The sequence below is a fragment of the Photobacterium sp. GB-1 genome, assembly GCF_003026165.1.
Classification (GTDB): domain Bacteria; phylum Pseudomonadota; class Gammaproteobacteria; order Enterobacterales; family Vibrionaceae; genus Photobacterium.
This window is the reverse complement of the sequence record NZ_PYOB01000007.1, coordinates 1-57,671: the sequence shown is the minus strand read 5'-3', so window position 1 is coordinate 57,671 and position 57,671 is coordinate 1. Positions and strand designations below refer to the sequence as shown.

Below are 57,671 nucleotides of genomic sequence, written 5' to 3'. Positions count from 1 at the left end.
GGTAATATCGGCCCATTCCAAGTCCTTAATTGGCCGGGTGTGATGGAAGCGCCAGAGCAAGACTTAGATGCGATTAACAAAGATCTACTGACGGGTTTTGAACTCGCTATGGATGACTTCATTGCCGCACGTGCAAGCGAAGGCGATAACATGAAGCAGCTTATCGACCAACGTCTGGATGCTATTTCGGTTGAAGCAACCAAGGTACGCACTATGATGCCAGAAATCATCAACTGGCAGCGTGAGCGCATTATGTCTCGCCTTGAAGAGGCAAAAGTTGATCTTGATGCGAACCGCATTGAACAAGAGCTGATCATGCTCGCGCAAAAGAGTGATGTCGCAGAAGAGCTTGATCGCCTTGATTCTCACGTGAAAGAAACCCAAAAAATCATCGCAAAAGGTGGCGCATGTGGCCGTCGTTTAGACTTCATGATGCAAGAGTTCAATCGTGAATCTAACACCCTCGCATCAAAATCAATCAACACTGAAGTCACAGCTTCTGCAGTTGAACTTAAAGTCTTGATTGAACAAATGCGCGAACAAATCCAGAATATCGAATAACTCGATAATCGCTCAATCAAGGAAGCCATTGCTTCCTTGGTTGTCGTTGATTAGCTGCTGCAATTATGAAAAACGCATTAAAGCCAACTAGGCTTAAGCTATATCGCACAAAAAGATGAATTTTCCAGCAACTAGCTAATTTCAATTATGCGCAGATCATGATAATCTTCGCGCCCTTCTATCACTGAGTGAAAATAGGCAATGAGCAAAGGTACTCTATACATCGTGTCGGCCCCAAGCGGTGCTGGTAAATCAAGTCTGATTAATGCCCTTCTTGAAACAAACCCGACCTATGACATGAAAGTATCCGTGTCCCACACAACTCGTGGTATGCGCCCGGGTGAAGAACACGGTGTTCATTACAATTTCGTTAGCGTAGAAGAATTTACTGACTTGGTAGAACAAGGTGCATTCCTTGAACATGCAGAAGTATTCGGCAACTACTATGGCACTTCACGCCCATGGATCGAAGAGCAATTAAATAAAGGAATTGATGTATTCCTTGATATCGACTGGCAAGGTGCGCGTCAAATTCGCACACAAATGCCAGCGGCTAAGAGCTTATTCATCCTTCCTCCTTCAAAAGAGGAATTAGAGCGTCGTCTAAATGCGCGCGGTCAAGATAGCGAAGCTGTTATTGAACGTCGTATGCAAGAAGCTCGTTCAGAAATCTCACACTACGATGAGTATGATTATGTTATCGTAAATGATGATTTTGATGTTGCTTTAATCGACTTTAAAGCAATTATTCGTGCTGAACGATTGAAGCAAGACAAACAAGCTGCTAAATATAAGAGCATGTTGTCTGCACTACTAGCAGATCAGTAAGTTATTTTGTACAATTTTCTATTCCTAATTTAATAACCACTGGAGTCCTCCATGGCACGCGTAACCGTTCAAGACGCTGTTGATAAAATTGGCAACCGTTTCGATCTGATCCAAATTGCTGCTCGCCGCGCACGTCAAATGCAAACCGGCGGTAAGGATCCATTGGTTCCTGAAGAAAACGACAAGTACACAGTAATTGCACTTCGTGAAATCGAAGAAGGCCTAATTACTAAAGATATCCTTGATGCTCGTGAGCGTCAGGAACTGCAAGAGCAAGAAGCTGCTGAATTAGCAGCAGTTAGTGCTATTGCTGGCGACCACCGTTAATCAGGGAACCGGGCGAATTGTATCTTTTTGATAGCCTGAAAGAAGTCGCAATCGAGTACCTGCCAGAGCCTCAGCTAGAGGCTCTTAGGCAGGCTTTTCTCGTTGCTCGCGACGCACACGAAGGGCAAACTCGCTCCACTGGCGAGCCTTATATTATCCACCCCGTTGCGGTTGCTCGCATCTTGGCGGAAATGCGTCTCGATATTGAAACGCTCATGGCGGCATTGCTTCATGACGTTATCGAAGATACCGAGGTCACTAAAGAAGATCTCGCCAGCCGTTTTGGCGACACTGTCGCAGAATTGGTCGATGGCGTATCGAAACTCGATAAATTAAAGTTTCGAGATCGAAAAGAAGCACAAGCTGAAAACTTCCGCAAAATGATCATGGCAATGGCGCATGATATTCGCGTAATTTTGATTAAGCTGGCTGACCGTACCCACAATATGCGAACACTCGGTGCCCTTCGCCCCGATAAACGTCGTCGTATTGCCCGCGAAACTCTTGAAATATTCTCTCCTCTAGCCCACCGTCTGGGTATCCATAACATCAAATCTGAACTTGAAGAGCTTGGCTTTGAAGCGTTATACCCAAATCGCTACCGTGTATTAAAGCAAGTGGTAGCTGCGGCGCGTGGTAACCGTAAAGAGATGATCAATAAAATTCACGCTGAAATTGAGGGTCGCCTCAGTGATGCGGGAATTCACGCTACCGTATTAGGCCGTGAGAAAAACTTGTTCTCTATCTATAACAAGATGAAGAACAAAGAGCAGCGTTTCCACTCCATCATGGATATCTATGCTTTCCGTGTACTTGTGAGTGATTTAGATACCTGCTACCGCGTATTAGGACAAGTACATAACCTGTACAAACCCCGTCCTAGCCGCATGAAAGACTACATTGCGATCCCGAAAGCCAATGGCTATCAATCGCTGCATACCTCGCTTGTTGGCCCTCATGGTGTTCCCGTTGAAGTACAGATTCGTACCGAAGACATGGATCAAATGGCAGACAAAGGCGTTGCTGCGCACTGGACCTACAAAGATGGCGAAAGCTCAGGTACTACAGCGCAAGTTAAAGCCCAGCGTTGGATGCAAAGCTTACTTGAACTTCAACAAAGTGCAGGTAGCTCATTTGAATTTATTGAGAACGTAAAATCCGATCTTTTCCCTGATGAGATTTACGTTTTTACCCCGAAAGGCCGTATTGTTGAATTACCTGTTGGCGCAACCGCGGTAGATTTTGCTTACGCCGTGCATACTGATGTCGGTAATGCTTGTGTTGGCTCTCGCGTTGATCGCCAACCTTATCCACTAAGCAAACCACTTAAAAACGGTCAAACCGTTGATATCATTAGTGCTCCTGGCGCTAGACCTAACGCTGCATGGCTTAACTACGTGGTGACATCCCGTGCCCGCACGAAGATCCGCCAAGTGCTGAAAACCATGCGTCGTGACGAGTCGATTACTTTAGGTCGTCGCTTGCTAAACCATGCTCTTGGTGGCACTAATATTGATAATATTGCTAACGAAAATATTACCAAGGTATTGTCGGATCTCAAACTCAGCTCAATGGATGATCTTCTCGCTGAAATCGGCTTAGGTGAAGTGATGAGTGTGGTCATTGCTCGTCGTTTGTTAGGCAATGTCGATGAGCTCACGCCAAAAGAAAATGATCGTCGCTTACCAATTCAAGGCGCTGATGGCATTTTATTAACCTTTGCTAACTGCTGTCATCCGATCCATGGCGATCCAATCATTGCCCATGTTAGTCCAGGGAAAGGTTTAGTGATCCACCGTGAAGAATGTGCCAATGTCCGTGGTTATCGTAAAGAGCCGGATAAGTACATGGCGGTAGAATGGAGTGAAGACTTCGATCAGGAATTTGTTACCAGCTTGAAAGTTGATATGCAAAACCACCAAGGTGCATTAGCCGATCTCACTAACACTATTGCTGCGACAGGCTCGAATATTCAAGGCTTAGCGACGGAAGAAAAAGATGGCCGTTTATACACCATCACCGTAAAGTTAACCACACGTAGCCGCATTCATTTAGCCAACATTATGCGTCGAATTCGTATTATGCCAAATGTCGTACGTGTCGCGCGCCAGAAAAACTAAGCGTTAAGATACGCACAGTTTTCATCATAAAAACGCCCTTTATTGGGCGTTTTGTGTATTTGGCAATAAAGCCTTATTATCATTAACCTATCTCATTTGTTTTCATTAGGTAACCTCCATGACCCCAGATCGTTTTCAACGTATCCACCAAGTATTGGCAACGCGTCAGCCCGATCTGACGGTATGTATGGAAGAAGTCCACAAACCAAATAATGTCTCAGCGATAATCCGCACAGCTGATGCTGTCGGTGTACATAAAGTCCATGCCGTTTGGCCCAAAGAAGGGATGAAAGTATTAAGCCATACTTCGGCTGGTGCGCGTAACTGGGTTGAATTAGATACCCATGATTCTATGGTTGAAGCCGTACAAGCATTAAAAGATCAAGGCATGCAGGTACTGGCTACCAACCTATCTGATACTGCGATTGATTTTCGTGATGTTGATTACACCAAACCAACAGCGATTATTTTAGGCGGAGAGAAAAACGGGATCACAACTGAAGCGCTAGCGATGGCCGATCAAGATATCATCATTCCAATGGTCGGTATGGTGCAGTCATTAAATGTGTCAGTCGCAAGCGCGTTGATTTTGTACGAAGCACAACGCCAACGTCAAAATGCTGGTATGTATGAGCGTGAAAAAACCTTACTACCAGATGATGTCGTTAACCGAATCCTATTTGAACGCGGGCATCCTGTTCTTGCTAAAGTCGCACAACAAAAGGGCTTACCTTACCCACAACTCGATGATCAAGGTCAGATTGTTGCTGATGAAGCATGGTGGGCAGCCATGCAAGCGAAGAAAATGAAAAAACGCCAACCCGCAATGGAGAATAACGAGTAATGAGCGGACAACTCCTCAATACTATTTCGCTAGCTGAACTCTCTGGCGTTGGAGCAAAAATGGCAGAGAAACTGGAAAAGATTGGGCTCCATAATGTCCAAGATTTACTGTTTCACTTACCATTGCGCTATGAGGATCGCACTCGTATTTGGCCTATCAATCGAGCCATGCCAGGGCAACACTTGACCGTTCAAGGTGAAGTCCACCATACCAGTATTACTTTTGGTAAACGTAAAATGCTGGCAGTAAAAATTGGAGACGGCACAGGCTCTGTTACGCTGCGCTTTTTTAATTTCAATGCAGCAATGAAAAATAGCTTTGCTGAAGGTAAACAAGTTAAGGCTTACGGCGAAATCAAAGGCAGTAAATTCGGTCTTGAGATCATTCATCCGGATTACCGTATTTTCTCAGAGCCGACCGAGCTTAGTGTTGAAGAAACCTTAACACCAGTATATCCAACCACTGATGGCTTACGTCAACAGACCCTGCGTAACCTAACCGACCAAGCGCTCAACTTGCTCGATAAGGCAGCGGTGACAGAACTACTGCCTGAAGGTTTATACGACCGTCAAATGACGCTTGCGCAGGCATTACGTGCGATGCATCGTCCAACCCCTGATATCTCATTAGATCAATTAGAAGCAGGTAAGCATCCTGCTCAACACCGGTTAATTTTAGAAGAATTGTTGGCGCAAAATTTATCGATGTTGGCATTGCGCAGCAAAGGACAACAACATAGTGCTTGGCCACTTGCCGCAAAAGATTCATTAAAGCAGCAACTGCTCGATAGTCTGCCGTTCACTCCAACAGGTGCGCAGCAACGTGTTGTCGCTGACATTGAAACCGATCTTATTAAGCCGCAACCAATGATGCGTTTAGTTCAAGGGGATGTTGGCTCAGGTAAAACCTTAGTTGCCGCTCTTGCCGCCCTACGCGCCATCGAACATGGCTTTCAAGTCGCCTTAATGGCACCAACGGAATTACTGGCAGAGCAACATGCCATCAACTTTGCCAACTGGCTTAATCCTATGGGTATTCAGGTTGGTTGGATGGCAGGTAAGCTGAAAGGCAAAGCGCGCGAAACGGAACTTGCCCGTATTGCGAGTGGTGAAGTGAAGATGGTGGTCGGCACGCATGCCTTATTCCAAGACCACGTTAAATTTGAAAATTTAGCACTCGTTATCATCGATGAACAACACCGATTTGGTGTCCATCAGCGTTTAGAGCTACGAGAAAAAGGGGCCAATGAGGGTCGCTATCCACATCAGTTAGTCATGACAGCAACCCCCATTCCACGTACTCTTGCCATGACAGCTTATGCCGATATGGATACCTCGGTCATTGATGAACTGCCCCCCGGCCGAACACCGATCCAAACTGTTGCCTTACCCGATGCCCGTCGCCCTGAAATTATCGAGCGTATTCGATCAGCTTGCGTTAATGAAGGACGCCAAGCCTATTGGGTATGTACCTTGATTGATGAATCAGAAGTGTTGGAAGCCCAAGCCGCCTCAGATACTGCCGATGAACTGACGGGTTTACTGCCTGATTTAAAAATTGGTTTAGTACACGGACGAATGAAAGCCGCAGAAAAACAAGCGGTGATGGCAAGTTTCAAAGCTGGTGAGCTGAATTTGTTAGTTGCCACAACCGTGATTGAAGTCGGAGTGGATGTACCCAATGCCAGTTTAATGGTGATTGAAAACCCTGAACGATTAGGCTTAGCGCAGCTCCACCAGCTACGTGGACGTGTCGGTCGAGGAAAAGTTGCGAGTCACTGTGTATTGCTTTATCACGCCCCCCTGTCTAAAACCGCACAAAAGCGTTTAGGGGTATTACGTCAAAGTAGTGATGGTTTTGTGATCGCCCAACGAGATTTAGAAATTCGTGGCCCAGGTGAATTATTAGGTACCAAACAAACCGGTATTGCTGAATTTAAGGTCGCCGATCTTATCCGTGACCAATACATGATCCCACAAGTGCAGAAGCTGGCTCGCTATATTCATGACAGTTACCCCGATAACGCCAAAGCCATCATTGATCGCTGGCTAGGACAACGAGAAAACTACTCAAACGCTTAGTTATTGGTAAAGTACAAATACAACAAAGCCCACATTACCGCGCGGTAATGTGGGCTTTTCATTTGCTGACTTACTTCATTTTATGTAGTGGTAACGTCACTTCAACGCGTAAACCACCTTCGCTGCGGTTACGCACTAAAATAACACCATCATGCTGATCAACAATACGCTTCACAATCGCAAGTCCTAACCCTGTCCCTTCCGCTTCACTACCGCGAGCTGAATCACCACGCGTAAGGGGTTGGAACATCTTATTGACCTGATCAGGCGCAATACCCGGACCATCATCTTCAACGCAAAACCATACAGATTTACGATCAGCAGAAGCACCACTCGATATCTTCACCCAACCTTTACCGTAGCGTTGTGCGTTCACCACAAGGTTTGCGACAGCACGTTTAAGCGCAACTGCGTTTGCTGACACCGAACCTGGGATCTCACCGAGTTGCTGATCAATTGTTTTACCGTAACTGCCTTCAGTATGCGCAACATCAATCAACAAGGTATTCAGATCAAGATCTTCTTCTTCCTGCTTCTTGGTCGATTTTAGATAATCCATAAACTGACTAATGATCGCGTTACACTCTTCGGTATCAGTGATCATCGATTCCGCTAAATAACTATCTTCAGGTGACATCATTTCTGTAGCCAGACGAATACGGGTTAATGGTGTACGTAAGTCGTGGCTGACGCCTGCCATTAACAGTGCGCGATCGTCTTCTAGCTGTTTAATGCCCTGTGACATCTGATTGAAGGCTTTGGTGACTGAGCGAATTTCAGAGGCACCTTGCTCAGGAAGTTGTGGCGGCGTTTCACCACGTCCCACCATAAGTGCAGCCTGTTCCAATTCCATTAATGGACGGTTTTGGATCCGAATGAATAACCAGCCGCCAGCAATCACAAGAAAGGCAATGATCAGGCTATAGCGAAATAGCGGCGCAAAGTCTTCTTCTTGCAGCTCGGATAACGGGACCCGCATTAAGAAATTCGGCATCGCATCGGTTTTTAGCCACAGCACATAACTGTCAGCACCGAGCAATAAACGCACATCGGTTGGCGAACCAAGATCTTTGGTCATCTGCTCACTGAGATAACCGATATGCATCGCATCATGGAAAGGTTTGGCCGCTTCACTACCAGGCGCGACTAAGGTGAGACCTAACTCTTCTAATAGTTTACGACGAAGAGGACGGTCAAGGTGTACACATTGATCATCCGGCATCACCAATTCATCGTTAAGCATCAATTTTACTTCATAAGATAAAATGCGGTTGAATTGCTGAATACTGGGTAATAAGGCGTAATTAACTATGGTCAGATACGAAAAAATCTGGCTTGCGATAAGCAAGCCAGCTAATAGGATTAACGTTCGACCAAATGTGCTTTTTGGCGATAAACGCATGGCTTACGCCTCGCGACCATCAGGAACGAAGACGTAACCTAAACCCCACACTGTTTGGATATAACGTGGACGGCTTGGATCTTCTTCAACCATACGACGTAAACGTGAGATTTGTACGTCGATAGAATGCTCCATTGCAGAATACTCACGACCACGCGCCATATTCATCAACTTATCACGTGACATCGGCTCACGGGCATTAGTAACCAATGCTTTTAATACCGCAAACTCACCAGACGTTAATGGCATAGGAACATCGCCACGGAACATTTCACGGGTACCTAAGTTTAAACGGAATTCGCCAAATTCAATCATCTTACTATCAACACTCGGTGCGCCCGGTGCTTCAATTGTTTGACGACGTAGTACCGCACGAATACGCGCTAACAGCTCTCGAGGGTTAAACGGTTTAGGCAGATAATCATCAGCGCCCACTTCAAGACCAACAATGCGATCAACCTCATCACCTTTTGCTGTTAGCATCAAAATAGGTAACATGTTATTGGCATTACGTAAGCGACGACAAATTGATAAGCCATCTTCACCTGGTAGCATTAAATCTAACACCATTAGATGAAACGTTTCGCGGGCTAATAGACGATCCATTTGCTCGCCATTTGCCACACTTCGAACCTGAAATCCTTGCTCAGATAAATAACGTTCTAATAGCGCGCGTAAGCGCATGTCATCATCAACAACCAGAATTTTGTAATTTTCTTGCATAATCCACCTTCAGCGGTCGAGGTCTTGAGCTTTTGCCGTAGTGTACGTCAGCTCACTAAACAGACTCAGAATTTCCTGCGTTTTTTTCAGGCAAATATGTAACAGAGTATGTATATTCGTTTTATGCGCCAGATAAGCGCCTGAGTCAATTAAGTAATTATAAAAAAGCTAAAATGAAGTGAAAACTAGGGTTGCACTCTGTTTTATCTTAGTGAAAAGACACCTGCTCTCTGTTATATCTCATCTTTAATTTCTACATAATTTGAAACTTACCGCGACAATTTATTATTGCGCTTATTGACCCATCCGTCTAAGCGTTAGATCATCGCCCCATTCCTCGTTCACGTCATGTTATAAGGATAGCTATGAGAACCAACCTGGTGACGCGTGAAGGTTACAATAAATTAAAAAAAGAACTTGATTTCCTATGGCGTGAAGATCGCCCTGAAGTGACCAAGAAAGTCACTTGGGCTGCCAGTCTGGGTGATAGATCTGAAAATGCCGACTACCAATACAATAAAAAACGCTTGCGTGAAATTGACCGTCGCGTCCGCTTTCTACGTAAACGCTTAGATGTATTAAAGGTGATTGATTACTCCCCGCAACAAGATGGCAAAGTCTTCTTTGGTGCTTGGGTGGAAATTGAAAATGAAGCGGGAGAAACAAAGACCTTTCGTATCGTTGGTCCTGACGAAATTTATGGCAGAAACGACTATATCTCAATTGATTCTCCCATGGCACGGGCGCTACTCAGCAAAGAAGTCGATGATGATATTGTCGTTACCACTCCGCTTGGCAAGAAAGAATGGTTTATCAATGAAATCCGCTACGACACCGACATTGAGTAATTAAATCATCATTACTGCATACGATAGAAGCCGTTCGTTATGTACACGGCTTCTTTTCCGATCTTTTTTCTGCTCACTGACACACTCTTAACATCGGTAAACTTGCCACTCTCATCGGGAGACGTAGAATGTAAGCTTAACGATAAACAAGAGATACCTACGGATGAGCAACTCTATCAATCAGCTGATTGCCAGCGAACTGAATGTTCGAAATGAACAAATCAATGCAGCAGTCACACTGCTCGATGATGGTAACACCGTGCCTTTTATTGCCCGTTACCGTAAAGAAGTCACTGGCGGCTTGGATGATACCCAACTTCGTAATTTAGAATCACGTTTAGGCTACTTACGTGAGCTCGATGATCGTCGTCAGGTCATTTTAAAATCGATTACTGAGCAAGGTAAATTGACCCCTGCGCTAGAGGCTGAAATCAAGACAGCAGACAGTAAGACCCGTCTTGAAGATCTTTACTTGCCTTACAAGCCTAAGCGCCGCACTAAAGGTCAAATTGCCATTGAAGCCGGTATTGAGCCTTTAGCTGATCTGCTTTGGAGCCAACCAGACAACACTCCTGAGCAAGCAGCTGAACAATTTTTGAATCCAGAGCAAGGCTTTGCTGATACCAAAACAGTACTGGATGGCGCTCGCGCAATCTTAATGGAGCGCTTTGCTGAAGATGCAACCTTGCTTGATAAGATCCGTCGCCAGTTAAACGGTCAAGCAGAACTGACTTCTCGTCTTGTCGATGGCAAAGAGCACGATGGTGCGAAATTTAAAGATTACTTTGAATATAACGAGCCATTAAAAACCATTCCATCTCACCGTGCACTCGCGCTATTTCGTGGGCGTAATGAAGGCTTCCTACAATTAGCATTGAATGCTGATCCCAACCAAGATGAAGGCGTGCGAGGCTCTTACTGTGAAGTGATTATTGCCGATCACTACGGCGTAAAACTGGGCTCGGCACCAGCTGATGCATGGCGTAAGCAAGTGATAAGTTGGGCATGGCGCATTAAGATTTTAATGCACATGGAAACCGAACTGATGAGCGCACTGCGTGAAAAAGCCGAAGATGGCGCGATGCAAGTGTTCGCTGATAACCTGAAAGATTTGCTAATGGCTGCCCCTGCCGGTCCTCGCGTCACACTAGCACTCGATCCTGGTTTACGAACAGGGAGTAAGATTGCAGTGGTTGATGAAACCGGCAAGTTACTCGATACTGCCACCATCTACCCGCACCAACCCCACAACAAAATTGCAGAATCAAGCAAAGTTGTTTTAGCCTTAATCAACAAGCATAACGTTAACTTAATTGCGATTGGTAATGGTACTGCTTCACGTGAAACAGATGCGTTTGTTGCCAAACTACTTAAAGATAATAATCTAAAAGTACAGAGCGTAATGGTGAGTGAAGCCGGTGCATCGGTATACTCTGCATCAGAGCTTGCTGCAAATGAATTCCCAAACCTAGATGTTTCTATCCGTGGCGCGGTGTCTATTGGTCGTCGCCTGCAAGACCCATTAGCAGAGTTAGTAAAAATTGATCCGAAATCTATCGGTGTAGGTCAATACCAACACGATGTTAGCCAAAGCATGTTAGCGAAACGCCTCGATGCTGTCGTAGAAGACTGTGTAAACGCCGTGGGTGTGGATGTCAATACTGCATCTGCTGCACTACTGACACGCGTGGCAGGTTTGAACTCCACCATCGCACAAAACATCGTGAACTACCGTGATGAAAATGGTCGCTTTGATGCGCGTACAGCCCTGAAAAAAGTCGGCCGTTTAGGGCCAAAAGCCTTTGAGCAGTGCGCTGGATTCTTACGGATAATGAACGGTAAAAACCCACTTGATAGCTCTGCAGTTCACCCAGAATCTTATGCGGTAGTTAAAGCTATTTCGGCTGCTAATAATAAACCGGTTGATGCGATCATAGGTAACACCGATTTCCTACGTAGCTTAAAAGCCGCTGACTACACCGATGCTGATTTCGGCTTACCAACGGTAACCGACATCATTAGCGAGCTGGATAAACCTGGTCGAGATCCTCGTCCTGAGTTTAAAACAGCCACCTTTGCCGAAGGCGTTAATGAAGTAAAAGATCTGATCCCTGGCATGGTATTAGAAGGCGTGATCACTAACGTGACTAACTTCGGTGCTTTTGTTGATGTCGGCGTACACCAAGATGGTTTAGTCCATATCTCTGCCCTGTCTGATAAGTTCGTTTCAGATCCGCGCGAAGTGGTAAAAGCCGGTGATATCGTCAAAGTGAAAGTGATGGAAGTGGATTTACAGCGTAAGCGTATTGGTATGTCGATGCGTCTGTCTGATGAGCCAGGACAAGAGAAGCCGACTCGTCAACCTCGCGATAATTCAGCACGTCCTGCACGAAGTCAACCACAAAGCCAACCTCGTCAACGTGATAACGGTAATGCCGCAATGGGTGGTGCGTTTGCAGCAGCCTTTGCTAATGCCAAGAAAAAATAAGCTAACGTCTTATTAGGTTAAACAAAAAGCCAGACGAGATGTCTGGCTTTCTTTTATCTACTAGAAATCAAATCACTTGTAGATATTCTGTTGGCGGGTTTGGCACACTGGCTTGTGCATACTTAAATGCCACCACCCCTTTAGTCCGCTCGTTTTGATTAATTTTATCTAATTGCTCAAGTAATTCTCGCGGTAATTTAATGTGCATGCTGTAACCCAGTGCACTGTCTTTCTCAAGATAATTACTGGCAGATAGCAGTTCAACAAGACGGGTAATATCCTCTTGATAACCTTTTAAAATTTCATCATCTTGCTTATCATAATCCGGATGTTCACTCGGATCCCAACTTGGTTTTTTTAGCTGTTTCTCTTCACTGGTTATTGGCTTTTCATCTGCCGCCGCGCTACTTGCAGTTAACGGGACAATTTTTTCTCGCACTCGGTTATCTCGCGCAACTTGATCGGTTGGCGGATTGACCGTTGTGGCTAATGGCACACCACCAGCTTGTAGAGGAGAAATATTCATACCGAAAACAAATTCACCATGTGCAAAGTAAACAAACCCAAGTGGTTACTATTTAATCATAACGGTAATTTTTAAGATACAACAGCATCTTCAGCAATAAACTGCCGCACTGCAGCGATAAATTCATCAGGATGTGAAATAAACGGTGCATGAGATGCCGACTGAAAAACATAACTCAATGACTGTGGGCAGAGCTTGCTAATCGCAGCTTCTGTTTTAACGGGTACCAAGCCATCTAAGCGACCATACATTCGTAGCCAAGGTTGAGTGAGCAATGACAGTTCTGCTCGCTGATCAACGGTTTCAAGTAACATTAACCCCAGCGCCAAGGCTGAGGGTTGTGGCGTCGGCCGTTCAAGTACGGCTTGCTTTAAATTCTTTATATCCTGTCGGGCTGTCGGGCTGCCCATCGCTTGTAACGCTAAGAATCGCTCTACCGTTAAGTTAAAATCAGAGGCGAGCTGTGATTGAAAATTCCTGAGTACATCCGGTTTGATCCCTCGCCATTTTTCTCGCGCCATAAAACTTGGCGAACTGGCTAAAGTCATTAATTGTGTTACACGCTCAGGTGCAAGTAATGCCGCTTGCGTTGCCACTAGACCACCCAGTGACCAGCCTAACCACGCTGCTTTCTGAGGGGCGCGCGCTAATACCGCTTGCGTGATCTCGACCAAGGACTCCGCAGTAACATCACCGCTATAACCGTAACCCGGTAAATCACACCAATGCACAGTAAAATGCTCAGCGAGGGCTGGGATCACATCTTGCCATACCGCACCATTCATTCCCCAGCCATGAATGAGAACCAGATCCGAGCCTTGACCTTTACTGTGCCAATCAAGCATTACCGCCATTACACTTCCTTATTCGGTTTTTTGAGGTTTTGTTTATGATGCCAAAAAACACAACGGCTTGGCTATCTCACACCTGCCGTAAACTATTATTTCGCCACTGTAGCTTATGTCAGTTACCACTCGAACCCAATGATGATTATTGGTGTCATTATTGTCTTTCTCAATTTCCATCCCCGCCTTACTGTCAACGATGTGGTACAACGACTTTAAACGCTGAACAATATTGTGGTCAGTGTTTGACGACTCCGCCACCTTGGCAACGATTGTATCGTTTAGGTGAGTACCAACCGCCTCTACAGCAATTAGTTAGCCAATTTAAATTTGGGAAAAAGTTCTGGCTTGCAAAACCATTAGCCAAACAATTAGCAAAACAAATTACCGACCCCGCCCCTTTATTGCTTCCTGTTCCGTTGCACCGCTGGCGTTATTGGCAACGAGGATTTAACCAAAGTCATTACTTAGCGTTAGCCTTAGCTCGTGAACTTAGTACCCAAGTTGATCACAATGTATTGGTGAGGACTCGCCATACCCAAGCACAAAAATCCCTGACAAAAAAACAACGTAAAACTAATTTAGCCAATGCCTTTGCTATTAAAGACTGTGCGCTTCCGCAGCATGTGGCCTTAGTTGATGATGTCGTTACAACTGGAACAACCGTGGCATTATTAACCAAAAGACTCCACCAGCAAGGCGTAAAGCGCGTTGATATAATTACGATTTGTCATACCGAAAAACCCGTATAGTCATCACTTATAACAAAAAAGTCGCGCATTATGATGTAAAACGTGGTGAAATTAAAAATGCTAATATTAGGGATGATAGAACGTCTCTCTAAGAGTAGAATAGAGAAAACTCACTAAATAGGTCAGGTATTACGTCGTGTCAATGATCACTATTACTGAAAGCGCTCAGCAGCACTTCGGCAAGCTTCTTGCCCAGCAGCCTGAGGGTACTAATATCCGTGTTTTTGTTGTTAACCCAGGCACTCAAAGTGCTGAGTGTGGTGTATCCTACTGCCCACCTGAAGCGGTTGAAGCAAGCGACACCGAAATCAAACTAGAGCTATTTTCTGCTTTTCTTGATGAGCTAAGCCTGCCATTTTTAGAAGATGCTGAAATTGATTTTGTTACTGACAAAATGGGCTCACAACTTACACTTAAAGCACCGAATGCAAAAGTGCGTAAAGTGTCTGATGATGCACCATTGATGGAGCGTGTTGATTACGTTATCCAAACCCAAGTTAACCCACAACTTGCCGGTCATGGTGGTCACGTTTCTTTATCAGAAATCACTGAAGATGGCGTTGCTATCTTACAGTTCGGTGGTGGCTGTAATGGTTGTTCAATGGTTGATGTCACACTGAAAGAAGGCATCGAAAAAGAGCTACTCGCACAGTTTGAAGGTGAGCTAACTGGCGTTCGTGATATTACCGATCACGCACGTGGTGAGCATTCATACTACTAATTTTTAGTATGAACGGAAAATCAAAAAGCCGCATATAAGATGCGGCTTTTTCGTTTTGAAACCAAGATGCTCGTTATAATACGGTGAGAGTGACTCTCTTTCGTCCCCAGCGTTTTGCGGCACGAATGTCTTTCCCCATGTAAATATCAATCTTATTACGCCAACGGGGATTCATTTTATCCAGCACAACATATTCACCGGGCAAACCTGATATTTTAACCTTTACACCTCGTTTTAATCCTTTTTTCAACAAATCCCGTGAAACGGCAATTACTTTCATCCCTGGTTTTAACCTATCTCCCCATGCAGCAATGTTAGGGTGTGAGCTTGTCTGCGCCCTAACAGAATTATACGCTGTCGCTGTCACATGCATTTTTTTATGGGTAGTAGCAAAGCTATTTACGCTAAACACCAATGCAATAGTCAGTAAGAAATAAGCAAGAATATTCTTTTTCATATCCAACACCCGGCTAAAAAGTGCTCGCATTTTAACCAAAAGACCATCAGGTTTGATAGCTTTTTTTGCTCAAAATTAATACAAAATGTATATTTTAAATCTAACTTACTGTTTTAATGCAGGAGATAAGAAAATATTTTTTTTCCACTGGTAACCGAAAATAACCGCTAATGTCACACCACGTAATGCCATAAAACCTAACATCGCCGCCCATAATGCATGGTTGCCATAGCTATCCATTAACCACCAAATGGCAAAAAAGCCACTGGTTGCAACAAACATACTGTTGCGCATAACTCGCCCTTGCGTCGCGCCAACAAAGACGCCATCCAGTAAAAAACACCACATAGCCACTAATGGTACTGCAGCAAGCCAAGGCAAATAAATATCAGCTTCAGCTTGAACCGCGGGAAGATCGGAGATCAAACTGACTATGCGCTCACCACCTAAAGAAAATGCCAATGTAAGCGCAACAGATATTATAAAGCTCCAAAATGTAGTGTTAATTAAATAACGTCCTAACTGATCACGATTGTTCGCACCAACGGCTTTTCCTACTAATGCTTCCATCGCATAAGCAAAACCGTCCATGGCATAAGACACCAACATTAAAAAGCTCATTAACACAGCGTTTGCCGCGACTACATTATCGCCTAGTGTTGCACCTTGGAAAGTCATAAAGGTAAACGTCGCTTGTAAGCACAAGCTCCGTAAAAAGATATCTCGGTTTAATTTAAGTAGTCGCCCCATACCATGTCGCGCAGCCATAATTTTTTCTTTTAACGGCGGCAAACCTAACGCTAACCATTGACGAGAAACAAACCATAACCCTAATAACATACCACTATAATCAGCTAGTACCGACGCAGAAGCAGCACCTTGAACTTTCCAGCCAAAGCCTAATACAAACAGAACATCCAAAAGAATATTAACAAGGTTAGTGATGATCAAAAGCCACATTGGCAACTTGGCATTTTGCGCCCCAAGTAACCAGCCCATGATGACAAAGTTTGCTAAAGCGGCAGGCGCTCCCCAAATACGGATTGAAAAGTATTGCTCTGCGTAAACTTTCACTTCATTACTAGCATCACTGAAATGGAAAATAGCACTGCTGACAGGTTGGTGTAAGGCAATAAGAATAAACGCGAGTAACCATGCCAACGCGATACCTTGAACAAAAATAGCCGCTTGCCCATGTTTATCTTCTCGGCCAAAAGCTTGCGCCGTAATCCCTGTGGTTGCCATGCGTAAGAAACCCAACAACCAGAATGTAACGTTGATCATGGTACCGCCAACCGCGACGCCACCGAGATACCACGACTTATCAAGGTGTCCGATCACAGCAGCATCCACCAGCCCGAGTAACGGTACTGTAATGTTTGAAAGTACCATTGGCAGGGCTAATGCAAACACCTGATAATGTAATGATTTGTCTTTTAATGCTGCTAGCACGTACTACCTCTGCCGCGATAATTATTATTATATAGCAGAGCAGTTTAACCAGTTGATTATGGCGACAAAAGTCTTATTGATTAAAGCGTATAAGATCTGTTGTTCATCGGAGATGACTAACCATACCAAGGTAGTCACCAATGATAGGTAAGAAGTACTACAAATAAAGCCAATAAATGCCCACTAATGCGGTCAGTAATAACATGGCGACGACTTTTGGTTTCGTCATCGTAAGGTAATCACGCCAAACCGCTATCGCTGGCGAACGAACTCGACTGGAATGAAGCCGTTGTGATTTATCCATGCGTAGCGCTTTCCGATGCAAAAGACTCTACCTCTAATGGGGAGCGGCAATTGCATATCAGGCGATAACAGGTGGTGACAACGGTAAGTAGTAAGATTAATCCAACTACATTGTGCGCAACGGCAATCAGTAACGGCAAGTTAGCAAGCACATTGGTAATGCCTAATATTATTTGTATCGCTAATCCCCCTATCATCGCAATGCTATAGCGACGTAAGGGCGGTTTAAGCCACAGCAACCCAGCCAACACCAACACCAAAACCGCTGTGATAATTGCACCAATACGATGAGTAACATGAATAGAGACCCTTTGGGCATAATCTAAAACGCCATATTCATAGCTACTGTGTTGAGGTTGAATCAATTCAAACGCGCGAGGATCAAATATTCCCTGCCAATCCCCTTCGCATATCGGTAATTGTGTGCATACAACGGCGGCATAATTAGCCGCTGTCCAGCCTCCTAATGCAATTTGGCTTATCACAACAACTAAAACTGCAATTGCTGCGCTTTTGAGTACCGTTAAATATCGATGTGATAATGATAAATGGGGTTTAAAACCCTCTTGATAGAAAAGGGGGTTAGGTTGAATCCGTAAACGTAGTAGCCACAATAACGATACAATAGTAAAACCGCCCAACAAATGCGCCATCACTACAACAGGCATAAGTTGCATGGTAACCGTCCACATTCCAAGTAACGCTTGAAAAGAAACCACACCCAATAACACACTGGGTAACAATTTAGGCCGTCCACTTCGACTCCATGCCATCACAGCAATCATTACCACCAAAAGACCTAGCGAGCCTGCAATATAGCGATGTACCATTTCATTCCATGCTTTTACCGGTTCAACAGGCGAATCAGGGTAAATCGCTTGTGCTGCTTGTAATTGTGATTCCGTTTGCGGTACTGACATGAACCCATAACAGCCAGGCCAATCGGGACACCCTAAACCCGCATCCGTTAACCGCGTATAAGCCCCCATCCCAACCACAATCAAAGAGAGAAAAAAGGCAGCGGTGACTAAAAAGTAGAACGGTTTATCTTTTTGCGTTTTATGCATAATCAATCCCACTATTTATGACATTTAGCCAATTTTTGATACTTTTAGCAGCCTTTTTAAATCACGTAAGATGTCTTTACCTTGTGCTAAAATGGCCTGTGGTTCAGCCTCTAGCGGATAGGCCATCATCACATTGCCATGAGGATCGGCTAGGTATACTGCATTGAGTCCATATTGAGATGGCGCAAATTGCTCATATTCTGCTGTGTTGCTGCGATAGCGTTGCAGATTTTCAACATCAACGGGAACGACGGTTGTTGGTTCAACGGGGGCGAGCAGCAAAACACTTCTCACCCGATCTTGATAAGCCCCAACAGCAAGAGGCATTTGCTTTAAGTGAAATAATGCACCTTCACAACGGCTATCACATTGTTGAGGCAACCAATAAATAAGTTGCCACTTTCCAGACGCAAGCCAATTTGCCGTCAACGGTGGAGTTAATAATTGACCTTTATTGGTGACACCACCGCTATACCACTGTTGGGTTAAGATTAATTTCGCTAGGATGATAGGCAGTAAAAACATCACACCTAATAACATTAAAACCTGATATTTTTTCATTCCTTATTCCCTCTTATATAGCCACCACCCAGCCATCCCTAATACCGCAAAGGCTAAAACAAACCACTGCGTGGCGTAGCCATAATGCTTATCTGCTTTCATCACGATAGGGGTCCAATTTTGTTTAAGCGCGAGAGGATTCGTAGCTGCAATTTGAACCACCCATTGCGGTAGAGCGCGATTTAATTGTTGTGACAGCCATGCCGGTTCAATATTTTGTACCCGTAACGGCCAACTCACGGCAGATGATTCTGGTTTGAGTTGTAATAATGAGGTGGTTGGTGCAATTAGACCGGTAATGACTTTTTCGCCACTAAATTGTGGTAACACGGGATATAACTCACGATAAGGAGGCGCGGCAATCCAGCCCAGATTGACCAATATCCATTGACCTTGGCTAAGGAAAGGGAGATAAAAATGGTAGCCTGCTTGACCATTATTTAGTTGGTTATCAAGTAAGATCGGATGCTGATTATCAAACACGCCAGTAAGCGCCACATTATGCCAAACGGGCGTACTGGGTAATTGCGTAATATCAGAGATAGGTTCGGTCTGAATCGTTTCTTCGACTCGCTGCTGTAATTGAAGCTTTTCAGCTGCTCGGCTTAATTGCCAAAAGCCTAATCGCCCTAACATACACACCACGATGAAAGTAAAAATAACAAAAGCAACTTTTCGCATCGATGTTTCCTCCATCCCTATTGGTTGAAAACAGCTATCCTTAAATAAGCGCTTAATGTGTTATCACCCCTATTCAATCAGAGGCTTTCGATGTTGATAAAAATACTGCTTATCGGCTTATTACTGGTGATCATCGTCAATCTTTTTAAAGCCCTCCCAATCATGTTAAAAGGTCAATCATCACGCCCAATGTCGCATTACTTAGGCTGGCGTATTGGCTTATCTGTCGTTGTTTTTAGCCTGATTGTGATTGCTTTATTAACTGGGGTTATCACCCCCAACCCTCGCCCGTATTAATCTTGTATCTTCAAAATAAACACTAAAGAATATAAACAAACAGAAATAAACCTAACCACACCACATCAACAAAGTGCCAATACCAAGCGCCTGCTTGAAATGCAAAATGATGTTCAGGCGTAAAGTGCCCTTTTAAAATTCGACACCACACAATAAACAAGATAATCGCACCAAGCGTGACATGAACGCCATGAAACCCAGTTAACATAAAGAAGGTATTACCATAAATCCCTGCATCTAATCGTAGGTTCATGTCTTCATAAGCATGGACATATTCAACACCTTGTAAGTACACAAACACCGCGCCTAGTAATACTGTAAGCAACAGTAGCAACTTCAATCGAGGACGATTATTTTGCTCTAATGCAGTATGAGCAAAATGTAATGTCACCGATGATGTCAGTAATAAAATGGTGTTATAAAGCGGCAAACCTATTGGCCCCATCGCTTGGGTTTCGGTGCCATCTGGCGTTTTTTCCAATGGCCACATGGCGACAAAGTCCGGCCACAACACCGCATTGGTCATGACATTATTACTTGCACCACCCAGCCATGGCACAGCAATCATTCGGGCATAAAATAGCGCGCCAAAGAAAGCAGCGAAGAACATCACTTCTGAGAAAATAAACCAGCTCATTCCCTGACGAAACGAGCGATCCATCTGCGCACTATAAAGCCCCGCCATAGATTCTCGGATCACATCACGGAACCAACCCACTAGCATTAATAAAATTAGCCCCACACCTACCAATAAGATCCAAGGACCTTGACCGCCAAACAGATCTCCGACAGTCGCGCCAGCACCTAACGCTATAAGAAATAAAGCAATTGCCCCCACTATGGGCCATGCACTTTCATCGGGGACATAATATTTCGTTGTTGGCGGTAAGTTATCGGTTTCACTATAGGGCTTTGACATTATCCACCTCACTGTGTTGCTCAATCACAGGGTTATCCTTGTCCGTTGCAACGTTGAATAGGGTGTAAGCTAAAGTCAGTGTTTCTATCTCTTTCGGCAAGTCAGGGTCGATATAGAACACCAACGGCAATTCTGCATTTTCACCACCCTCTAAAGGCTGATGATTAAAACAAAAACATTCGATTTTATTGAAATACTTCGCCGCTACGCCCGGTGTTACCGAGGGCACAGCTTGTCCGATAGTGGCGACTTTATTTAAGTTTTTCGCATCGTATTTAATGATTTTTGTTTCACCAGGATGCACCGTGATTTGCTTTACCTGAGGCGTAAATTGCCACCTCACACCTGGATTAATGTAGGCAACAAATTCAACCGTCACTTCTCGGCTGGTATCCACTCGATCACTGGTTTCTGTGGGTGTTGTAGCTGTTTTTCCATTGATCCCCGTGATATCGCAAAACACGTCATAAAGGGGAACCAACGCAAAAGCAAAGCCAAACATCCCAACTGCTGCGGCAATTAACCCCCACAATGATCGCTGTTTTTTCGGCTCATCCATCACGCCTCCTAAGGATCAATCTTGGGCGGTGTTGAAAAGGTGTGATATGGCGCAGGTGATGCGACTGTCCACTCCAACCCTTCAGCACCTTCCCATGGTTTGGCAGGTGCTTTTTCTCCCCCTCGAATACATTTCACCAAGACCGCGATAAATATCAATTGAGAGACCCCAAACAAGAAACCACCAATACTGACCACGGCATTAATATCTGCAAATTGCAGGGCATAGTCAGGAATACGACGTGGCATACCCGCCAATCCTAAAAAATGCATTGGGAAAAATAAGATGTTGACCGAGATCAGCGAACACCAGAAGTGCCATTGCGCCAAACGCTCATCAAACATGTGTCCAGTCCACTTTGGTAACCAATAATAGGCAGCAGCCATGATCGAAAAGATAGCGCCAGTGACTAACACATAATGGAAATGGGCAACTACAAAATAGGTATCATGATATTGAAAATCAGCAGGCGTAATAGCGAGCATCAATCCAGAAAAACCGCCAATGGTAAAGAGCACAATAAACGCAATAGCAAACAACATTGGCACTTCAAAAGTTAATGATCCTCGCCACATCGTTGCCACCCAGTTAAAGACTTTCACCCCCGTAGGGACTGAAATCAACATGGTGCAATACATGAAAAATAGCTCTGCTGCGACAGGCATCCCCGTGGTGAACATGTGGTGTGCCCAGACGATAAAGCTTAACCCAGCAATGGATGCCGTGGCGTACACCATAGAGCTATAACCAAAGAGTTTCTTGCGCGAAAAAGCAGGGATAATGGCAGAAATAATACCGAAACTCGGCAAAATCATAATATAAACTTCAGGGTGACCAAAGAACCAGAAAATATGCTGGAACATCACCGGATCGCCACCACCCGCCGCATCAAAAAAGCTCGTACCAAAATATTTATCGGTTAATACCATGGTCACTGCGCCTGCTAAAACAGGCATAACCGCGATAAGTAAAAATGCGGTGATCAACCATGTCCAAACAAAGAGTGGCATTTTCATATACGTCATGCCTGGTGCGCGCATATTCACGATGGTCACGACAACGTTAATCGCTCCCATGATTGAGCTAATTCCCATGATATGAATGGCAAACACAAACAATCCCGTACTCGGTGGGCTATATGTTGTTGAAAGTGGCGCATAGAATGTCCAACCAAAATTAGGCCCGCCCCCTTCCATAAAAAGAGAGGCTAACAACAAGCTAAATGCAAAAGGCAGGATCCAAAAGCTCCAGTTATTCATCCTTGGCAAAGCCATATCTGGTGCCCCAATCATCATTGGGATCATCCAGTTCGCTAATCCCGTAAAAGCGGGCATCACGGCGCCAAACACCATAATCAAACCATGAACTGTGGTCATCTGATTAAAAAAGTTGGGCTCCACTAACTGTAAGCCCGGTTGAAATAATTCAGCCCGAATAACCATCGCCATTGCGCCGCCAACAAAAAACATGGTTAAACTAAACAGCAAATATAGGGTGCCGATATCTTTATGATTGGTGGTAAATAACCAACGCTTTAGCCCTTTCGCAGGATGCGAATGATGGTCGTGTTCTGTGTCAGTACAGCCAGCAGTATCAATTTCAGCTTCTTGGCGCATCATATCCGTCATGCTTACTCTCCTTTATAGTTGCTGACCGTTTTTAATCGCTTGTACTTCCGCTGCTTGCACAGACTCTCCAGTATTATTCCCCCACGCATTACGCTCATAGGTAATAACAGCGGCTAATTCTTTCAAACTCAGTTGTGGACCAAACGCTTGCATCGCGGTACCTGCCTTACCGTGAACAACAACGCTGATGTGCTCTAACTTACGTTTAGGATCAACTGAAACCCCTTCACCAGCCAGTGCTGGAAATGCTCCTGGAATACCTTGCCCATTAGCTTGGTGACACATGGCACAACGCGCGGTATAGGTTTTTTCGCCCAGCGTCATAAGCTCATCTAATGACATTTGCATGTCCAACAAACGCTGCTCTTCTTCACGCGCTTTACGTTGCGTGATCTTGGTTTTCTGTAGCCAATCATCGTATTCTGCTTGTGGTTTGGCTATCACCACAATCGGCATAAAGCCATGATCTTTACCGCATAATTCGGCACACTGACCACGGTAAATACCGGGCTTATCAATTTGTGTCCACGCTTCATTAATAAAGCCAGGATTAGCATCTTTTTTCACCGCAAAAGCGGGCACCCACCATGAGTGGATCACATCTTGTGAGGTGATTAAAAAGCGTACTTTTTGCCCAACAGGAAGAACTAAGGGGTAATCAACTTCTAATAAATAGTTGTCACGCTTTTGCCGTTGATTACTGATTTGTTCAGCACTTGTAGCAAGGTGGGAGTAATATTCAACATCTTGGTTGAAATAGTTGTAATGCCACTTCCATTGCGAGCCTGTCACAAGGATAGTTACATCCGATTTTGAGGTGTCTTCCATTGCAATCAACGTTTTAGTTGCAGGAATAGCCATGCCTATTAAGATAATGAACGGGATCAGCGTCCAAATAATTTCTACTTTAGTACTTTCATGGAATGAAGCAGGCTTTGCGCCTTTTGACTTGCGGTGGTGAAAGATAGCCCAAAACATAACTCCGAATACCGCCACACCAATCGCGATACAAATGTAGAGAATGGTCATATGAAGACTGTATACATTCTGACTTACCGCCGTTACACCCGGTGTCATATTAAGCTGTATGGTGTCAGCCATCAGCGGCATTGAGAAAAGTACACTCGCTATTCCTGCGATCAATGAACGAACCATCGCTCTGACCTCCCCTGTCATTCAAATATGCAATTGAACGAATTTTATGTGGCAGAATGCTTCTATGACTAACGATGCAGCTGAGCTATCAAATCGGCATTATTTATTTTTTATTATTTAAAGCATTTATTGAGCAGCACATACCAACACATAAAAATGTCTCGATATATTTAACGTAGGCAGGAATCGCAGAATACGCAAAGAATCATGGATATAAAATAACTAACAAAAAAGTAGATAACACTTTGATATATAGATACAAATAAACTACTCGCTATCATGTATCACAATATCAATAAGTTACAACAAGTACGAGAATCGTTATTTATATTAACGATAGTAATATTCATACCTCGCTATAATTTCAAATGAACAACAACAGGCGTTAAGCGATATTTCATACTGGGCATTTTAGCAATCCAACGTTGCCATGTTCGCCATCTCGGACAGGGATTATCAAATGGGCTAAAACAATCAATCAACTCAGCCCACGGTAACCAATTAATCATTTGTTGCGCAGGATCACGATAGCCATGATGATACTCACCGCAGCCCATTTTTTTCGCAATAGGGACATGGCATAGATCGCCCGCAACCACGATACACATTTCCATGCGGCTAAAACTACACCCCATACGCTGGATAAATGTCGCTAATTGCGCTGAATTACAGGCTAATAGTGCTTGATCGCAAATTAAAAGTATCGGTGTTTGAGCACTTTTCGGTAGACGCTTTAACCAACTGAGATCAGTAACTGAACCCGTTTTCAGCATATAACGATCACTGCGATGAAATAGTTTCTCTCGCCAAAGTAAATTTTCATCAGTATCTAACTCAAACCAGCGACAACGTCCGTTATCTAAGCGGTAAAAGCGGGTATCAAGCCCTGCACCAAGATTAACAACCTGCCCATAAGGATAGCGAGTTAAGAAGTCTTTTACTTGTTTATCGCACTGCAAAGTTAAAGTGGCATGCAAAAGTTGACGCTGAGGAACTTGTTGCCCGACACAATCAGGTTCGAGATAACATTGACGACACGCTACGGCAGCCACCGGATCATAAATAAGACCATCATCGGCTAAGCTTTCTCGGCTGCGATACCAAAGCGGTTGAAGTAAGTCAGAGGGAATGGTGTAGCGCTTTATTTTCGTCATCATTATCTCCTTATGAATTAAAGATGATAATAATTATCAGTTAGATTTGCAAAGCTTACTCGTCATTTTCTTAAGACAATAAAAAAGCGCAGCTTTAACTGCGCTTTTTTGGCTTCACTCAATCCGTCGTTCAATAACCATCACATCCAATCAGCGTTTCGGATCACGCCAACAGCAATGCCTTCAATGGTTAAACTTTGATGCTCAAGATCAACTTCAATGGGTGAAAAATCTTCGTTTTCAGCATGGAGTAATACTTTGGCTCCCTGCTTATCAAGACGCTTAACCGTTACATCGTCATCAACACGTGCAACCACAACTTGACCGTTATGAACATCTTGGGTTTTATGTACAGCTAACAAGTCGCCATCCATAATCCCGATATTTTTCATACTCATCCCATTTACACGTAGTAAAAAATCGGCACGAGGTTTAAATAACATAGGATCGACTTCATAATGCGCTTCAACATGTTCTTGCGCTAAAATCGGTTCGCCAGCAGCGACACGACCAATCAGTGGTAGTCCCTGCTCTTCTGGCTCTTCTTGATTGACAAGTAAGCGAATACCACGCGATGCGCCTGGAATAATTTCCAACACTTCTTTACGTGCTAATGCTTTTAAATGTTCTTCTGCCGCATTCGCAGAGCGAAAACCTAATTCACGTGCAATTTCAGCACGTGTCGGTGGCATACCTGTTTCGTCTATTTTTGCTTTGATTAAATCAAAGACTTCTTGTTGGCGTAATGTCAACGGCTTCATGAGTCACCTGTCTTTTTATACAGTTCACTGTGAGTATATCCAGTGTTAAGCCACATTAAAAGGCAATTGTTTACGAAAACACCAATTTGATCAGTTAATCAAACTTATCAGAGCTTAGGTACTAAAATAATGACAGCCGTCTCGCAAAGATAATAATTTCAGTAGAATCAATTAGATTTAACTCACTGGTCATGCCAGATTGTTTTTTAAACCACTCATCGGTCAAAAAGAAACAATAAAAGACCATAAAAAATGATAATTTAACCGCTATCAACTGTATTTTAGCTGCATGAAATCAATCATTTTCTGCTATCCTTGCGGCGCATTAAGATTCTGAGGCTCGTTATAAATATGTCACGTTGGCAAAAATTTTATCAACAATTATTAAAGTTGCCGCTTTCTTTATTAGTTAAACCAGCAACCATTCCATCTGATCCTGTTGCTGATTTAGAGTTAGATTTAGAGCGGCCAATCGCCTACATTTTACCGTATTGCTCTAATACTGATTTATTAACACTGCGTAGCAGCGCTAAAGCATTAGGGCTACCTGATCCATTAACTAAGTTAGAAATTAATGGCCGTAGCTTTCCACGTTTTGTCTTTGTTGCTGAAGGCCCGAGTGTATTCGGCACTAATAATGCTCTACCTCAAGATTCGATTGAACTCTTTACCGAGTTACTTGAGCAACACAAACAAGATCCAGCATTAAACATTCAGTTAGTGCCCGCTTCTATTTTATGGGGACGAGCACCGGGTAAAGAATCCCAACGCAAAGCAACCTTACGTCCGTTAAATGGTCCAGCAAAATTCTGGGCAATTTTAACGCATGGCCGTGACTGTTTAGTGCGTTTAAGTACGCCAGTATCGCTGCGTTATATGGCCGATCATCATGGTACCGATGATGCGATTGCACAAAAATTAGCTCGCGTGGCAAAAATCCATTTTTCACGCCAGCAAATTGCGACATCTGGCCCACGCCTGCCTGATCGTCAGCTGTTGTTTAAGCGTCTACTTGCCTCTAAAGCCATCGATAAAGTGGTACAAGAAGAAGCGATCAGCCGCCAAGTACCGGTTGAAAAAGTACGTAAAGAAGCCATCGGTATGATGGAAGAAATTGCGGCAGATTTCTCTTACCCACTGATCAAGAACGGTGAGCGTTTCCTACGCTGGCTATGGACCAAACTTTACCAAGGTTTGAATATCAAAAATGCCCAACGTGTGCGCCGTTTAGCACAAGATGGTCATGAAATAGTCTATGTGCCCTGTCACCGAAGTCACATGGATTACTTATTGCTTTCTTACGTGCTTTATAACGAAGGCTTAGTACCGCCACACATTGCCGCTGGTATTAACTTAAACTTCTTCCCTGCCGGTCCTATTTTCCGTCGTGGTGGTGCATTCTTTATTCGCCGAAGTTTCCGTGGTGATCGTCTGTACTCAACAGTATTCCGTGAATACTTATCTGAGTTATTTACTAAAGGGTATTCAGTTGAATACTTCAGTGAAGGTGGTCGTTCGCGTACCGGTCGCTTATTACCGGCAAAAACCGGTATGCTTTCAATGACAATCCAAGCTATGCTGCGTGGTTTAAATCGCCCCGTTACATTAGTACCAGTGTACATCGGCTATGAGCATGTAATGGAAGTGGGCACTTACGCAAAAGAGCTACAAGGTAAGCGTAAAGAGAAAGAAAATGTCGGCCAAGTTATCCGAACATTACGTAAGTTGCGTAATTTAGGCGAAGGTTATGTCAACTTTGGTGAGCCTATTCCGCTTAACCAATATTTAAATGACAATGTACCTGAGTGGCACAAAGACATTAACCCAATCGAGCCGCAGAAACCAAGCTGGTTAACGCCTGTCGTGAACGATTTAGCCGTTAAGATGATGACACATATTAACGATGCTGCAGCAACCAATGCAATGACGTTATGCGCCCTTGCATTACTGGCATCACGACAACGCGCATTAAGCCGTGAAGTACTAGAGCAGCAAATTGAATGCTACCTTGAACTATTGCGTAATACGCCATATTCAAGCCAGTGTACAACGCCAAAAGAAAATGCTGAGCAAATGATTGAGCATGCGGTTGCAATGGATAAGTTCGTGGTTGAGCATGACACCTTAGGCGATATTATTTCGCTTGATCGTCAACAATCGATCTTGATGACTTACTACCGTAATAACATCATTCACTTATTCGCATTACCGTCGTTGATTGCGCATATTGTGGTACAGCAGCAAAGCTTAACCAATGATGAAATTCATGAACAAGTTGAATTACTGTATCCATTCTTAAAAGCGGAATTGTTCTTACGTTTTGATAATGAGCAGCTAAATACTGAAATTGATAAGATCATTGATGAGCTTGTACGCCAACGTCTATTACTTAACGATGGGATTAACATTTCTATCAATAATGCCCGTATTGGCCCTCTTCAGCTACTGGCTCGCACGATATCTGAAACATTACAACGTTATGCGATTGCACTAACTTTACTCCGTGCAGAGCCTGAAATGGCGAAAAATGATTTAGAGCATCACAGCCAAGTGCTTGCTCAACGTCTAAGTCGTTTACACGGGATCAATGCACCAGAGTTTTTCGATAAGGGTGTATTTAGTATTTTGGTGAAAACATTGCGTAGCGAAGGTTATCTCAATGACGAGTGCCACGCGGTAGCACGTCCAGTAGAAAACTTAGCGAATCTACTCACCGCGTTAGTCTCACCGGAAGTGAACCTCACCATCCAAGCGGTGATGCACTTAGATGACGCTAAAGACAAACAAGAATAAAGATACGTAACGAAAAAAAGCGCCATAACGGCGCTTTTTTTATATCTTTAACACTCAACAATTAAACTCACGAAATACAGCGTTAAATCATGTTTCTAGAAGCAGACACTTAATACAATACCGACACAGACAATCATGCCGAAGTAGTTATTATTTAAAAACGCACGGAAACAGCTTTCACGTAGGCGCTCTTTAAGCAACATCTGTTGATAAACAAATAAGCCTGACGCTAGTAACAATGACCAGTAATACACTTGGCCTAATTGCAGCACCATACCGACAGCAATCAATAAGCTCAACGTGGCAAGCTGAAGCAAGCCAATGATTAACTTATCAAAACGTCCAAATAGGATAGCAGTCGACTTAATCCCAACCTTTAAATCATCATCCCGATCTACCATCGCATATTGGGTGTCATACGCAATCGTCCACAAAATATTAGCAGTAAATAATAACCATGCACTCAGCGATAAATCACCTGCTTGTGCTGCATATGCCATTGGAATAGACCAGCCAAATGCAACGCCTAAAACCAACTGAGGTAAATGAGTATAGCGCTTCATAAACGGATAACATGCCGCTAATAGTACTCCCACCACAGATAACATAATAGTTAAGCTATTCATGGTTAAAACCAGTAAAAAAGACACCAGCACTAACAAGAAAAATAAGCCTAACGCTTCGCGCTCAGACACCTTACCCGACGGCATTGGACGATCTTTGGTGCGTTTAACATGGCCATCAAAATTACGATCAGCAAAGTCATTAATCACGCATCCTGCTGCACGCATGAATATGACACCTAAGACAAAAACAATTAATACATTTATATTTGGCATGCCATCTGCGGCAAGAAAAAGTGCCCACAAGGTTGGCCATAATAATAATAAGCTACCAATGGGACGATCAAAACGCGCTAATTGCCAAAACGCTCTCGCCTTAGTCATTTCTAACATTTGTTATTCCTTGCATACACAGGTGAGCGAGGTAAAAACAACTCTGCCACCAGCATAGCTTTTTCATTAATCCATAATCTTGAACGACGAGCCCAAATCGATTGTTCTGGCATGCCTATTCTTGCCACTTCCAGAGCATCACGACGGGAATTGTTGCCATTAAAAATACGATACCCTAAAGGATTAGCGCCTAATTCGGCTAAATCACTTTCATCCCCACATAATATCGTGGTCGGCATTAGTGTTCGAGCATAGACCCAAGGCTGTTGATCACCATTGAGCATAACGATACGCTCAAGGCAATCGCCGTGTCCTAATAACGCACGCTCTGATAGTGATAACTCACTATTTTTTATTACGTTTTGCGCTAAAACTGTGACTGAAAAAACACGACAATGCGCGGCTAAACGGCGCGATAAAGAGTCAGACTCGAGTAACCAAGAACCAACGGAACCTCCTTCTAATGCCCATTCAGAGGCTGGATACCATACAGCACCTTCAAGTAACGGACTATATAACTGCTTGAATTCCGACATTTTCTCACTACTTAATCAACAAACTCGTGATCGATAACACTTGGTTGTATTCAGTTAATTTATTACCATAATGATCTGCTATTGTAGCAAGCTGTAACCAGTACGAATATCGTTACCGTGCAAAGATTACACCTGTTTCTCACAAACTAAGTGGACAACATAAGTATAATGATAAAATTATCTGTTTTTGTGGCAGCGCTAACGCTTGTCAGCATGCTTCAAAGCCCAGTGGCGATAGCATCTAATGAAGATGTGGCAGCTCCCCCTCAAATCACTTACTACACGTTAGAGCCTGACATCACAACCAACTATGTTACCCAAGGTAAACGGCTGGGTTATATTCGTCTCCAAGTGGATTTGATGATAAACAATCAAACCAACCTCACCAATATTGAGCACCACACCCCGCTTATCCGTGATGCCATTATTGATATTGTGAGTAAACAACCAGAAGCAAAAATCAAATCGCTTGCTGGCCGTGAAGAGATCCGCCGAGCTTGCCAAGATCAAGTCAATCGACTCCTGCTAGCAGAAACGCGCCAACAGCCCGTTGCTGAACTGCTCTTTACTAAGTTTCTTTATCAATAAAAGAAAAAGCGGTGAAATATCGTTAAAGCAAACTGCCCCTTTAACGATATTTTCTCTGAATTATTTAGCTTGCTTTAGTGGATTCACTTTAGCGTCAAATAACGCAATCACACAGCCTGAAATTAAGCCAAATAAGTGCGCCATATTGGCAATCGACATTCCCATCGGCTCTGCAAATCCGATCACTAGCCATACCAACATAAACACAACGTAAGAGCGGGCAATCACTAAACCTCGTTGTGGTGCCAGCCATCCCATCCACCAGATGTAGCCCAATAGCGCATATACCACACCAGATAAACCACCAAAATTAGGCCCATCAAGCCAGAACTGACCAAAACCTGAAACTAATGAGGACAGTAAAAAAATCTGCACTAATTTAGCAGAACCACTATGACGTTCAATTTGCCCGCCCAGTAACCACCACCATAGGCAGTTAAAAATTACATGAAGAGGAGAAAAATGCAGTAACGCATGAGAGAAATAACGCCATAACTCCCATTGATCGCCATTCATAAACGGGAAATGTAGCCATTCAAATAAGATCTGTTCAAACCCGAGTAACCATAAGCCATAAATCACCAATGATGCGACCATGACCAATAAGGTAAAAGGCCCAGCTTGAGCTTTAACCATGTTGATCAAACTTGGATTACTGTAGTTAAACTTTGCGGTTCGGCTTTCAGCGACTTGCCAAGATGCCGCTTGATATTTGTTATTATTTGGATCGAGTAAAAATGCATTAAGCTCAGCTTCTGCTTCAACGAGGTATTGCTCATCTGCCAACCATAATGCAAATTTACCTTCAGGCTCTGGCGCCATCGATATTTCGATACCTCGATAGGCCATATAATCGATAAAAGCTTGTGCCTGTCGTGGGTTATAAAATCCCGCTAAGCGATACATAATGATGACCTTTCTGTTCAAAAATAGAATCTGACTTAAGATCTATCATTATCGCGCGCTCGATACCACTGTAAAGCCTTTATGCTTCAATCACAGGTAATGCCGCACGACGCCAACCTTCAAAGCCACCATCTAAGCTATACACATTTTCATAACCTTGATTGATCAAATACTGTGCAGCGCCTTGACTACTGATACCGTGGTAGCACATCACAATCACCGGCTGCTCAAAGTCCACCTGATCCATCCAACTAACCATGGTGTCATTGGTTAAATGAAACGCTTGCTCTGGGTGCGCTAGGGCAAATGACTGAGGATCGCGAATATCGACTAAAACTGCCTGGCTATCCGTTTGTTGTAATAACTGATAAGCCTGCTCGACTGAGATATGTTGAAACTGTTCCATGATTTTCCTTTACCTGACTTGTTATTTTTATCATCGCATCGTGAGCTACATATGCTAAATAATATGATCCGCCAAACCCAGACAAGATCCTTTTCACATGATCCTGACGTTTTACTGCGATATCTCATTATTAAGCACAGTATACCTCAGCTTTTAGGGATATATTCCATGCCAAAATCAGGGTTTATCCACACCTAAGTATCTTCTTGGCTAATGAAGTTTCAAATGAAGACAAGGGCTTGTCGATGATCATAACCACAACATGAACACAAAGTAATCGCCTGTGGAAAAAACTGTGAATTGCGTTGATAATGTGTTTTAAAAACAGAGGATCCACTACATATAGTTAGGATCCGATCATAAGCTGTGGATAACATGCTATTTAGCACACAATCACACCCACAATTGTGATGTATATCTCATTAAATTCAAGACGATACTCAGCTCCGTCAACTAAGTTAGATCACTCTGTTTCTCAGCGTCATTACGGATCCTCAGGCACAAAAAAGCCGACACTTAGGTCGGCTTCTCATCTTCACGAGGCAAAGGATCAATAAAAATCGCCCACTGCATCTTTTAACTTTTTCATCGCATTTTTTTCTAACTGGCGAATACGCTCGGCAGAAACACCGTAATTATCGGCTAAGTCTTGCAATGTTGATTTTTCATCATCTAACCAACGTGAACGTACGATATGCTGACTACGTTCATCAAGGCTCGCTAACGCCTGAGATAATCGATTGTTAGCATGATTTTCCCAGTTGTTTTCTTCATAGGTTAATGCGACATCAGAGCTTTTATCTTCTAAATAGTAAGCTGGAGCAACCGGTGTGGTATCACGCTCATCATCGTCATTTTGCATTTCAAACGTAGGATCTTGCGCTGCGAGGCGTGATTCCATTTCACGTACATCGGAAGGCTCAACCCCAAGCTGCTCTGCGACCATATTGACTTCATCATTATTAAACCAACCCAAGCGCTTTTTCGACTTACGTAGGTTAAAGAATAATTTACGTTGTGCCTTGGTCGTTGCAACTTTCACAATTCGCCAATTACGCAGTACATATTCGTGGATCTCTGCTTTAATCCAATGCACAGCAAACGACACGAGTCGTACCCCAACTTCGGGGTTAAATCGTTTCACCGCCTTCATTAAACCAATATTGCCCTCTTGAATAAGATCGGCAATTGGTAGGCCATAACCAGAGTAACCACGAGCAATATGAACAACGAAGCGAAGATGCGACATTACTAAAGCTTTCGCAGAATTAATATCATCATCGTAATGCAGACGTTCAGCTAACTCTTTCTCACGCTCAGGCGTAAGCATTGGATAACGATTAACAGTTTGGATATAACTATCTAAACTTTCCGTTGATACCAGAGCCATTGCAGACATCTCTTGTGACATTCAAAGACCTCGTATGTTTGTGCTATTTTTGTTCTATCGTAACGATAAATAAACGACAACGAACGTTACGTGAACATGCAATAATGCCTGTAAACATAGTTCAATTGCAAGCTCAAGTACAAATGAATATGAATTACAGGCATCAATAATAAATAAAATGATGTCAGGGCTGAGAAACAATACGTTACACAGGCTCGATCTCTTTTAGATGTCGACCAGCAGAAAGTCGTGCTGCCAATAAGCCTAAAAACGTAGCAAGCATAACCATAATTAAGCTTTCATCCCAGCTCAATCCTATCATTCTAAAATTGCTGCCATAGAGGTTAGCAAGTTTCGCCACAGCTTCATCAAGCAGTAATGTCACAATCGCCACTAAGATCCAAGCAATCACGGCCGCAATCAAACCATACCAAGCACCAACATAGAGATAAGGGCGCAAAATATAACTGTCGGTTGCCCCCACCATTTTCATCACTTGGATTTCATCTTTATGGCTCAACACTTGTAAACGTAATGTATTGCCAACAATTAAAAACACAGCAAAGAGCATTAAGCCTGACATCAATGCCGCTAACGTTATAGCAAGATCTTGAATAGCAGCTAAACGTTGTAACCAATCACTATCTAAACGCACTTCATTAACTTGTGGCTCTTTACCTAATTTATCGGCTAGCGCACGGGCTTGCACATCGCCCTGCCAATCAGGTGCAGGCTTAACAATCACCACCGCTGGCAATGGATTATCTTTACTATCAAACAAACTGAGTGCTTTTTCAAAGCCACCGTGTTGACGGAATTCTTCTAATCCTTTGGCCGCCGAAATATATTGAACACTTTCTGCTTCAGGCCAAGTTTTAACAGTATCAGCAAAAGCTTGACCGTCACTGTCACTGACATCGTTATTCAAATACAACGTAATTTGGCTAGGGTTTTGCCAAGAATCTGCCACTACCGTGATATTTTTAGCCATTAGGTAGAAGGTGCACGGTAGCGTTAACGCAAATGCGAGTACAGCTAAGGTTAAAAAGTTACCTAGTGGGCGACGAAACATATCCTTTAATGCGGCACTTCCTTGCTGACGATGGATCGCAAAAAAGCCCGTAGATTTACGCGCCATGAGTAAGCTCCCTTAGATTTCCTTTTTGTAAATCAAAGCGACGATAATTTCGACTCGCTAATAATGATGTATCGTGGGTTGCCATTAAAACGCTGACTCCAACACGATTAAATTCTTCAAACAAGCGTAGTACTTGTTGTGATAAATCCGCATCTAGATTGCCGGTAGGCTCATCAGCTAGCAGTAACATAGGTTTGTTAACAACAGCGCGGGCAATACCCACACGCTGTTGTTCACCGCCAGATAATTGGATCGGCAAACATTTTGCTTTATCCAATAATCCAACTTTATCAAGTGCCGCACAAACACGACGCTTAATCTCATTTTCCGAGACTTGTTCCACTCGCAGTGGTAACGCGACGTTGTCGTACACACTGCGATCCATTAACAATTTATGATCTTGGAAAATAATACCGATATTTCGGCGCAGAAAAGGGATCTGCTTATTTGGCAATCGCGTGATGTCATGACCGTTAAACCAGATCTGGCCATCACTTGGTCGTTCTAAAGCACAAATTAATTTCAGCAGGGTACTTTTACCTGCACCAGAGTGACCAGTTAAAAAAGCCATGTCTGCTGGACGTAGATGAAAATCTACTTTCTGTAGGGCTTGCCTACCGCCACGATAAGCTTTACTTACCTGCTGAAATCGAATCACACTTTATTCCTCATCACTAAATAATGCTTCAATAAATTCTTCTGCAGCAAATGGACGGAGATCGTCAATACCTTCACCGACACCTATGTATCGAATCGGAATATTAAACTGATCTGCCACCGCAAAGATCACACCACCTTTCGCTGTACCATCTAACTTAGTGATCGTAATTCCTGATACAGGAGCAACATCACTGAACAATTTAGCTTGGCTAATGGCATTTTGACCGGTGCCCGCATCGACAGTTAGCATAATTTCATGAGGGGCATCAACGTCCACCTTTTTCATTACACGTACAATCTTACGCAGCTCTTCCATTAAGTTGCCTTTGTTTTGCAAACGGCCAGCAGTATCAGCAATAACCACATCAACATTTTTTGCTTTTGCCGATTCAATGGCATCAAAGATCACTGATGCGCTATCAGCCCCCGTATGCTGGGCAACAACAGGAACGTGGTTTCGTTCACCCCAAACTTGCAGCTGTTCAACGGCAGCAGCACGGAATGTATCACCTGCTGCTAACATCACAGATTTACCTTCCGCTTGGAATTGCTTCGCTAACTTGCCGATAGTGGTCGTTTTACCCACCCCATTTACGCCGACCATTAAGATGACATAAGGCTTTTTGCTAGTATCGATAACCAAAGGTTGTTCGACTTTAGCTAACATGCCAGCGAGTTCATCTTTTAGTAAACCATAGAGGGCTTCACCGTCTTTAAGTTCCTTTTTTGATGCTTTATCGGTCAGATTTTCGATAATTTTCAGCGTGGTATCCATGCCGACATCTGCAATGAGTAGCTGCTCTTCCAGCTCTTCAAACAGTTCATCATCGATTTTCTTACCGCTAAATAAGCCAAAGAAACCCGCACCAAAGTTGGTTTTAGTTTTCTTTAAACCACGCATTAAGCGGGCAAAGAAGCCTTCCGATTTTGGTTTTTCTTGTTCGACGGGTTTTGCTATCTCTTCTTCCGTCGCTGATTCAGTTTCACCTGTTTCAACGCTTGTTGAAGTGATAGATTCGACAATCTCAGCGTTATCTATTGCATTAGAAGGCTCAAGAACATTTGAAGCTTCAGGCTCTGTCGTTACAGTTTCTTCAATAACACTGCTTTTTTCAGTGTCATCTACTTGCAACGTCTTTGCCAATTCGACATCATCGGTCTTAGCAATCTTTTCTTGCTCTGCCGCAGCGCTTTCGTCAGTTTGAACATCATTATTATGCTCAACTTTCGTCTTCGCCTCGTCAGAGGAATGTGTTGATTCAGGGCTATCAATAGCCCCATCCACTACTGATTGTTCAGTAGTTTGTTCCTTTTGAGCATCGTTATCTTCAGAGCCAAATCCGAGCCATGAAAATAAACCGCGTTTCTTTTTTTCTGCCATTGGCGAATCCTAGCGCTTGATTGGTACAATTTGCAGCCTAAAAACAGGTGTATACTATCATTTTCTTAACGGTCAAAAAAATCTATGACGCAGCGTAGACAACAAACAACTCGCAAACCACAAAATAATCGTCCTGGCGGGTTCGTTCGCATCATTAGCGGACAATGGCGTGGACGCAAATTACCCGTTCATGATGTCGAAGGACTACGTCCGACCACTGACCGTGTAAAAGAAACACTTTTCAACTGGTTAGCGCAAGACATTTATCAATCTAAATGCCTTGATCTGTTCGCTGGTAGCGGCGGTTTAAGTTTTGAAGCTCTTTCTCGTGGTGCTGAAAGCGTAACGATGCTTGAACTCGACAAAAAAGCCGCGAATCAATTAGAGCAAAACTTAAAAACCGTTGGGGCAAAAAATGCCACTGTGGTTAATGGTGACAGCTTAACGTTTTTGTCACAACAAGGACGTGCACATGATTTAGTCTTTATTGATCCCCCATTTAGAAAAGATCTTATTCAAGACGTAATCGCCGCATTAGAAAACAACGGCTGGCTTGCTCCCCATGCAATGATTTATATTGAAGCAGAAAAGGAATTGGGCAACCTGATAACGCCAAGCCATTGGCACCTACACCGTGAAAAAACGGCAGGACAGGTTTGCTACCGCTTATTTGCAAGAGAGGAACCATGAAGGCGCTAATACTTATCGCAAAACTTGCCATTGCCTTTGTTTGGCTGGTACTACTGATTAATATCGTTCACCCATTCCCTGGCGTTGCTGCTATGGCGTTATATATCATGACAGCGTTCTTGTTTATGATGCATGGCTTACAAATGCTGATATTTATTGGTGCATTTGGCGACAAAATTAACATGTCCGGTTGGGAAAAATGGTCCATTTTAATTTTTGGTATCTTCGCCCTACTTGATATCCGCCGTAAGCATATGATGTAACCAAATTAAAGATAATAAAAAAGCGAACCCTAGGGTTCGCTTTTTTTGTTGCATCACCTCATTACCGATAATCAGGGTAATTACATGCGTGCTTTAAAGATCGCTACGATTTCTTCTAGGCTCGCTTTGCGTGGGTTCGTTAAAGAACATGCATCGTTTAGGGCGTTTTGCGCCATGAACGCTAGCTTGTCTTCAGTTACACCTAAATCAGCTAGGCGTTGCTTAGTACCCACTTTTTCAGAGAGTGCATCAATCGCTTCAAGGGCTGCATTTACTGCTTGCTCTTGGGTCATTGCTGCTGTGTCGATACCCATTGCTTTGGCAATATCAACAAAACGCTCTGGTACTTGTTTGGCGTTAAAGCGTGAAACTTCTGCCAATAGAATCGCGTTACATAGGCCGTGAGCCAGGTCGTAAACACCACCTAATTGGTGCGCCATTGAGTGAACGTAACCTAAAGATGCATTTGAAAATGCCATCCCAGCAAGGTACTCGCCGTACTGCATTGCATCACGTGCTTCGCGGTTTTGACCGTCGTTAACAGCAGTTTCTAGGTTGTTTACAATTAGCTCAATCGCTTTAATTGCTGATGCATCAGTGATTGGTGTCGCTGCAGTTGAAACATACGCTTCAACAGCGTGCGTTAATGCATCCATACCGGTTGCAGCGGTTAGGAACTTAGGCATTGCTACCATTAGCTCTGAATCGTTCACTGCAATAATTGGCGTGAAGTGCTTATCAACCACTGGGTATTTGGTTTCATCTTCTTGGTTAGTGATGATTGCAAACACTGTCATTTCTGAAGCAGTACCTGCTGTTGTGTTCACGGTTACCAATGGAAGCTGTGGCTTTTTAGAAAGGTGTACACCTTTAGAGTAATCACGAATGTGACCACCGTTCGCTGCCACCAATGCGATACCTTTAGCAGTATCGTGTGATGAACCACCACCGAATGAAATCACAAAATCAGAATGGCTGTTTGCAAGTAGCTCTAGGCCATCTTCAATGTTTTTCTCAGTTGGGTTTGGCTGCACACCATCGTAAATAGTGTAATCAAGGCTGTGCGCAGTAAGCTCGTCAGTTAGTTTGCTCACTAAACCCACTTCAACTAATACACTGTCTGTCACGATTAGGGCTTTTTTCAGCTCTTTTGAGGCAAGTTCTGCACCTAAAGATTGAATAGCGTTAGGACCCATTAATGTTACAGGTGGCATGTAGAATACATTGCTCATAATGAAGCTCCGTTAATATTTAAGAATTTATGTTGGCTTACCGCATGTGCCATAAGCCGGAATTTTTACAGAGTGTGAATAGCAAAGTGAGTGTTACCGGCACCGAATCGTTATGGTTGTTGTTGGTGTCGATGCCGACATCTTCTCATTTACTGAAATATAAACAATAGAGTTAAAAGTAAATTACTATTACGTGTGAGTAACAATAGAAATGGGCGTATTGTTTACAGTGCTCAGCGGCTTATTTATCAGCAGCAGACAGTAGCTTTTCAGCAAAAGTAAGTTGTGATGCTGATTGTGTGAATACCACACCTGAGTGTGAACGCTCTGCAGTACCTTGTTTTTGGTAGTGCGCGACATTCATAGTGCTAGCCGCTGCTGTTTGAAATTGAACATTACCTGTGAACGCACCATCTTTAGCTGAAGCGTTGTAAGACATAGCGATGATAGCGGTTGCGATAGTTGCTTTAATAACTGTTTTCATGAGTAATAAAACCTTGTGTCTTTATGTTTGTGAACGCCTTGTGCGTTTCGATGGATGTATTATTAATAATTACACCAAAAACAACAATACGATAAAAAAACAAAAGATTATTACTGATAGGTAACAATCAAAGAGAGTATCGTGAAGTACTTAATAGCGGAATAGGTAAGACGAGGAAATTAGACAGCAAAAAGATAATTCGGAATAACCATCTATCAAGAAGGGATACGCATTAAAGAATGGGGTTAAAGACGGTTGGGTTTTCTTATCATTTGCACGTTGATTTGATACTTACTTTTCACCTCAATTAAGGCTCTTGATCGCGGTCGCATTGGCAATTCCAACACAATTCAAATTGCCCTTGATTCACTTCACCGCACTGCGAACAATGCCAATCATGGTAATCAGTGCGTTTATAATCACTGACAATCCCTTGTGCGCGTTGCCATTGCCATTGCTCAACCCATACTTTCACTTCAACAACATTCGCTGGAAGCTCTCCCATCGCAGCACCTAACGCCTCACCCGTTAACCGTGCATTCACTCCCTCACTTTCTAATAACCCTTTCACGCTGTGCGCTTCCAAGCTATTACAAGCGCTATAGATACACTGCCATTGCTCTGACATAGATAACTCCTCAAATGACAGGCTATAAAACGAGTACCGAGCCAACAAATAAACCTTGGGCAATAAAGTACGTCGACATAATGATCGCCGTTGCGGCACTGAACTCACCCTTAAAACGATTAACAGCCAAGGTAAGATCTGATAGCACAAATAAAATAGCGCCAACGATGGTAAATAGTGCGGCTTGGCTATGGGACAACAACCAATACTGCCCAGCAGCAAAGGTCATCGCCATAATAATGAGTATATAGAAAGCAACTGGCGTTTGTAGTGGTGCTAGAGAGGGTAACAACAGTAAAAAAACGACAATACCTATGGCAAGACAAAGCGCAAGTAGCCACCAGCTTATTGTTCCTTGCCATTGACTGGCAAATGCGACGGTAAAAGCAATATGAGCAAGAAAAAAGCTCATCAGGCCAGCAAGAAACCGATCTGCTGGCAACATTAAGTAAATATCACCAATGATTGAAAAGCAAAGCCCTATAACAATTGCCCAGTAATAAAAACTAGGGGCACCGCTCCATACACATAGTATTACCATCAACATAACCGTTAACGGTTTACTGACATAGTAAAGCCAGCGTGGTCCTCGATAAGCAGCAGTAATGTGCAATACCGCTAAAAATATAATACATAACCACATAATCAGACATTCACTACGCTGTTAAATACACTCTTTGTAAAGGTGAGCAAATATCATGGTGTTTGCCATCTCAATAATCAGAAATGGTGTACAACCACCTCATAACAGCCCTCAATGCACCTTTGATAGATTGTAAAAGCAACCGTTTATCTCTCGTAAAAAGCTATTTTATTAATTTTTTACCACTTTATATCCACCAAAAACATCGCAGCCTCAAGAACACTATAAACCAAATTAAAAAAAACCAATAAGAACATTAAGATAAGAAAAAAAATCATGCTATCACTGTAACTTTTTACGCATATCACCTTGGTGAATAAACCACCAAAAAAATAAAAACACAATTCAAATAGGCGTTTTGGTAATAAAAACACAAAAAACGACTGATTTAGTTATAAAAAAACAAACATCACCACAGAAAAGTTAGAATAAATAAAAGTACAAAAGACTAGATAACATAAACACTTATTTTGATAACTAAGCAATTCGCACTCACATCGAAAAACCAATAAAAACAATAAAATCAAAAAGATAAAATAAAAACAAAACAGAAAACATAAAAAACACCATAGTAAAAAAACAATAAACTTCTCTTTTTCTGCCATTTAAAAGCTTTATCTTGATTTTAAAATGTTTTTATCTAAGTTTTTCACCAACCTCAATTGCCAAACCAGCTAAAAAAATGTTATTCTTTTTGTCAAGAAAAAAATAACCACTAAAAAAGGATGAAAGAATAATGACACCTTCACAAAAACAAGGACTTATGATGATTGCAGTTGTTGTAGGCCTAATGACATTGCCCGTTCTTTACTAAAAGAATTATCAATTTCAAAAAATAGCGCCTATTGGCGCCATTTTTTTATCTACGTCACAAAATGTTAATATTCGTATTAAATTCCTACAATTTTTGATCTTTAAATAAAAGAAAACCCGACGCATTACTGCACCGGGCTAAATAAGAAAATCTAATATTTAACGCTTACAACTTAATATGATGCCAATTCACGCTATAAAACCATATTGCCGCAAGTGTAAAGCCACACAATAATGTAATAGCCACTCCCCATACCAAGCGACTACTTCGCGGGGCTAGCTCTTTTTCACACCAATTACATAACTTGATAAATTCATCACTCGAATCAACTAATGTATCTGATGAAGTGAAGTGTTTATTTAATTCAGCAATCTTATCCAGCTTAATTAGCACATCATGTGGTAGGCGATCTTCACAACTGATAATTAATTGCTGAAGCTCAGAACCTTTCGCGTGATAATGCTGACGTAATAAATCTTCAATACGGCGAGAACGATCAATCACTTGCTCAATATCAATCATGAGCCCACTCCTTGTTGATGCTATATCTTTACCTTACAACTAAAGTGCCAATATGCAATATAACTAACATAAAATTTGCTTCATTTTGTCACGTATAGATCACGCTTTTCTATCCATTGATTAGTGATATTTCACTGATTGTGAATAATAGCCATGAAACTGTCTTTCATCGTTCAAGGAGTTAGTGTTATGCCAACAGGGATCATCGTGGCAATTTGCATTCTATTTATCTTCTCATTTGGCTATTTTATTTTTAGCTATCGTCGACATACGCTGGGGCTTGGCGCGCCAGAGAAAAAACTCGACGTAATGATCCTCGATAAACAGAGCAATAAAATCATCGGTGCTCAAGCGGGCGAAGAAGATGAAGAATATTGGATTTATGTTGAGCCGATATCAGGAGGACCAAAGCGTGAATTTATGGTGGGCATCCACTATTACCATGCTTTAAACCCAGGAGATAAAGGCACTATGACCTATCGTGGACAGCAGTTTATTCACTTTGCCTTACAGCGTGATTAACGCTATTTAAACCGCCAATAGGACGCAATAAAAAAGCCTGACGTTGTCAGGCTTTTTTATTTTATGGTACTAACCAAGCAGTTTTCGGACTACGGCTTAATAACCAACTAGCTCCTAACGCTAGCCCCCCCGCTATCACTGTCCAAACAGGGATAGCAATCAGAGGGTTCGCAAAATACCAATCATAATTTCGCAATGGCCATAAGAAAATAGGATGGAGCAAATACACGCCTAAACTATAGCGGCTCAGCATTGCTAATCGAGAACGCGCACTCTCACTAAATTTATCAAACATGTAACGACACAAAACAAAGACACCTGCGGCCGCTATTGCTGTATTCAGGGTTTTGTATGATAACCAGCGACCAATTTTATATTCGCCAGCCACTAAACTATGGCTCACCACCATATAATCTGTCACCAACAAGGCCACAATTGCTAAAGGAATAAGCCACTTCATCGCAGGCCAATGATATTTGTACAGACAGTAGCCTAAGACTAAATAGCCACTGTATAGCAGGTAAGTTTCACTCCATAGGCCATCAATGTGATACAAATACGATCCTGTGATCACCAGCCATACCATCACCACCCCTTTTACTTGTCCAGGCTCCATACGTTGTACCGCCCATTGATAAAAAGGGACTATGACATACAAAGGAATAAAGTAGTAAAAGAAACCTAGGTGGTAGTAAGTTTCATGAAAAGGCATGTCTGTCAGTAGCTTCCAACTGGTCGAAAAGTCTGTACCTGAGGCAGAAAACGCCGAGAAGAAAGCGTAGAAAGCAGACCAAACAACAAATGGGATCAACACTTTACCGACACGACGCTTGAAATAATAGCGCCCTTCAAATGGGCGTTCATCACTGAGCATTAATGCCCCTGTGATCATAATGAATACAGGTACAGCCCAACGACTAAAACTGTTAAAAGTAATCGCGGTGATCCATTCCCAGTTAGGTATTTGCCCTAATTGTTCTCGATACGGCCCTAAAACATGGATCACGACTACCGCAATGGCCGCAACCACCCGCAGAAGATCAAAATACCCAACCTTTTCTCTCATCACCTATCCCTCTGCTACAAAAAAGAGATGTTATTAATATCACTGATACCAATAACATCTCTTTAAATATAACAGGGGATCAATAACATGTATTGAATAAGCGCGTCTTTATTCACATTACTCACGACACGCTGACATTCCTTCCTTCAACACCAACGCATTATGGTTGTTGGCGCGTTGCAGCAAGCACAATTTCACGAATACATAAATTCTGCGGTTGGTTGTAAGCGTAGCTAATCGCATTCGCAATATCTTGTGGTGCAATCACCCCACCCATACCTTCTTTCCACTCTTCATAGCCTGCTTTAATCGCGTCACTACTGGTATGGCTCAATAATTCTGTTTCAACAGCACCTGGTGCAATGGTAATAAAGCGAACATTATCGTCAGCGACTTCTTCACGGATATTTTCAGTGATCGCGTGAACCGCAAATTTAGTTCCGCAATACGCCGCATGATTAGGGAAGGTTTTACGTCCTGCAATAGAGCTAATGTTGATCACTGTACCGTGTTTACGTGCTTTCATGCCTGCCAATACAACGTGAATACCGTTTAGCATACCCATCACATTAACATTAAACATCGTCTGCCATTCTGCTGGATCTTGTTCATCAGCTAAACCAAGTAACATCATGCCAGCATTGTTAATTAAACAATCAACAGGACCAAACTTTTCTTCCGCTTCAGTAACGGCCGCTTGGATGGCTTGCGCATCAGTCACATCGACTGCTCGACATAGTGTATTAGGTAGGTTCATTGCTTCCATACGATCTACACGACGCGCAAGTAATAATAATGGATAACCTTCTGCAGACAGTTGACGCGCTGTTGCTTCACCAATACCCGAACTTGCACCCGTAATAACAACTAAAGATTTAGACATAAGACTTTCCTACTCTGGTAATTCGAAAAATATTCAACAGGCCGACATGTTGTTGATGCATTCACTATAGGTCGGATTGAGAGAAGTGAAAAATATCAATTTCTTAGGTTTATCATCAAAAAAAATTATGGATAAGAGATTTTTTTATTCGCTTTTCTTATCTAACTGAAACTTTTTATGCAACAAGAAACACAACAGCAAAAGCAGTTTAAAATTCTATCCAAAGACAAGTTTTAAAGTCTTATTCATTACCTATTTACAATTAGAAACAATTTAACATTGATTTTACAACATTTTGCGAGATAACATCTTATTCACAAAAGCAGTACCCATTGATGGGATTAAAACTATATTGGAGGTAGTGATGCATTCATCAGCTTCACAACAACAACCACATCCTAAGAAAACACTTTTTACCCGTTTTCTTGATACCGTCGAATGGTTAGGTAACTTATTACCTCACCCAATCACACTCTTCGCTATCTTCTGTGTCGCGATTTTAGTTGCCTCTGGCATCGCAGGCTATTTCGGTGTTTCTGTTGCCGATCCTCGACCAGAAGGCGCACCAGGTCGTGCTGCAGACGGCATGATCCACGTGGTCAGCCTATTAAATGCTGAAGGCTTGCAACTTATCGTGGCAAACCTTGTGAAAAACTTCACTGGCTTTGCACCACTAGGTACCGTACTGGTTGCCATGTTAGGTGTCGCGATTGCTGAACACTCAGGCCTACTTTCTTCGGCGATGCGTGGTTTAGTGATGGGCGCATCTCGTCGCATGGTAACTCTGGTTGTGGTATTTGCCGGTATTATCTCTAACACCGCCTCAGAGCTTGGCTACGTGGTACTTATTCCACTTGCGGCAATGCTATTCCACTCGCTAGGTCGTCACCCATTAGCAGGTCTTGCAGCCGCTTTTGCTGGTGTATCTGGTGGCTACAGTGCGAACTTACTACTAGGTACGGTTGATCCCCTGCTATCGGGTATTACCCAGACTGCAGCACAAATGATCGATCCTAATTACACTGTTGGCCCAGAAGTGAACTGGTACTTCATGTTTGCTTCAACCTTTGCTATCACCATCATGGGTGCGTTCGTTACAGAGAAAATCGTTGAGCCGAAACTAGGCAAATACGATGCCTCTGAAGCCAGTGATGATTTAAGCCAAGATAAAATGGGCAAACTGACTGCGCTTGAGAAGAGAGGTTTGAAAGCGGCGGGTCTTGCAGCGCTAGCTGTTGCAGCACTACTCGCACTGACAATTGTGCCTGCTGACGGTATTTTACGTAACCCACAAACAGGTTTAGTGGCAGGCTCTCCGTTCCTTAAAGGTATCGTGGCATTTATCTTCGTGTTCTTCGCCATCCCGGGTTTTGTCTACGGTAAAGTAGTAGGCACAATGAAGAACGACCGTGATGTGATCAACGCGATGTCTGTGTCAATGTCATCAATGGGTATGTACATTGTACTGGTGTTCTTCGCAGCTCAATTCGTGGCGTTCTTTAAGTGGACTAACTTCGGTCAAGTGTTCGCGGTTGGTGGTGCAGATTTCCTACAGTCTATTGGTCTAACAGGCCCAGCGCTGTTCTTCGCCTTCATCCTAATGTGTGGTTTTATCAACCTCATGATTGGTTCGGCATCAGCGCAGTGGGCGGTAACCGCACCTATCTTTATTCCAATGTTAATGCTGGTAGGTTATGCGCCTGAAACCATTCAAGCGGCATACCGTATCGGTGATTCTGTTACCAACATCATCACCCCTATGATGAGCTACTTCGGTATGATCCTAGCAGTAGCCACTCGTTACCAGAAGAACCTTGGTTTAGGTACGCTAATAGCAACCATGCTGCCTTATTCGATTGTATTCGTGATTGGCTGGAGCATCATGTTCTATGTTTGGGTGTTCGTACTGGGTATCCCAGTCGGCCCAGGTGCGAATACTTACTACAACATCGCAGGTTAACCTGTAATCCTCCTTTAGCCGGGCACCATGTCCGGCTTTTTTGTGCCTGTTTTCCCGCTTATTCGATTCCTATGATAATCTGCTCACTTAGCATCATATGCAGGTAACTTACGATGGATTTACGACTACTACGCTTTTTCATTGCAGTTTATGAAGAAAAAAACATCACCCTTGCCGCAGAGCGCTGCTTTGTTTCTCAACCGTCGATCTCTAACGGTATTAAGCAACTAGAGCAAGAGCTGAATACTGTACTGTTTTTACGTCATAAAAAAGGGGTTGATGTCACCGATGAAGCTCACTACTTATATCCGTTAGCGATCCGTTTGCTTAATGATGTAAATACCCTACCGCAACTGTTCCAGCAACGCACCGAGCGATTACCACTGACCTTGGCAAATTTTCCTGATTTAAGCCAAAGCCAACTGGCGAAAGTCTTTGCAACTTTACACCACAACATTGCCAATTTATCGCTCGAACTGGTTGATCACGAAAAACCTGCCGATGCGCGCTTAACTCTTGATATGTTCAAAGCAGAAGATGAGATCTTTTTGCCGCTATGGGATGAAGATTACGTCCTCTGCATGTTGCCTGATCACCCGTTGGCAAACTTGCCGTCGGTCTCGCCTGAGCAATTGCACCAACATGATTTTATTGAGTGCCCGCCTTGCGAAGCCCATCAGCAGACTATTAGCTTACTCGCCTGTGATGGCCTATCCGTTAATCTCGTTGCAAAAGCTGAGCATAAAACTCAAGTCATGCACTTGGTTCAAGCTGGGCTTGGCATTTCGTTTCTCCCTACAGGGGTACTGGAAAGTGCCAATCAATTGGTGGCAGTACCGTTAGAAGGACCACGGATGTTCCGCCGTTTAGGGCTGTGCTATCCCGCCAGTAAAACCTTAAACCCGGCCCTTTCTGAGTGCATTAAGGTACTGAGCCAAAGCGTGACCGCAACACAGGCAGAAAAAGGTTAAGTTTTTCCTATCACCCCTTGCTATGGTGAAAACTGCCACGGTGATCTAATCGCAGCGTAAATAGTCATCACTCTCTTTAGAAAGCCACTCGATGTTTACCGAATCACATCGGGTGGCTTTCGCTTATCTAGCCAATAAAGATAGCTAAAACCTATTGGTACAATAGAACCTAACAGTTATATCTATCATGAGGTTCACCCTATAATGAATACATCTTCTGAGAGGTCAGCACCTTTTAGCTAATTTATCGAATAAGTGAGGAAAGTAGCATGACTAGCGAAATGAATTTAATCGGTCTCAATACCCAAAAAGCGCAAGCTCTGGCTACAGACCTCAATAAATTATTAGCTGATTACCAAGTGTTATACATGAATACCCGTGGCTATCACTGGAACATTAAAGGACAAGAGTTTTTTGAACTTCATGTGAAGTTTGAAGAGATCTACACCGATCTTCAGCTAAAAATCGATGAACTTGCAGAGCGGATTTTAACCCTTGGTCATACGCCAGATCATAGCTTCAGCAGTTACCTCACCGTGAGTGATATCAAAGAACATCGCAATGCAACACAAGGTAAAGACTGTGTTGAAGGCTTAGTAAATGGTTTTAGTGTCTTGCTACGTTTAGAACGTCAAATTTTAGCGCAAGCAGGTGATGCGGGTGATGAAGGTACGGCAGCATTGATGGGTGATTACATCCGTGAACAAGAAAAACTGCTATGGATGTTAAATGCATACCGCCAATAGAGAATAGATAAACAAGCAGATATGAATTTAGTTGGGCCATATTATATGTGCTGTATCAACGGCGCGGCCCGCTTCGGCTCTCCAACTGCAATATTATGATTCCCATTCGGGGGCGAGACTACATAGCCCCCATTTTTTCATCGTTTTAAATTCACTGCGGTACATTTATCTGCCCACTCAACCGCAGCTAAATAACTTTCATGCACCACTTTTTCTTTTATCCCCAACACCTGACAACAAATCTGTACCCGTGTCCAATCTGCAGTACTAAACGCATCAACCACATCCAACACTAAGCCCAATCGCCCATTACGTTGTAAAAGTGCGGATTTAATTTCAGGTTGAAGCTGGATCATATCCAGTAAGCTCTCTAATGAATTATCAAGCAAGGCATCCAATAACGAGAACATCCCGGCTAAAAAAGCTTGTTCTGAGCGCAGCACAATGCCGCCTTTTGTCACCAGTAACTCACACATTTTGGCGCGTAATAACGATAAAGCATAAAGCTCTTTCGGCTTATCAAGCGCAGCATGCGCGGTCGCCACCACACCAATAAATAAGCGTAAGTTATCTTCACCTAAATACACTAAAGCTTGGCGAAATGAGCTGATCGGTGAGCGTAAGCGCTTGGTCACGGTATTGACGTAACGGAGTAATAAATAGGACAGAGAGACATCACTGCTAATAATGGTTTCGATACGCGAAAAATCGACCGGATCATGGGAGATTTCATGCAGTAGCTGTACCGTTGTAAGCTCTGATGGTGCCACTTTACGGCTTTTTAGCATTTCAGGTTTACTGAAAAAATAACCTTGAAATAAATGAAATCCCGCAGCTAATGCTTGCGAATAGTCATCATAGGTTTCGACTTTTTCCGCTAAAAACTTGGCTTTTAGGTGCTGGTTATCTTTGACATATTGGCAGGCTTGATCGAGACCTAGCGCCAGTAAATCTAACTTAATGACGGATATATACGGCAGGAAACGCTGCCATTCAGGATGACAATCAAAATCATCAAGCGCAAAGAGATAGCCTTTTTGGTGGAGATGTTTAACTGCCTGTAAAAGCTCATCACTTGGACGACAACTTTCAAGAATTTCAATAATAACTTTATCTTTAGGCAGTAATAATGGCATCAATTCAATCAAACAATGCTCAGGAAAATTAATAAAATTTCGCTGACCTTTGTATGAGCGGTTGTCACCAATCGCCATGTAATTTTCCATAACTAAGCGACATGTCGCTTCACTCGCATCGATATTCGGAAAAGCATTACTTTCTCCGTCACGAAATAATAATTCATAGCCAATCGTTTGTTGCTTACGATTAAAAATTGGCTGACGAGCAACATAGGAATACATCAAACCTTTCCTTTATCTATCATCAAAATTTACGCGCGAGCCAAAGCAAGTAAAGCACCACATCCGATAAACATAGATCCGAATAAACGGTTTAAACGAGACATCACCGTTGTTGAACGGATATAGCGGGTAAAGCGTGACGCTAACAGTACATAAAATAACATTACACAACCATCGACGACTAATGTCGTGATACCAAGTACCAATAACTGCGGTAATTGAGGTTCTACTGGATTGATAAACTGAGGAAATAACGCAACTAAGAACACAATCGTTTTGGGATTGGTTAAATTGACAAACACTGCTCGTTTAAACAATGTGGTAGCCGATATGGAGCTATCACGCTCATCTAAGGCTAATGCTGACTTCTCGCGCCATTTTTGGATCCCGAGCCACACTAAATACACCGCGCCTAGCCATTTAATAATGGTAAAAGCCAACTCAGAGCCAGCGACTATCGTTCCTAGCCCTACGCCAACAAGAATGATGTGTGCAGCCATACCACACTGCAAGCCGATAATAGAGGCTAATGACTTACGCCAGCCATAAACCATCCCATTACTGATTGAATTTACGGTCCCAGAGCCAGGTGCAAAACTAAAGATAACTGCTGCGAGCAAATATGCTAACCAAACATCAATACTCATGTGATCTCAATGAAATTTTTATGACATTTATAAAATGCGTTTATAACCTGAATAGAACAAATAAAGCAATATGGATACACTTATTCTGTCTTAGATAAATAAGGTATACTGTACTAAGTATGCCATTTTTGACTAATCCACAGTAATCGCCACGCCATAATTTGCTGTGATGATTTTTAAACAGATAAATTTCGGACGCGCTTTAATGACTTGTCAACCTTCGACTTTTCTCCCTTTTTCTCAAGAAGAACATTTCACAGACACAATGACGAGTGCGGTAAGTGAAATGTGGCAACAACGTCACGAAGGAAAATTCACGGGCGTTAAACAATGTGAATTAGGATGGGTCAGTTTAACCCCAAAGTGCAGTGATAAAGTCATTATCGTGGTTAATGGACGAGTAGAAACCTATTGGAAATACCAAGAGCTGTTCTATGATTTAGTCAAACAAGGCTACCATGTTTATTCCTTCGACCATCGTGGTCAGGGCGTGTCAGAACGCTTAGTGGACGATCATGAATTGGGGTATGTCGAAAACTTTGATGACTACGTTGAAGACCTGCATCTTTTTATGCGAAACATCGTCAAACCACAAGGTTATAAACAGCACTTCATCCTTGGTCATTCGATGGGGGGGGCAATAGCCAGTTTAGCACTTGCTCGTTATCCCACTCTTTTTGATCGCGCCGTACTAAGTGCGCCAATGCATGGCATCTATGTTAAACCTCACTTAAAGCCCTTTGCCGAAGCCTTGATTGGCATCACCGAATTATTTCGTCGTCAACCTCACTATGCTATTGGTCAAAAGCCCTATTATGCAAAACCGTTCAATGGCAACTTGCTTACCCACAGCCAAACACGTTACCAATGGTTTCGCGAGCTTTATGATGTCCGCCCTGAATTACGCATTGGTGGCGCAAGTAATCACTGGGTATGGGAAAGTATTAAAGCAGCACGTCGAGCGATTCAACAAGCCAATACCATCACTATCCCTGTTCTTTTACTTCAAGGCAGTGAAGATAAAATTGTTGATAACGCCTGTCAGCAGCAATTTCATCAACAGCTAAACCAAGGCTCTGGACACTGTGATTTTCAGATCATTGAAGGTTCTCGCCATGAGATCTTATTTGAAAGTGATCCGCTCCGTAACCAAGCGATTACCGCACTCTTGGCGCATTTTGCTTAATCTTCACTAACAGACTTTCGTTTTTATCAAGCGAACGAAAAGCGGAAGTCTAATTATCCAACTTTAGCCTCTTTTTTCCTCTTTGACTTGTTCTAGAATTAATCTCTCATTGGCATGCTACATACCATTACCGCCCGTTTTACTATCGAGAGTTCACATGTTTAAAATTGTTGCTTCAGATCTAGATGGCACCTTGCTTACTCCTGAGCATAAGATCGCCCCGTTTACTCAAGATGTCTTACAACGTCTTTATCAACACAATAAGCATTTTGTATTTGCAACAGGTCGCCACCATATAGATGTCGCTGAAATGCGTGAAAAACTGGGTATTCCGGCTTACATGATCACATCAAATGGCGCCAGTGTGCATGATGCCGACGGTAATCTTGTGTTCCAACAAAGTTTAAGCCCTGAAGTGATCCGTGGCGTTATTGCACTCGCAAAGCACGATCCTGATTTACACATTCACTTGTACCAAGGCGACCATTGGCTACTCAATCATGAAAATGAAGCACTGCGTGATTTCCACGATAGCTTTAACTATCAGTTATTTGATGTTGAGAACCCGCCGACAGATAACGTATTAAAAGTTTTCTTCACCCGTGATGATCTTGACCATGAGAAAATGGTGAAGTGGGAGCAAGCCTTTAATCAAGAGTTTAAAGATAAAGCGAATATCGCATTTTCCACACCTTGGTGCTTAGAAGTAATGGATGCGGGTGTCTCTAAAGGCGATGCCTTAGCCGCTGTCGCCAAAGCGCTCGAGCTGACATTAGACGATTGTATTGCTTTTGGTGATGGGATGAATGATGTTGAAATGCTATCAATGGCAGGTAAAGGCTTAATCATGGGCACCTCTCATGACAAAGTGAAACAAGCACTGCCAGATAATGAGGTTATCGGTTCAAGTGCTGATGAAGCGGTAGCGCACTACTTAGAAAAGTATCTCCTTAATCACGCATAACCCCCCTATAGAAAGGCTGTTAAACACAGCCTTTTTCTTTTCCCCTTGAAAAACAGTTTAGAACTGCCCTGTCATGGTTAAAATTTCCTGCCATTGCGCGTCAGTAACTGGCATCACACTTAAGCGACTGCCTTTTTTTACTAATGGCATCTCAGCCAAGGCTGGATTAGCTTTCATACGCTTTAAGCTAACTAACCGTAAGTGACGTTGGTATTCAATATCAACCATAAACCAGCGTGGATTCTCTGGATCTGATTTCGGATCAAAATACGGGCACTCGGGATCAAACTGGAAGTGATCGGGATACGAGGCTTTCACCACCGTTGCGATCCCAACTACACCGACATCTTTACACGATGAATGATAAATGAAGACTTGATCGCCTAATTTCACCTCGTCACGTAACATATTACGCGCCTGATAATTACGGACGCCTTCCCAAGGTGAAACTTTTTGTGATTTTAGGGTGTCTATAGAAAATGTATCTGGTTCGGTTTTAAATAACCAATAGGCCATATTGTTCTACCATTACTGCCAACTTCCTCATGAATTTGAGCCTACCATAGAGAGAATAAAATGACAGTTTCACGGTTACCCCTCGCCCTTATCTTTACCGCATCTACGCTAACTGGCTGTGCAAGTTGGTTACCAAGTAGCTTTGGTGGCGATGACAGTAATAGTAATTGGGTGGGTGAGTATAAAAGTCAGCCAGAAATGGGATTAACGACTCTACTGAGCCTTAAAAGCGATCACTCTGCAACAACCACATATCAATACACCAATGGCGATCCAAGTCTAAAAGAAAACGGGAATTGGCAAGCGATCAGCGACACTCAGCTGCAAGTAAAGATGACCTCACATCATGGGCTCAATAGCGAACGTATTTATACCTTTGATCCGAGTAAGAAGCAGCTCAGCGCAACAGAAGAAACCGTCAACGGTCAGAAATATCATATCGGCAATAATGGGTTAGTACTGACAAAACAAGACTAAACGCCATTATCACTGTCGTGACTTAAGACATCGATTTATGCCACACTGCAAGGGTATTTGAGGTTAGGAGAAATAACCATGTCATGCCCTCGCTGTGGCTTTCAGCACAATTGTATTTGCAACCTTGAGCCACACCTTCAGTGCCCCGCACACTTTGTGTTATTAACTCACCCTCGAGAGCTTAATAAAGATACCAACACAGGTAAGTTGCTGGTAAACAGTTTGTCTCATTGCCGCGTTGAGGTATGGCAACGTACCGAGCCGCCAGCACACTTGCTCGCGCAACTGCGTGATCCTCGCTACCAAGCCTATCTGGTTTTCCCAAGCGATGAGCAACATCCCCCTATTGAACTATCTCAAGCCGATACTGACCAACCCATCCCCCTGTTTATTATTCTTGATGCGACCTGGCAAGAAGCAAAAAAAATGGTACGTAAAAGCCCTTGGCTTAGTGACTTACCGCGTTTAGCTTTAACGCCACAACAGACATCAAACTACGCCTTACGACGTAATCAGCAAGACGGTAATTTATGTACCTGTGAAGTGGGGATAGCGCTACTGACTCAACTTCAATTCACAACAGAAGCAGCACAATTACACCAATACTTCTCGGCATTTATTAACACTTTTCATGCTGATAAAAGTGGACATAAGAGAACGTATTAACAGATTCAATACCTTATATTTACTGTTTTAGTAAAATGAGTTTTCGTGCTTTCTTTTCTTATCGAATAAGCTCAAATTACACCCAATATTTAAACACTGTATTTTTATTGAAGAAACAACATGAAAACAAAGATACTTGTCTTAACCGTAATTTTATCGACGTTAGGTCTCGCAGGCTGTGCAACCAATCCTTATGGTAATGCTTACAATGTTAATGATGCACGCCAGATGCAAGAAGTATATTACGGCACCGTAACTCGTACCCAAGCGGTAACACTAAATGGTAACGGTAATGGTATTGGTACACTTGCTGGCGGTGCTATTGGTGGGATTTTAGGCTCAGGCGTAGGCGGTGGTACCGGCTCGCAAATTGCGGCAATTGGTGGTGCGCTATTAGGCGGTTACCTTGGTAACGAAGCAGGTAACGAAGTCACTAAGCGTAATGGTGTAAACCTAACAATAAAGCTAGATAGTGGTCGTACCGTTTCTATCGTGCAGCAGGTTAACCCTAACGTCATGTTCCACGCCGGTGAGCGCGTTCAAATTAACATCTCTGACGATGGCACTTCTCGCGTCACGCCAGCTTAAGTATTTCTTCTTAAAAAACACCCCAAAAGGCGCTAATTTAGCGCCTTTTTCTTTGATCGTAATAGATATTGCTTCAGCATTTATCATCAATGACTGTAATCATCGGGCATTTAACAAATTAGGCTCATTGTTATGAGCTGTATTGTCGGTTGCTTGATAGCAGATCTTAAAATAGCGTTCTAAATGAAAGGGAGGAGTATGACCAGCCCCTTCCGCTCCCTCTGCGAAATTAACGTACATGACATAATAATGCGTATCTAAAATCTATTATTGTCAGCATACTGCCAGCCCAACCACTCCAACAATGATCACTTAACGTGAGTGTTTTCATATCCATTCGATAATGATATCAAGTATTCGGTGAGGCTAGCGCTTGAACAATACCCCTCTTCGTTGCAGTGGGGTAATCATTTGCTATCGATATTGCATCAACGGTACTCAATAAAGCTGTTTCTTTCCCGCTAATCATCGCTTTGATATTGATGGTTACGAGGTTGGGGTATCGCAACAACAACTAAACTCTCTAAGCTAACAATAACGATGACTAACTCTAAAAGAGTAAAACCGAATTTACGCTTCATTAATCCACCGCCAACACCTAAATTATTTAAAGGCATAATAAATCAATGCGTATTATTGAAAATAATGACGGTCTTTTATTACAAAAAACGATTAAAAATATTATTAATATTCCATTTATTATTAATGAATCCTGAACGTATCATTTAAGTTTTTACTAAACCTCTCAAAGTGACGTCGATTTCTCACTAAAAAAGTACTTTTTACTGTCATTAAATAAAAATTAACCCTGAATAAGAAAAAAATAAACACCATACAAATGGCATTAAATCGCACGAAAAGTGAATAAATATATTTTAACTATTCACTTTTCAAGTCTATTTCATATGATAAATCTCACCCCGCGAGACTTACAACCCATTGTTATTCATTGCTATTTTTACCTCCATCCTGACAGCATCAACTCATGAGTTGACGTTATTCACGATAGTTACTGAACGAATAACGATACTGTTTGTCATTATTGACACTAAAAATGGAACGTTTCATTCCGAAATTAACGTTTTTTTTTAAGCAAAACAGTCGCATTATACGCTTCATCGAAAGGACAACGAATTCACTCTCATATATAAGTCTTAATATCCAAGGTTTATATCTGAGTTATTTTTTAGTTAGTTCCCCCTACTAAAAAATAAAATAATAACCTTAATGTTATTAATGAATTCGCCATGGATTGGGTCTTATTAAATATAACGATAACTACTTTCTTATTTAGTAGTTATTACCTTCTAATCATAGGTGAATATATGTCATCAGATACTGGCACTAAAAAAATGGGCCTTGTCGGTTTAACTGTACTTGTTGCAGTTAACATGATGGGTTCCGGTATTATTATGCTACCAGCGAGCTTGGCTCAAGTTGGTGCTATTTCAATGTTATCTTGGGTGGTTACAGCATTAGGTGCAATGTGTATTGCTTACACGTTTGCTAAATGTGGTGCTTTTTGTAAACGTTCAGGCGGTATGTCAGCTTACGCAGAAGAAGCACACGGCAAATCATCTTTCTTTATCTCTTCTTACACATACTATGTATGTCTAGTAATTAGTTGTGTAGCAATTGCCGTATCAGCTGTTGGTTACATTAAGCCATTCATGCCTTGGTTAGATACGCCAGTACACACTTTCTTCGGTGTATGTGCGATTCTTATCATTACTATGGTTGCTAACTTTGGTGGTCCTAAGATCACAGGTCAAATCTCAGCATTCACTGTTTGGGGTATTATTCTACCTGTACTTGGTCTATCTGTTATCGGTTGGTGGTGGTTCGATCCACAAACATTCATGAGCGCATGGAACCCACACCATGACACAACAATGCACTCTGTATCTTCAGGTATCGCACTGACTCTATGGGCGTTCCTAGGTATTGAATCTGCTGGTGCTAACTCTGATGCAGTTGAAAATCCAGAGCGTAACGTACCACTAGCAGTACTATTTGGTACAGGTTTCGCTGCTGTTATCTACATTGCGTCTACTGGTGTTATCCAGGGTATTATTCCTAACGCAGAACTAGCAGCATCTACTGCACCATTTGGCTTAGTATTCAGCCACATGTTTAACCCAACAGTAGGTAACATTGTTACACTAGCAGCGGTTATCGCATGTATCGGTTCACTATTAGGTTGGCAGTTCACTAACGCTCAAGTATCTAAAGCAGCGGCAGATGAAGGTCTATTCCCTAAAATCTTTGCTAAGACTAACAAAGCAGGTGCACCAATTGCCGGTATGCTTATCATGCTAGTTGCTGAGTTAACTCTAGCAGTGATGACTATCTCTCCAAACTTGATCAGTCAGTTCAACGCGCTATTGAACCTAGCCGTATTTATTAACATGGTACCTTACATCCTATCTATGACAGGTTTGGAAGTGCTACTTCGCAAAAACATGGTTACACCAAAACAATACCGCCTAGGCGCTGTTGTGGGTACATTAGCTGTTATCTACAGCATCTACGGTGTATACGCTTGTGGTGCGACAGCAGTATTCGGCGGTACCATCTTGACGCTATTCGGTTACATCTTCTACGGTTTCATCGCAGCACGTGATACTAAACCAGAAGTTAAAGCAAACTAATTAAGATTTAATAAATTCGATACTAAAGAAATTTATTAATAACCAGCTAGAAATGAAATGGGAATAAATAATAAATACACTGAAAATTAATATAAACATTAATAAGCAGTATTATTTATTCCCTTCTAAAAGTATTAGGCAAGGCGTTTAATTACTTCATATTAATTATGTCGTGGTAAAACACACCTGCCATCAATCATTCTATTCAGGCGTTATTATGAACAACAATAATAGTACTAATAAAATGCGTGCTCTCGTTATTGAGCACCAAAACATTACTCCAAACAGCTTTGCCGATCGTGCAACTAAATCATTAATCGCTGAATTAGAAAGCCGTACTATCGAAATCGTTACTGCCACTTCTTACGAAGATGCAC

Annotated in this window: 59 protein-coding genes and 1 pseudogene (1 of these 60 running past the window's edge); 25 read left to right on the top strand and 35 right to left on the bottom strand. The window is 42.7% G+C overall.

Annotated elements, in window-relative coordinates:
- The 6 genes from C9J45_RS09860 to recG form a co-directional block, all read left to right on the top strand.
- Positions 1–561, top strand: partial view of a YicC/YloC family endoribonuclease gene (locus C9J45_RS09860; protein ID WP_107207520.1) — the 3' portion only. 303 nt of this gene lie to the left of the window's left edge; 561 of the gene's 864 nt are visible here — the last part of the coding sequence; its start codon lies beyond the left edge, outside the window; the stop codon is at positions 559–561.
- A gap of 201 nt (positions 562–762) precedes the next feature.
- A complete protein-coding gene (gene gmk / locus C9J45_RS09855) occupies positions 763–1,389 on the top strand; it encodes a guanylate kinase (RefSeq protein WP_107207440.1) in 627 nt (208 codons plus the stop codon).
- A gap of 51 nt (positions 1,390–1,440) precedes the next feature.
- Complete coding sequence (rpoZ, locus tag C9J45_RS09850) at positions 1,441–1,716, top strand: DNA-directed RNA polymerase subunit omega (protein ID WP_005371960.1); 276 nt, start codon at positions 1,441–1,443, stop codon at positions 1,714–1,716.
- A gap of 17 nt (positions 1,717–1,733) precedes the next feature.
- The gene (spoT, locus tag C9J45_RS09845; RefSeq protein ID WP_107207439.1) at positions 1,734–3,836 is read left to right on the top strand and encodes a bifunctional GTP diphosphokinase/guanosine-3',5'-bis pyrophosphate 3'-pyrophosphohydrolase; all 2,103 of its coding nucleotides are present in this window, start codon (positions 1,734–1,736) and stop codon (positions 3,834–3,836) included.
- 118 nt (positions 3,837–3,954) lie between these two features.
- Positions 3,955–4,680 carry a tRNA (guanosine(18)-2'-O)-methyltransferase TrmH gene (gene trmH, locus C9J45_RS09840; protein ID WP_107292472.1) on the top strand — a complete coding sequence of 242 codons (726 nt, stop codon included), beginning with the start codon at positions 3,955–3,957 and terminating at the stop codon, positions 4,678–4,680.
- Positions 4,680–6,761, top strand: coding sequence for an ATP-dependent DNA helicase RecG (gene recG / locus C9J45_RS09835; RefSeq protein ID WP_107292471.1), 2,082 nt, complete (start codon positions 4,680–4,682; stop codon positions 6,759–6,761). The genes trmH and recG overlap by 1 nt, the downstream gene beginning before the upstream one ends.
- A 70-nt stretch (positions 6,762–6,831) precedes the next feature.
- On the opposite strand, the gene envZ is transcribed toward recG, so the two are convergent.
- Positions 6,832–8,163 (bottom strand): two-component system sensor histidine kinase EnvZ, encoded by a 1,332-nt coding sequence (gene envZ / locus C9J45_RS09830; protein WP_107292470.1) that lies wholly within the window; start codon positions 8,161–8,163, stop codon positions 6,832–6,834.
- A gap of 3 nt (positions 8,164–8,166) precedes the next feature.
- Positions 8,167–8,886: a two-component system response regulator OmpR gene (gene ompR, locus C9J45_RS09825; protein WP_107292469.1), complete on the bottom strand. Its 720-nt coding sequence runs from the start codon at positions 8,884–8,886 to the stop codon at positions 8,167–8,169.
- Positions 8,887–9,251: 365 nt separating this feature from the next.
- On the opposite strand from ompR, the gene greB reads away from it, so the two are divergent.
- Together greB and C9J45_RS09815 are read left to right on the top strand one after the other, a co-directional pair.
- The gene (gene greB / locus C9J45_RS09820) at positions 9,252–9,734 is read left to right on the top strand and encodes a transcription elongation factor GreB (RefSeq protein WP_105061157.1); all 483 of its coding nucleotides are present in this window, start codon (positions 9,252–9,254) and stop codon (positions 9,732–9,734) included.
- 163 nt (positions 9,735–9,897) lie between these two features.
- The gene (locus tag C9J45_RS09815; RefSeq protein ID WP_107292468.1) at positions 9,898–12,222 is read left to right on the top strand and encodes a Tex family protein; all 2,325 of its coding nucleotides are present in this window, start codon (positions 9,898–9,900) and stop codon (positions 12,220–12,222) included.
- Positions 12,223–12,289: 67 nt separating this feature from the next.
- On the opposite strand, the gene C9J45_RS09810 is transcribed toward C9J45_RS09815, so the two are convergent.
- Together C9J45_RS09810 and bioH are read right to left on the bottom strand one after the other, a co-directional pair.
- Entirely contained in the window at positions 12,290–12,748 is a 459-nt protein-coding gene (locus C9J45_RS09810) for an ATP-dependent Lon protease (RefSeq protein WP_107292467.1), read from the bottom strand.
- A 71-nt stretch (positions 12,749–12,819) separates the two neighbouring features.
- A complete protein-coding gene (bioH, locus tag C9J45_RS09805) occupies positions 12,820–13,602 on the bottom strand; it encodes a pimeloyl-ACP methyl ester esterase BioH (protein ID WP_107247044.1) in 783 nt (260 codons plus the stop codon).
- 35 nt (positions 13,603–13,637) lie between these two features.
- Between bioH and C9J45_RS09800 the strand changes: the two genes are divergently transcribed.
- Both C9J45_RS09800 and nfuA read left to right on the top strand, forming a co-directional pair.
- Positions 13,638–14,345: a ComF family protein gene (locus C9J45_RS09800; protein ID WP_107208649.1), complete on the top strand. Its 708-nt coding sequence runs from the start codon at positions 13,638–13,640 to the stop codon at positions 14,343–14,345.
- Between the two features lie 142 nt (positions 14,346–14,487).
- Positions 14,488–15,066 carry a Fe-S biogenesis protein NfuA gene (gene nfuA, locus C9J45_RS09795; RefSeq protein ID WP_005371977.1) on the top strand — a complete coding sequence of 193 codons (579 nt, stop codon included), beginning with the start codon at positions 14,488–14,490 and terminating at the stop codon, positions 15,064–15,066.
- 73 nt (positions 15,067–15,139) lie between these two features.
- Here the strand turns inward: nfuA and C9J45_RS09790 are convergent, their stop codons facing one another.
- The 6 genes and pseudogenes from C9J45_RS09790 to C9J45_RS09765 form a co-directional block, all read right to left on the bottom strand.
- Complete coding sequence (locus C9J45_RS09790; RefSeq protein WP_107208650.1) at positions 15,140–15,523, bottom strand: 3D domain-containing protein; 384 nt, start codon at positions 15,521–15,523, stop codon at positions 15,140–15,142.
- A gap of 105 nt (positions 15,524–15,628) precedes the next feature.
- Complete coding sequence (dinF, locus tag C9J45_RS09785; RefSeq protein WP_107208651.1) at positions 15,629–16,975, bottom strand: MATE family efflux transporter DinF; 1,347 nt, start codon at positions 16,973–16,975, stop codon at positions 15,629–15,631.
- 175 nt (positions 16,976–17,150) lie between these two features.
- A pseudogene (locus C9J45_RS09780) lies at positions 17,151–17,279 on the bottom strand (protoheme IX farnesyltransferase); the annotation flags it as partial.
- Positions 17,272–18,345, bottom strand: coding sequence for a heme A synthase (locus tag C9J45_RS09775; protein WP_107208652.1), 1,074 nt, complete (start codon positions 18,343–18,345; stop codon positions 17,272–17,274). The pseudogene C9J45_RS09780 and the gene C9J45_RS09775, both read right to left, overlap by 8 nt.
- Positions 18,346–18,369: 24 nt before the next feature.
- Entirely contained in the window at positions 18,370–18,906 is a 537-nt protein-coding gene (locus C9J45_RS09770; RefSeq protein ID WP_107208653.1) for a cytochrome oxidase, read from the bottom strand.
- Between the two features lie 3 nt (positions 18,907–18,909).
- Complete coding sequence (locus C9J45_RS09765) at positions 18,910–19,587, bottom strand: SURF1 family protein (RefSeq protein WP_107208654.1); 678 nt, start codon at positions 19,585–19,587, stop codon at positions 18,910–18,912.
- Between the two features lie 90 nt (positions 19,588–19,677).
- On the opposite strand from C9J45_RS09765, the gene C9J45_RS09760 reads away from it, so the two are divergent.
- Complete coding sequence (locus tag C9J45_RS09760) at positions 19,678–19,884, top strand: DUF2909 domain-containing protein (protein ID WP_105061168.1); 207 nt, start codon at positions 19,678–19,680, stop codon at positions 19,882–19,884.
- A 22-nt stretch (positions 19,885–19,906) separates the two neighbouring features.
- On the opposite strand, the gene C9J45_RS09755 is transcribed toward C9J45_RS09760, so the two are convergent.
- From C9J45_RS09755 to lexA, 6 genes are all read right to left on the bottom strand, one after another.
- Positions 19,907–20,803 carry a cytochrome c oxidase subunit 3 gene (locus C9J45_RS09755; RefSeq protein WP_107208655.1) on the bottom strand — a complete coding sequence of 299 codons (897 nt, stop codon included), beginning with the start codon at positions 20,801–20,803 and terminating at the stop codon, positions 19,907–19,909.
- Entirely contained in the window at positions 20,787–21,362 is a 576-nt protein-coding gene (locus C9J45_RS09750) for a cytochrome c oxidase assembly protein (protein ID WP_107208656.1), read from the bottom strand. The genes C9J45_RS09755 and C9J45_RS09750 overlap by 17 nt, the downstream gene beginning before the upstream one ends.
- An 8-nt stretch (positions 21,363–21,370) precedes the next feature.
- Entirely contained in the window at positions 21,371–22,990 is a 1,620-nt protein-coding gene (ctaD, locus tag C9J45_RS09745) for a cytochrome c oxidase subunit I (protein WP_107208657.1), read from the bottom strand.
- A gap of 12 nt (positions 22,991–23,002) precedes the next feature.
- On the bottom strand, positions 23,003–24,145 hold the full coding sequence (gene coxB / locus C9J45_RS09740; RefSeq protein ID WP_107208658.1) for a cytochrome c oxidase subunit II: 1,143 nt from the start codon (positions 24,143–24,145) through the stop codon (positions 23,003–23,005).
- 356 nt (positions 24,146–24,501) lie between these two features.
- Positions 24,502–25,299 (bottom strand): class I SAM-dependent methyltransferase, encoded by a 798-nt coding sequence (locus C9J45_RS09735; RefSeq protein WP_107260564.1) that lies wholly within the window; start codon positions 25,297–25,299, stop codon positions 24,502–24,504.
- A gap of 140 nt (positions 25,300–25,439) precedes the next feature.
- A complete protein-coding gene (gene lexA / locus C9J45_RS09730) occupies positions 25,440–26,060 on the bottom strand; it encodes a transcriptional repressor LexA (RefSeq protein ID WP_107292466.1) in 621 nt (206 codons plus the stop codon).
- Positions 26,061–26,411: 351 nt separating this feature from the next.
- On the opposite strand from lexA, the gene plsB reads away from it, so the two are divergent.
- A complete protein-coding gene (plsB, locus tag C9J45_RS09720; protein ID WP_107292465.1) occupies positions 26,412–28,853 on the top strand; it encodes a glycerol-3-phosphate 1-O-acyltransferase PlsB in 2,442 nt (813 codons plus the stop codon).
- Between the two features lie 95 nt (positions 28,854–28,948).
- Here plsB and ubiA read toward each other — a convergent pair whose 3' ends face one another.
- On the bottom strand, positions 28,949–29,809 hold the full coding sequence (ubiA, locus tag C9J45_RS09715) for a 4-hydroxybenzoate octaprenyltransferase (RefSeq protein ID WP_107247035.1): 861 nt from the start codon (positions 29,807–29,809) through the stop codon (positions 28,949–28,951).
- A complete protein-coding gene (locus C9J45_RS09710) occupies positions 29,803–30,345 on the bottom strand; it encodes a chorismate lyase (protein ID WP_107292464.1) in 543 nt (180 codons plus the stop codon). The genes ubiA and C9J45_RS09710 overlap by 7 nt, the downstream gene beginning before the upstream one ends.
- A 168-nt stretch (positions 30,346–30,513) precedes the next feature.
- Here C9J45_RS09710 and C9J45_RS09705 point away from each other — a divergent pair, with 168 nt between their 5' ends.
- Complete coding sequence (locus C9J45_RS09705) at positions 30,514–30,933, top strand: flagellar basal body-associated protein FliL (protein ID WP_107208663.1); 420 nt, start codon at positions 30,514–30,516, stop codon at positions 30,931–30,933.
- A 60-nt stretch (positions 30,934–30,993) separates the two neighbouring features.
- Here the strand turns inward: C9J45_RS09705 and glpG are convergent, their stop codons facing one another.
- The 6 genes from glpG to ftsY all read right to left on the bottom strand — a co-directional run bounded on the left by glpG (position 30,994) and on the right by ftsY (position 36,814).
- Positions 30,994–31,839: a rhomboid family intramembrane serine protease GlpG gene (gene glpG / locus C9J45_RS09700; protein WP_107208664.1), complete on the bottom strand. Its 846-nt coding sequence runs from the start codon at positions 31,837–31,839 to the stop codon at positions 30,994–30,996.
- Between the two features lie 79 nt (positions 31,840–31,918).
- The gene (glpE, locus tag C9J45_RS09695) at positions 31,919–32,245 is read right to left on the bottom strand and encodes a thiosulfate sulfurtransferase GlpE (protein ID WP_105061178.1); all 327 of its coding nucleotides are present in this window, start codon (positions 32,243–32,245) and stop codon (positions 31,919–31,921) included.
- Positions 32,246–32,795: 550 nt separating this feature from the next.
- A complete protein-coding gene (rpoH, locus tag C9J45_RS09690; RefSeq protein ID WP_105061179.1) occupies positions 32,796–33,656 on the bottom strand; it encodes an RNA polymerase sigma factor RpoH in 861 nt (286 codons plus the stop codon).
- Between the two features lie 184 nt (positions 33,657–33,840).
- Positions 33,841–34,773: a permease-like cell division protein FtsX gene (gene ftsX / locus C9J45_RS09685; protein ID WP_107208665.1), complete on the bottom strand. Its 933-nt coding sequence runs from the start codon at positions 34,771–34,773 to the stop codon at positions 33,841–33,843.
- Positions 34,763–35,431 carry a cell division ATP-binding protein FtsE gene (gene ftsE / locus C9J45_RS09680; RefSeq protein ID WP_006647648.1) on the bottom strand — a complete coding sequence of 223 codons (669 nt, stop codon included), beginning with the start codon at positions 35,429–35,431 and terminating at the stop codon, positions 34,763–34,765. The genes ftsX and ftsE overlap by 11 nt, the downstream gene beginning before the upstream one ends.
- A 3-nt stretch (positions 35,432–35,434) precedes the next feature.
- On the bottom strand, positions 35,435–36,814 hold the full coding sequence (gene ftsY, locus C9J45_RS09675; RefSeq protein ID WP_107208666.1) for a signal recognition particle-docking protein FtsY: 1,380 nt from the start codon (positions 36,812–36,814) through the stop codon (positions 35,435–35,437).
- Positions 36,815–36,898: 84 nt separating this feature from the next.
- Between ftsY and rsmD the strand changes: the two genes are divergently transcribed.
- Complete coding sequence (gene rsmD / locus C9J45_RS09670) at positions 36,899–37,504, top strand: 16S rRNA (guanine(966)-N(2))-methyltransferase RsmD (RefSeq protein WP_005372034.1); 606 nt, start codon at positions 36,899–36,901, stop codon at positions 37,502–37,504.
- Entirely contained in the window at positions 37,501–37,767 is a 267-nt protein-coding gene (locus C9J45_RS09665; protein WP_005372036.1) for a DUF1145 domain-containing protein, read from the top strand. Before rsmD ends, C9J45_RS09665 begins: the two co-directional genes overlap by 4 nt.
- Positions 37,768–37,847: 80 nt before the next feature.
- Here C9J45_RS09665 and C9J45_RS09660 read toward each other — a convergent pair whose 3' ends face one another.
- From C9J45_RS09660 to C9J45_RS09635, 5 genes are all read right to left on the bottom strand, one after another.
- Entirely contained in the window at positions 37,848–38,999 is a 1,152-nt protein-coding gene (locus tag C9J45_RS09660; RefSeq protein WP_107292463.1) for an iron-containing alcohol dehydrogenase, read from the bottom strand.
- Between the two features lie 241 nt (positions 39,000–39,240).
- Positions 39,241–39,483 (bottom strand): hypothetical protein, encoded by a 243-nt coding sequence (locus C9J45_RS09655; protein ID WP_107292462.1) that lies wholly within the window; start codon positions 39,481–39,483, stop codon positions 39,241–39,243.
- Positions 39,484–39,790: 307 nt separating this feature from the next.
- The gene (locus C9J45_RS09650; protein ID WP_005372049.1) at positions 39,791–40,111 is read right to left on the bottom strand and encodes a DUF2007 domain-containing protein; all 321 of its coding nucleotides are present in this window, start codon (positions 40,109–40,111) and stop codon (positions 39,791–39,793) included.
- 22 nt (positions 40,112–40,133) lie between these two features.
- Positions 40,134–40,754, bottom strand: a complete 621-nt coding sequence (locus C9J45_RS09645) for a lysoplasmalogenase (protein WP_107247033.1) — start codon at positions 40,752–40,754, stop codon at positions 40,134–40,136.
- A gap of 979 nt (positions 40,755–41,733) precedes the next feature.
- Positions 41,734–42,090, bottom strand: a complete 357-nt coding sequence (locus tag C9J45_RS09635) for a DUF4145 domain-containing protein (RefSeq protein ID WP_107208669.1) — start codon at positions 42,088–42,090, stop codon at positions 41,734–41,736.
- 189 nt (positions 42,091–42,279) lie between these two features.
- Between C9J45_RS09635 and C9J45_RS09630 the strand changes: the two genes are divergently transcribed.
- Complete coding sequence (locus C9J45_RS09630) at positions 42,280–42,612, top strand: DUF2500 domain-containing protein (protein ID WP_005372057.1); 333 nt, start codon at positions 42,280–42,282, stop codon at positions 42,610–42,612.
- 61 nt (positions 42,613–42,673) lie between these two features.
- On the opposite strand, the gene C9J45_RS09625 is transcribed toward C9J45_RS09630, so the two are convergent.
- Positions 42,674–43,678, bottom strand: a complete 1,005-nt coding sequence (locus tag C9J45_RS09625; RefSeq protein WP_107208670.1) for an acyltransferase — start codon at positions 43,676–43,678, stop codon at positions 42,674–42,676.
- Between the two features lie 160 nt (positions 43,679–43,838).
- Positions 43,839–44,561 carry an SDR family oxidoreductase gene (locus C9J45_RS09620; protein ID WP_107208671.1) on the bottom strand — a complete coding sequence of 241 codons (723 nt, stop codon included), beginning with the start codon at positions 44,559–44,561 and terminating at the stop codon, positions 43,839–43,841.
- 364 nt (positions 44,562–44,925) lie between these two features.
- On the opposite strand from C9J45_RS09620, the gene C9J45_RS09615 reads away from it, so the two are divergent.
- The 3 genes from C9J45_RS09615 (at position 44,926) to C9J45_RS09605 (ending at position 48,238) form a co-directional block, all read left to right on the top strand.
- Positions 44,926–46,521 (top strand): AbgT family transporter, encoded by a 1,596-nt coding sequence (locus C9J45_RS09615; protein WP_107208672.1) that lies wholly within the window; start codon positions 44,926–44,928, stop codon positions 46,519–46,521.
- Between the two features lie 113 nt (positions 46,522–46,634).
- Positions 46,635–47,492, top strand: coding sequence for a LysR family transcriptional regulator (locus C9J45_RS09610; RefSeq protein ID WP_107208673.1), 858 nt, complete (start codon positions 46,635–46,637; stop codon positions 47,490–47,492).
- 269 nt (positions 47,493–47,761) lie between these two features.
- Positions 47,762–48,238 carry a Dps family protein gene (locus C9J45_RS09605; RefSeq protein ID WP_107208674.1) on the top strand — a complete coding sequence of 159 codons (477 nt, stop codon included), beginning with the start codon at positions 47,762–47,764 and terminating at the stop codon, positions 48,236–48,238.
- A 137-nt stretch (positions 48,239–48,375) separates the two neighbouring features.
- Here the strand turns inward: C9J45_RS09605 and C9J45_RS09600 are convergent, their stop codons facing one another.
- Entirely contained in the window at positions 48,376–49,599 is a 1,224-nt protein-coding gene (locus tag C9J45_RS09600) for an EAL and HDOD domain-containing protein (protein WP_107208675.1), read from the bottom strand.
- A gap of 29 nt (positions 49,600–49,628) precedes the next feature.
- Positions 49,629–50,246, bottom strand: a complete 618-nt coding sequence (gene rhtB / locus C9J45_RS09595; RefSeq protein ID WP_107247029.1) for a homoserine/homoserine lactone efflux protein — start codon at positions 50,244–50,246, stop codon at positions 49,629–49,631.
- 265 nt (positions 50,247–50,511) lie between these two features.
- Between rhtB and C9J45_RS09590 the strand changes: the two genes are divergently transcribed.
- Positions 50,512–51,432 (top strand): alpha/beta fold hydrolase, encoded by a 921-nt coding sequence (locus C9J45_RS09590; RefSeq protein WP_107288157.1) that lies wholly within the window; start codon positions 50,512–50,514, stop codon positions 51,430–51,432.
- 157 nt (positions 51,433–51,589) lie between these two features.
- Positions 51,590–52,396, top strand: coding sequence for a Cof-type HAD-IIB family hydrolase (locus C9J45_RS09585; RefSeq protein ID WP_107208677.1), 807 nt, complete (start codon positions 51,590–51,592; stop codon positions 52,394–52,396).
- Between the two features lie 57 nt (positions 52,397–52,453).
- Here C9J45_RS09585 and C9J45_RS09580 read toward each other — a convergent pair whose 3' ends face one another.
- Positions 52,454–52,912 (bottom strand): EVE domain-containing protein, encoded by a 459-nt coding sequence (locus C9J45_RS09580; protein ID WP_107208678.1) that lies wholly within the window; start codon positions 52,910–52,912, stop codon positions 52,454–52,456.
- 60 nt (positions 52,913–52,972) lie between these two features.
- On the opposite strand from C9J45_RS09580, the gene C9J45_RS09575 reads away from it, so the two are divergent.
- The 3 genes from C9J45_RS09575 (at position 52,973) to C9J45_RS09565 (ending at position 54,643) form a co-directional block, all read left to right on the top strand.
- Entirely contained in the window at positions 52,973–53,389 is a 417-nt protein-coding gene (locus tag C9J45_RS09575) for a hypothetical protein (RefSeq protein ID WP_107208679.1), read from the top strand.
- 78 nt (positions 53,390–53,467) lie between these two features.
- Entirely contained in the window at positions 53,468–54,055 is a 588-nt protein-coding gene (locus tag C9J45_RS09570; RefSeq protein ID WP_107292461.1) for a tRNA-uridine aminocarboxypropyltransferase, read from the top strand.
- Positions 54,056–54,175: 120 nt separating this feature from the next.
- Positions 54,176–54,643, top strand: coding sequence for a glycine zipper 2TM domain-containing protein (locus C9J45_RS09565; RefSeq protein ID WP_107208681.1), 468 nt, complete (start codon positions 54,176–54,178; stop codon positions 54,641–54,643).
- Between the two features lie 461 nt (positions 54,644–55,104).
- On the opposite strand, the gene C9J45_RS21500 is transcribed toward C9J45_RS09565, so the two are convergent.
- On the bottom strand, positions 55,105–55,260 hold the full coding sequence (locus C9J45_RS21500; RefSeq protein ID WP_146144321.1) for a prepilin-type N-terminal cleavage/methylation domain-containing protein: 156 nt from the start codon (positions 55,258–55,260) through the stop codon (positions 55,105–55,107).
- 708 nt (positions 55,261–55,968) lie between these two features.
- On the opposite strand from C9J45_RS21500, the gene potE reads away from it, so the two are divergent.
- On the top strand, positions 55,969–57,294 hold the full coding sequence (gene potE / locus C9J45_RS09555; RefSeq protein ID WP_107260558.1) for a putrescine-ornithine antiporter: 1,326 nt from the start codon (positions 55,969–55,971) through the stop codon (positions 57,292–57,294).
- Positions 57,295–57,671: the final 377 nt, after the last annotated feature.

Bases quoted from the DNA above. Each gene is read 5' to 3' on its own strand.
- gmk (WP_107207440.1), top strand. From the start codon at position 763: ATGAGCAAAGGTACTCTATACATCGTGTCGGCCCCAAGCGGTGCTGGT.
- rpoZ (WP_005371960.1), top strand. From the start codon at position 1,441: ATGGCACGCGTAACCGTTCAAGACGCTGTTGATAAAATTGGCAACCGT.
- trmH (WP_107292472.1), top strand. From the start codon at position 3,955: ATGACCCCAGATCGTTTTCAACGTATCCACCAAGTATTGGCAACGCGT.
- recG (WP_107292471.1), top strand. From the start codon at position 4,680: ATGAGCGGACAACTCCTCAATACTATTTCGCTAGCTGAACTCTCTGGC.
- envZ (WP_107292470.1), bottom strand. From the start codon at position 8,163: ATGCGTTTATCGCCAAAAAGCACATTTGGTCGAACGTTAATCCTATTA.
- ompR (WP_107292469.1), bottom strand. From the start codon at position 8,886: ATGCAAGAAAATTACAAAATTCTGGTTGTTGATGATGACATGCGCTTA.
- greB (WP_105061157.1), top strand. From the start codon at position 9,252: ATGAGAACCAACCTGGTGACGCGTGAAGGTTACAATAAATTAAAAAAA.
- C9J45_RS09815 (WP_107292468.1), top strand. From the start codon at position 9,898: ATGAGCAACTCTATCAATCAGCTGATTGCCAGCGAACTGAATGTTCGA.
- C9J45_RS09810 (WP_107292467.1), bottom strand. From the start codon at position 12,748: ATGAATATTTCTCCTCTACAAGCTGGTGGTGTGCCATTAGCCACAACG.
- bioH (WP_107247044.1), bottom strand. From the start codon at position 13,602: ATGGCGGTAATGCTTGATTGGCACAGTAAAGGTCAAGGCTCGGATCTG.
- C9J45_RS09800 (WP_107208649.1), top strand. From the start codon at position 13,638: ATGATGCCAAAAAACACAACGGCTTGGCTATCTCACACCTGCCGTAAA.
- nfuA (WP_005371977.1), top strand. From the start codon at position 14,488: ATGATCACTATTACTGAAAGCGCTCAGCAGCACTTCGGCAAGCTTCTT.
- C9J45_RS09790 (WP_107208650.1), bottom strand. From the start codon at position 15,523: ATGAAAAAGAATATTCTTGCTTATTTCTTACTGACTATTGCATTGGTG.
- C9J45_RS09775 (WP_107208652.1), bottom strand. From the start codon at position 18,345: ATGCATAAAACGCAAAAAGATAAACCGTTCTACTTTTTAGTCACCGCT.
- C9J45_RS09770 (WP_107208653.1), bottom strand. From the start codon at position 18,906: ATGAAAAAATATCAGGTTTTAATGTTATTAGGTGTGATGTTTTTACTG.
- C9J45_RS09765 (WP_107208654.1), bottom strand. From the start codon at position 19,587: ATGCGAAAAGTTGCTTTTGTTATTTTTACTTTCATCGTGGTGTGTATG.
- C9J45_RS09760 (WP_105061168.1), top strand. From the start codon at position 19,678: ATGTTGATAAAAATACTGCTTATCGGCTTATTACTGGTGATCATCGTC.
- C9J45_RS09755 (WP_107208655.1), bottom strand. From the start codon at position 20,803: ATGTCAAAGCCCTATAGTGAAACCGATAACTTACCGCCAACAACGAAA.
- C9J45_RS09750 (WP_107208656.1), bottom strand. From the start codon at position 21,362: ATGGATGAGCCGAAAAAACAGCGATCATTGTGGGGGTTAATTGCCGCA.
- ctaD (WP_107208657.1), bottom strand. From the start codon at position 22,990: ATGACGGATATGATGCGCCAAGAAGCTGAAATTGATACTGCTGGCTGT.
- coxB (WP_107208658.1), bottom strand. From the start codon at position 24,145: ATGGTTCGTTCATTGATCGCAGGAATAGCGAGTGTACTTTTCTCAATG.
- C9J45_RS09735 (WP_107260564.1), bottom strand. From the start codon at position 25,299: ATGACGAAAATAAAGCGCTACACCATTCCCTCTGACTTACTTCAACCG.
- lexA (WP_107292466.1), bottom strand. From the start codon at position 26,060: ATGAAGCCGTTGACATTACGCCAACAAGAAGTCTTTGATTTAATCAAA.
- plsB (WP_107292465.1), top strand. From the start codon at position 26,412: ATGTCACGTTGGCAAAAATTTTATCAACAATTATTAAAGTTGCCGCTT.
- ubiA (WP_107247035.1), bottom strand. From the start codon at position 29,809: ATGTTAGAAATGACTAAGGCGAGAGCGTTTTGGCAATTAGCGCGTTTT.
- C9J45_RS09710 (WP_107292464.1), bottom strand. From the start codon at position 30,345: ATGTCGGAATTCAAGCAGTTATATAGTCCGTTACTTGAAGGTGCTGTA.
- C9J45_RS09705 (WP_107208663.1), top strand. From the start codon at position 30,514: ATGATAAAATTATCTGTTTTTGTGGCAGCGCTAACGCTTGTCAGCATG.
- glpG (WP_107208664.1), bottom strand. From the start codon at position 31,839: ATGTATCGCTTAGCGGGATTTTATAACCCACGACAGGCACAAGCTTTT.
- glpE (WP_105061178.1), bottom strand. From the start codon at position 32,245: ATGGAACAGTTTCAACATATCTCAGTCGAGCAGGCTTATCAGTTATTA.
- rpoH (WP_105061179.1), bottom strand. From the start codon at position 33,656: ATGTCACAAGAGATGTCTGCAATGGCTCTGGTATCAACGGAAAGTTTA.
- ftsX (WP_107208665.1), bottom strand. From the start codon at position 34,773: ATGGCGCGTAAATCTACGGGCTTTTTTGCGATCCATCGTCAGCAAGGA.
- ftsY (WP_107208666.1), bottom strand. From the start codon at position 36,814: ATGGCAGAAAAAAAGAAACGCGGTTTATTTTCATGGCTCGGATTTGGC.
- rsmD (WP_005372034.1), top strand. From the start codon at position 36,899: ATGACGCAGCGTAGACAACAAACAACTCGCAAACCACAAAATAATCGT.
- C9J45_RS09665 (WP_005372036.1), top strand. From the start codon at position 37,501: ATGAAGGCGCTAATACTTATCGCAAAACTTGCCATTGCCTTTGTTTGG.
- C9J45_RS09660 (WP_107292463.1), bottom strand. From the start codon at position 38,999: ATGAGCAATGTATTCTACATGCCACCTGTAACATTAATGGGTCCTAAC.
- C9J45_RS09655 (WP_107292462.1), bottom strand. From the start codon at position 39,483: ATGAAAACAGTTATTAAAGCAACTATCGCAACCGCTATCATCGCTATG.
- C9J45_RS09650 (WP_005372049.1), bottom strand. From the start codon at position 40,111: ATGTCAGAGCAATGGCAGTGTATCTATAGCGCTTGTAATAGCTTGGAA.
- C9J45_RS09645 (WP_107247033.1), bottom strand. From the start codon at position 40,754: ATGTGGTTATGTATTATATTTTTAGCGGTATTGCACATTACTGCTGCT.
- C9J45_RS09635 (WP_107208669.1), bottom strand. From the start codon at position 42,090: ATGATTGATATTGAGCAAGTGATTGATCGTTCTCGCCGTATTGAAGAT.
- C9J45_RS09630 (WP_005372057.1), top strand. From the start codon at position 42,280: ATGCCAACAGGGATCATCGTGGCAATTTGCATTCTATTTATCTTCTCA.
- C9J45_RS09625 (WP_107208670.1), bottom strand. From the start codon at position 43,678: ATGAGAGAAAAGGTTGGGTATTTTGATCTTCTGCGGGTGGTTGCGGCC.
- C9J45_RS09620 (WP_107208671.1), bottom strand. From the start codon at position 44,561: ATGTCTAAATCTTTAGTTGTTATTACGGGTGCAAGTTCGGGTATTGGT.
- C9J45_RS09615 (WP_107208672.1), top strand. From the start codon at position 44,926: ATGCATTCATCAGCTTCACAACAACAACCACATCCTAAGAAAACACTT.
- C9J45_RS09610 (WP_107208673.1), top strand. From the start codon at position 46,635: ATGGATTTACGACTACTACGCTTTTTCATTGCAGTTTATGAAGAAAAA.
- C9J45_RS09605 (WP_107208674.1), top strand. From the start codon at position 47,762: ATGACTAGCGAAATGAATTTAATCGGTCTCAATACCCAAAAAGCGCAA.
- C9J45_RS09600 (WP_107208675.1), bottom strand. From the start codon at position 49,599: ATGTATTCCTATGTTGCTCGTCAGCCAATTTTTAATCGTAAGCAACAA.
- rhtB (WP_107247029.1), bottom strand. From the start codon at position 50,246: ATGAGTATTGATGTTTGGTTAGCATATTTGCTCGCAGCAGTTATCTTT.
- C9J45_RS09590 (WP_107288157.1), top strand. From the start codon at position 50,512: ATGACGAGTGCGGTAAGTGAAATGTGGCAACAACGTCACGAAGGAAAA.
- C9J45_RS09585 (WP_107208677.1), top strand. From the start codon at position 51,590: ATGTTTAAAATTGTTGCTTCAGATCTAGATGGCACCTTGCTTACTCCT.
- C9J45_RS09580 (WP_107208678.1), bottom strand. From the start codon at position 52,912: ATGGCCTATTGGTTATTTAAAACCGAACCAGATACATTTTCTATAGAC.
- C9J45_RS09575 (WP_107208679.1), top strand. From the start codon at position 52,973: ATGACAGTTTCACGGTTACCCCTCGCCCTTATCTTTACCGCATCTACG.
- C9J45_RS09570 (WP_107292461.1), top strand. From the start codon at position 53,468: ATGTCATGCCCTCGCTGTGGCTTTCAGCACAATTGTATTTGCAACCTT.
- C9J45_RS09565 (WP_107208681.1), top strand. From the start codon at position 54,176: ATGAAAACAAAGATACTTGTCTTAACCGTAATTTTATCGACGTTAGGT.
- C9J45_RS21500 (WP_146144321.1), bottom strand. From the start codon at position 55,260: ATGCCTTTAAATAATTTAGGTGTTGGCGGTGGATTAATGAAGCGTAAA.
- potE (WP_107260558.1), top strand. From the start codon at position 55,969: ATGTCATCAGATACTGGCACTAAAAAAATGGGCCTTGTCGGTTTAACT.